This is a genomic window from Streptomyces achromogenes, from assembly GCF_030816715.1.
In the GTDB taxonomy this organism is placed as follows: domain Bacteria; phylum Actinomycetota; class Actinomycetes; order Streptomycetales; family Streptomycetaceae; genus Streptomyces; species Streptomyces achromogenes_A.
Genome location: NZ_JAUSYH010000001.1, coordinates 5,319,990 through 5,377,660, shown reverse-complemented (window position 1 = coordinate 5,377,660; position 57,671 = coordinate 5,319,990). Strand labels below are relative to the sequence as shown.

Below are 57,671 nucleotides of genomic sequence, written 5' to 3'. Positions count from 1 at the left end.
TCTGCCCCCCTCGGGCTGGGGGCTCGCCCCCAGCCATCGGAGGAGGGGACGACTCCATGTACAGCCTCATCGTCGTGCCACCGCCGTGTGACGGCGCCGCCGAACAGATCAGGGTCTCCACGGGGGAACGGCTGACGTTCGGCAGGGCCGCCGGCGACGGCGGCGGCCTCGTCATCGCTCACGCGGGAGTCCCCCGGGCCGCCGGGGAGATCACCGCGCACCGTTCGTTCTGGCTGCTCAGCAACCACAGCGAGGACCAGACCTACGTGGTGGAGAACCCGGAGGGCGCGGGCGAGCACATGAAGGTGGCGCCGGGCCGGCAGGAGGCGCCCGTGCCGTTCGAGTTCTCGCGCGTCGTCCTGCCCGCCGGCGGCGATCTGCTCGCCTTCGAGGTCTGGGCGCCATGCCACGCCTTCCGCAGCGTCGCCCGCCACGGGCTGTCCGGGGAGCGCACCGCTGCGGCGTTCTCCCTCGACCGCACCAAACGGTACTTCGCGGTCCTGGCCGCCCTGTGCGAGCCGCGTCTGCGCGGCGAACCGCACGCCCCGCCGCCCGCCGTGGAAGAACTCGTGGACCGATTGCGGCCCGTCTGGCCCGGGGTCAGCCGCTCCGCCGTGTACTGGAACGTCGACTACCTCGCGGTCAAACTGCGGCTTCGGCCCGACCCGGACGTGCCGGAGCCCGGCCGGCGCTTCAACGGCCGGAAGGAGTCGCTGGTGTCCCTGGCGCTCCGGTTCGACCTGGTCCGCGAGGACGACCTCGGGGTGCTCACCCCGTCCCTGAGCGGTGCGGGCCGGTGACCGGTCGGACGCGCGGGTCCCACGGACCGCACACCGTGCCCGTCCCGAAGGGCTACCGGGTCGGCCGCTGGGAGGTGCGCGAGCCCCTCGCGTCCGGCTCCTTCGCGACCGTGTACGCGGCCAGGAACACCCGGCCCGGCGCCGCGCTGCCGCCGGTCGCGGCGCTGAAGTTCCTGCCGACCGGCACGCGCACCCCCCGCCAACTGCACCACCTGCGGGAACTGGCCGCACGAGAGGTCGAGTTGCTCCAGCGGATCCGGGCGCCCCGGCTGATCCGCATGCACGAGACGCTCACTGTCGAGGACCCGGACCGTCCCGAACTCGACGGCGCCACCGTGCTCGTCCTGGAGCGGGCCGAGGGCTCTGTGGACGCCCTGCTCGACCGCGATCCGGTCCCGGAAGCCGGACCCGAGCTGCTCGCCCAGGTCTGTGCGGGCCTGAGCCAGTTGCACCGCGCCGGCTGGGTCCACGGCGACCTGAAACCGGGCAACGTCCTGCTGATGAAGGACGGTTCGGTACGCCTGGCCGATTTCAACACGGCCGCCGAACTCGAAGGCACCCACGCCTACTCGCTCGCCTTCGCCACGCAGGACTACACCCCGCCCGAACTGCTGTGGCCCGAGGTCAGCGAACGCGGCACGCCGGTCCGCCCCACCGCCGACGTCTGGGCCTACGGGGTCCTGGCGCACGTGGTCCTCACCGGCTCGTACCCGTTGCCGGGCGCGTCGGCCGAGGCCCGCAGCGACGCGGCGGTGCGATACGCCCGGGGTGCGGAGGAACTGCGCCTCTCGCCCCGGCTCCCGGCCGACTGGCGGCAGATCGTCACCGACTGCCTGTCCCGCACCCACCGAGACCGGCTCGTCCATGACACCGGCGCGCTCCTGCGCCGCGTGGAGGCGGCGGCGGGCGTCACCGACTCCGCCCGCCCGGCGCGTCCGGCCTGGTTACCCCGTCCGGCTCGCCTGGGCCGCCTCTCCCGCCTGCTCCGCTCGCCCTGGTCGCGCACGCGCAGACGGCGCGGTCCCGCCCTGGTCGGCGCCGTCGCCGGGGCGCTCCTGGCCGCAGCCGGGGGCGTCACGTACGCGACCCTGCGGGACAGCGGCCCGTCGTACGGCTACCACCGCTGCCCGTACGCGTCCGTCTGCTTCTTCAGCGAGCAGAACGGCAACGGCGAGATGTGCGCGTGGGAGGACAGCGACCCCGACTGGCTGTCCGGCCGGGAAACCTGCATGTGGACCGCCGACCGCCCGGTGAGGTCGATCTACTACAACGCCGACGACTCCACGGACCTGGGCGGCGTCGCCTACTACCGGGGCCGCGACTACACCCCCGTCGGAGCGGACGTCACCCGCCCCCGCAGCCGCTTGCGCACCGGCTGCACCTCCCAGCGCGCCCAGGGCAATCTGGCCGGCACGTACGCGCCCCTGTCCCACCGGTTCATCGCACACTGCGGCGACGGGGGCGACGGGGGCGACGGACGACCCTCCACGCCGCCGAGCCGGTGACGAGGTCACGCGCGGGACCGGCATACCTGGAAAGTTCCAGGGACCCCTCCGGCGTCGGGCCTCCTACTCTGAGCGCGACCGACTGCACAGAGCGACCGGCTGCGCAGCAGAAGGCTTCCGACAAACAGGGGGAAAAGATCATGTCCGGACACACGGTGCGCAAAGCGGCCGCCACCCTCACTGCGGCGTTCACTCTCGCGAGCGCGGGCGTCCTGGCCGGCGGTACCCCCGCGAGTGCCGCGACCTGCTACGACGGCGCGACCTACTTCTCCGGCGAGAGCCGCTACCACCCCAGCTCCGGCACGTACACGACGACCTCCCGGTGCAACGACATCAACGTCAAGATCGCCAACCTGCTGATCACCCCCTACCGCAACGTCAAGGTGTGCTTCTACCCGAGCTCGTCGCCCTCGTACTGCCAGAGCAACTACACGAGGGTCGACAGCGACTGGACGGTCGTCGCCACCGACGTGCGCGACGGCACCCGGTACCGGCTCCTGTTCGAGAACAGTTCCTGGGTGCAGGCCTACCGGGCCGCCTGAGCAGGCCGCCGGCCGGGCGGCATCGCCCGCCGACCAGCACCGGCAGGGCCCGCCGGTTCGCGACGAGTCGTTCGCGAACCGGCGGGCCCTCGTGCGGTGTGGCTCGGGGTCAGTGGAAGAAGTGCCGCGTGCCGGTGAAGTACATCGTCACGCCCGCCTTCTTCGCGGCCTCGACGACCAGCTCGTCACGGACCGAACCGCCGGGCTGCACCACGGCCTTCACGCCCGCCTCGACCAGGACCTCGAGCCCGTCGGGGAAGGGGAAGAACGCGTCGGAGGCGGCGTAGGAGCCGCGCGCCCGCTCCTCCCCGGCCCGCTCGACGGCCAGCTTCGCCGAGTCGACCCGGTTGACCTGCCCCATGCCGACGCCGACCGACGCGCCGTCCTTGGCGAGCAGGATCGCGTTGGACTTCACCGCCCGGCACGCCCGCCAGGCGAACGCGAGCTCGGCGAGCTCCGGCCCGGACAGCGCCTCGCCGGTCGCCAGCGTCCAGTTCGCCGGGTCGTCACCCTCGGCCTGGAGCCGGTCGGTGACCTGGAGCAGCGCGCCGCCGCCGACGGGCTTGAGCTCGACGGGGGCCGCGGGGCCCTGCGGCGCCCTGAGCACCCGGATGTTCTTCTTCTTGGTGAGGGCCTCGAGCGCCCCCTCCTCGTAGTCCGGCGCCACGATGACCTCGGTGAAGATCTCCGCGACCTGCTCGGCCATCTCCCGGCTCACCGGCCGGTTCACGGCGATGACGCCGCCGAACGCCGACAGCGGGTCACAGGCGTGCGCCCTGCGGTGCGCCTCGGCGACGTCCGCGCCGACGGCGATCCCGCACGGGTTGGCGTGCTTGATGATCGCGACGGCCGGCTCGGCGTGGTCGTACGCGGCCCGGTGCGCGGCGTCCGTGTCCGTGTAGTTGTTGTACGACATCTCCTTGCCGTGCAGCTGCTCGGCCTCGGCGAGACCGGCGCCGCTGCCGTCCACGTACAGGGCGGCCGGCTGGTGCGGGTTCTCTCCGTAGCGCAGGGTGCTCCTGCGCTCCCAGGTCGCGCCGAGGAAGTCGGGGAACCGCGACTCGTCGACCGGCGCGTAGGAGGACGCGAACCAGCTGGCGACCGCGACGTCGTAGGCGGCGGTGTGCTGGAAGGCCTCCGCGGCGAGCCGCTTGCGGGCGGCCAGGTCGAAGCCGCCGGCCTGCACGGCCGCGAGGACGTCGGCGTACCGGCCGGGGCTGGTGACGACGGCGACCGACGGGTGGTTCTTGGCGGCGGCGCGCACCATGGACGGCCCGCCGATGTCGATCTGCTCGACGCACTCGTCCTCGGAGGCGCCCGAGGCGACGGTCTCGCGGAACGGGTAGAGGTTGACGACGACCAGGTCGAAGGGCGCGACGCCCAGCTCGTCCAGCTGCCGCCGGTGGTCCTCGAGACGCAGGTCGGCGAGGATGCCGGCGTGCACCTTGGGGTGCAGGGTCTTCACCCGGCCGTCCAGGCACTCGGGGAAGCCGGTCAGCTCCTCGACCTTGGTGACGGGGACGCCGGCGGCGGCGATGCGGGAGGCGGTGGAACCGGTGGAGACGAGCTCGACACCGCTTTCGTGCAGCCCGCGCGCGAGCTCTTCGAGACCGGTCTTGTCGTAGACGCTGACGAGCGCGCGACGGATGCCCCGCTTGCCGCTCTCTGCCGTGACAGTGCTGTCGGCGGTCACTGGATAACTACCTTTCGTCCCTCAATGCGATAGCCGTTGCGGGCGAGCCGCCCCACGACCTCGACGAGCAGCCTTCGCTCGACTTCCTTGATGCGCTCGTGCAGAGCGCTCTCGTCGTCCTCGTCCCGGACCTCGACCACGCCCTGGGCGATGATCGGGCCGGTGTCGACGCCGTCGTCGACGAAGTGGACGGTGCAGCCGGTGACCCGGGCGCCGTACGCGAGCGCGTCCCGCACTCCGTGGGCCCCCGGGAAACTGGGCAGCAGGGCGGGATGGGTGTTCACGAACCGCCCCCCGAACCGCGCCAGGAACTCCTTGCCGACGATCTTCATGAACCCGGCGGAGACCACGAGGTCGGGCTCGTGGGCGGCCACCGCCTCGGCGAGCGCGGCGTCCCACTCGTCCCGGTCCGCGAAGTCCTTGACGCGGCAGACGAAGGTGGGGATACCGGCCCGCTCGGCACGGGCGAGGCCCTCGACGGCCCCCCGGTCCGCCCCGACGGCCACCACCTCGGCGCCGTACGCGTCGACGCCGGCGTCGGCGATGGCGTCGAGGAGCGCCTGCAGATTCGTACCGGATCCGGAGACCAGCACGACGAGGCGCTTGGCCACGGGCTTGGCGGCCACGGCGGGGCCCTTTCTCGGGGAAGCACGTACGGAGGGTGGCGACCTGCGCGGGCTTGTGCTTTCGTACGAATGCATCGCGCCCCCGGATACGGGGAAGCCTACGAAGGAGCCGACCGTCAGCAACGATACCGGCACACCGGGCGGCCCCCGAGGGACGGGGGCGCGGCCGGAAGGTAGCGTCTGCGAGGAGTGGGGAGCGGGAACGCGGTCGTCGTGCAGTGCGTTCCCCCTACGACAGCTCACACCAGTCAGCCGTATCTCCTAGGGGAAGACGCTCATTTGATGCCGGACCGCAGTCTGCGACTCCTCACGCTCCCCCCGCAGTCACCGCAGGGAGGGGAGCGCGGCGCCGTGCTGCTGCGGGAGCGCCCAGCCTCCCCTCCGGACGCCCCCTCGGGCGACGGCACGCCCCCCGAGGACGACAACCCGTTCGCCCCGCCGCCGGAGAACGCCCCCGACCGCCCTTGGCAGCCCCGGCGTCCGGCGGGCGGCGCCCCCGAGGGCGGCGGATCCCCGTGGGGCAGCCAGTGGAGCGACCGGCAGCCCGGCCGCTCCCCCGGCGGCTTCGGCGAACGGCCGGGCCGCGGTCCGGAGAACGGGAACGGGAACGGGAACGGCGGGCCGGGACCCGAGAACGGCGGCAAGCGCTGGGACCCCACCGACCCCGCCCAGCGCCGCGCGCGCTACGCGCTGCTCAGCGGCATGTGGGCCTTCTTCTTCGTCCTCTTCGGCTGGCCGTACGTGGCCCTGCTGCTGGGGGCGCTCGCCCTGAACTGGGGCATCAGCGCCCTGCGCGCCAAGCCCCGCAGCCCGTCCCCCGACAGCCCCCGCCCCGAGAGCGGCCCCCGCCCGCAGAAGACCGCCGCGGTGAGCGGCGTGGTCACGGCCTCCCTGGCGCTGGCCCTGGTCGCCGCGAGCTTCACCGCGCAACTCGTCTACCAGGACTACTACACCTGCACCAACGACGCCCTCACCAACGAGGCGAAGCAGTCCTGCAACGACCTTCTGCCGAAGGAACTGCGGAAGATCCTGGGGACCGACTCCTGAGGCAGGGCTCCGCCTCCGCATCCTGAGGACGCCCTGCCGGGGACGCGCTCACGGGAGCCGGGGAATCGCGCTCGCGGGAGCCGGGGGCGTCCGTCAGAGGGCGTCCTGCGGACGGTCACCGGTGCGGATCCGTCCCTTCGCCCCCTTCCTCGCCGGCCTCGCGCAACGCCGCCCACCGGACCTCCCGGGCCGAGTCGCCGTGCCACGCCGGACCGACGGGCTCCACCGGCCCGACGTCGGCGAGCGGCTCACGCGGCGGGCGGAACCCGCGCGGCGTGAGGGGCCCCGGCGGCATGGCGGGCTGGGGCGGCGTGAGGGGCCGGGGTGGCGTGGGGGCCCCGCCCGGCTCGAGGAACGGCATGGGCTCCAGGGGGGCGAACGGGTCCGGGGGCGCCACGTAGGACACCGGCTCGATCGGCGCGAAGGGATCCGGGGGCGCCACGTACGACGCCGGCTCGATCGGCGCGAAGTCGTCGACGGCCTCGCCGAACAAGTGCGACGGCGGGCCGGGCTCGGCATGCCGGGGGACGAGGAAGTCGTACAACTCCTCCTCCGCAGCCCTCGCCGACGCCGCCACGCCGCTCCGCGTCCCCGCCTTCCCGGCCTTCTCCTGCCGGAGCCCGGGGGCCCACCCGGCCGCCCCCCGCTTCCGGCAGCGCCACCCCCGCACCGCCACGCACACCGGCGTCCCGACCCCCACCACCCACAGCAGCACGGCACCCCCGACCTGCCACCACACCGGCCCGAACCGCGCCAGCACGGAGGCCCCCAGCGGCCCGCCCGCCAGCCCCGCCAGCGCTCCCATCAGCACCCCGCACCCCACGCCCGCCAGCACGACGACCCCGACGGTCCTCCCCCGCGACCAGCCTTCGCCGGCCTCCCCGGGCTCCCCGGCGGGTGCGGCCCTCCCGCCGGCCCGACCCGGTCCGGGAGTCCTTCCGGGCCGACCCGGCCCAGCAGGACCCGAGATCCCGGCGGTCCCGGCGGACGCCGCACGCCCCGTCGCCGCACGCCCCGTCGCCGCACGGGCCGCGAACGCGCCCACCGTGACGCCCGCCACCAGCGGCACCACGCTCGCCCCCCAGTTCCACGGCGTCCCGGCACCGGCCTCGGGAACGGCCGCCAGCAGCGGAAACGGCGGCAGCAGCGGCGCCGGGTCGGAGGACAGCGGCGCCACCACGTGCCCCGCACCGAGCAGGTACCCCGGCCCGAGGGCGTACGCAGCCCCCCACACCGCCGCGTTCGGCACCAGCGCCACGCACAGCAGCAGCACCGCGAACCGGCCCGACCAGCCCTCCGTCAGCTGCAGAAACGCCTCTCGGGCGGCTCCTGCGTGCCATACCGACGACGACGCCACCAGCAGGGCACCGCCCCCGACGAGCACCACCGCACCCGCGGCCGCCGCCCGCGCCGCGACCGCCAGACGTGCGCCCTCCGCCGTCCCGAGGAGCGGTCGCCGCAGCCCGCGCGGCAGCATGAGCAGCACGCCGTCCACGGGTCCGCGCGGGTGCCCGCAGGCCGACCACACCCCCGCCCCGGCGGCCAGCACCGCGACCGCCGGGACGCACACCGCCGTCCACGCCCACGAGGTCCGCAGCGCTCCGCCCGTGGCGGCGTAGAGGGCGGCGCCCGAGCCGACGGCGAGATACCCGACCACGACGCCGGCCCACGCGGTGCGGGCGCTCACCGGCTCCCCGCCCTCCGCGCCGACGCCGACGTCCGCGTCGCCCGCGTCCACGGCGTCCCGGGCGGCCCGCCGCACCAGCCACACCGGCAGCGCGAGGAACAGCAGCGGAGTGACGCCGACCGGCGCCGGCACCCCGGACAGCGTGTCGACGCGCACCAGTTCCGCGCCGTGGGCCAGCAGCCACAACGCGGCGGCGACGTGCAGCGCGCCGCCGGGCCCGCTGTCGGGATACGGGGAGCTGATCCACTGCACCATCACGAGTGCGGCGAAGGACCCGAGCCCCAGCCCGGCCGCGAGCACACCGCCCACGAGGCCGGCGGCCAGTCCGGGCGATCGGTCGCGCATCCGGGGCAGCAGGGACGACAACGTAAGCCGGCGAACGGTCATCGGGATCACGACGGCCATGCTCCCAACGACACGCGCTTTTCCGTCGTAACGGGCGAACTTCGGACGTGTCACCCAATATACGTTTTATGTACTTTTCCGGGCGAAGGGGCACTGCGTGACACGGCGCCCCGCGGCCGCACTCGGGAGGCGTACGCGAAACTGCCGGCATCGCTGGACAAGGCGGAAAAGGTGACGAACACCCAGGAGGCGACGCCTCGACGACAGGTGACGGTACGCCTGACGAAGGCACGCCGCACCAAGCCACTCCCGACGACGGCAAGCCCGACCGCGGCAAGCCTGACGACCGCAAGCCCGACGAAGAGCCCGGAACCCCCGGGCGCGGAACCCCCGGGCGCGGAACCCGCTTGCGAACCGGGCTCGTCGGCCACCCCCTTGACGCCCGCTCAGGCCTTCGACGCGCTCTACGCGTTCTGCGCCCCCGCCCTCGTCCGGCAGGCCTACCTGCTGTCGGGGCGGCGCGAGCTCGCCCGCGAGTCGGTCGAACAGGCGTTTCAACTGGCGTGGCAGCGCTGGCCCGAGGTGGCGGTGGACCCCGACCCGGCCGGCTGGGTGCGCGCCGCGGCATACGAGTACGCGCTCTCCCCGTGGCACCGGTTCCGCCCGCGTTACCGGCACGCGGAGCCGCCCCCGGCCGAGGCGCGCGACCGCGCGCTGCTGGACGTCCTGCTGACGCTTCCGGCGCCGTACCGCCGCACGCTCCTGCTCTACGACGGCGTCGGACTCGACCTGCCGGAGACGGCCGCCGAGACCGAGGCGAGCACCCCGGCGGCGGCGTACCGGCTGCTGCACGCGCGCGAGGCCCTCGCCGCGCGGCTGCCGGAACTGGCGAGCCCGGACGTGCTGCACCGGCGGCTGGCGGAGGTCGCGTCCGCGGAACGGCTGCGCGCGCCCGAGCCGCCCACCGTGCGGCTGGGCGGTGAGCGGCGGGCCCGCTTCTGGACCGGGGCGGCGATCGCGTTCACCATCGCGATCATCGGCGCCACCGCGCTGACCGCGCGCACCGCCCCCACCCGCTACGAGCCCCCGGTGCCCCCCGGCGAGACCGTGCAGGGCATCCCGCCGCGGGCCGCCCAGGGCACGCTGTCGGACGCACAGCTGAAGCTGCGCGCGAAGCTGAGGTCCGAGACGCAGAGCGGCCCGGACAGACTGCTCCCCCGCGCCGAGTGACCCACGGGACGGGAGCACAGGAAGACGGGAGCACAGGAGGACGACAGAACGACAGAACGACAGAACGACGGCGGGCCCGCTCCCTGGGGGAACGGGCCCGCCGTCGTTCAGCCGCCGCGGCCCGGCCCAAGGCTCGGCCGGACGCGTCAGCCGGGTGACGCGGTCGGACGGCTCAGCCGGCCGAGAGGATCTCGCGCGCGAGCTTCGCCGTCTCGGTCGGCGTCTTGCCGACCTTGACGCCGGCCGCCTCGAGGGCCTCCTGCTTCGCGGCGGCCGTGCCGGAGGAGCCGGAGACGATGGCGCCGGCGTGGCCCATGGTCTTGCCCTCGGGCGCGGTGAAGCCCGCGACGTAGCCGACGACCGGCTTCTTCACGTTGTCCTTGATGAAGGCCGCGGCCCGCTCCTCGGCGTCGCCGCCGATCTCACCGATCATGACGATCAGGTCGGTGTCGGGGTCGGCCTCGAACGCGGCGAGCGCGTCGATGTGCGTGGTGCCGATGATCGGGTCGCCACCGATGCCGACGGCCGACGAGAAGCCGATGTCGCGCAGCTCGTACATCATCTGGTACGTCAGCGTGCCGGACTTCGAGACCAGGCCGATGCGGCCCGGCTTCGTGATGTCGCCCGGGATGATGCCGGCGTTCGACTGGCCCGGGGTGATGAGACCGGGGCAGTTCGGGCCGATGATCCGGGTCTTGTTGCCCTGCGACACGGCGTACGCGTAGAACGCGGCCGAGTCGTGGACGGCGATGCCCTCGGTGATGACGACCGCGAGCGGGATCTCCGCGTCGATCGCCTCGACCACGGCGGCCTTGGCGAAGGCCGGCGGCACGAAGAGGACGGACACGTTGGCGCCCGTCTTCTCCATCGCCTCGGCGACCGTGCCGAAGACCGGGATCTCGGTGCCGTCGAAGTCCACGGAGGTGCCCGCCTTGCGGGGGTTCACGCCGCCGACGATGTTGGTGCCGTCCGCCAGCATGAGCTTGGTGTGCTTCATGCCCGTGGCACCGGTCATGCCCTGGACGATGACCTTGCTGTCCTTGTTCAGGAAGATAGCCATGGCTGTTCTGTCCCTCTTCCCTTACTTCGCAGCCGCGAGCTCGGCGGCCTTGTCGGCCGCGCCGTCCATGGTGTCCACACGCTGGACCAGCGGGTGGTTGGCGTCGGAGAGGATCTTGCGACCCAGCTCGGCGTTGTTGCCGTCGAGGCGGACGACGAGCGGCTTGGTGACTTCCTCGCCCTTGTCCGCGAGCAGCTGCAGCGCCTGGACGATGCCGTTGGCGACCTCGTCGCAGGCGGTGATGCCACCGAAGACGTTGACGAACACGGACTTGACGTCCGGGTCGCCGAGGATGATCTCCAGGCCGTTCGCCATGACGGCCGCGGAGGCGCCGCCGCCGATGTCGAGGAAGTTGGCGGGCTTGACCCCACCGTGCGCCTCACCGGCGTACGCGACGACGTCCAGGGTGCTCATGACGAGACCCGCGCCGTTGCCGATGATGCCGACCTCGCCGTCGAGCTTGACGTAGTTGAGGTTCTTCTCCTTGGCCGCGGCCTCGAGCGGGTTCGCCGAGTCCTTGTCCTGGAGGGCCTCGTGCCCCGGCTGGCGGAACTCGGCGTTCTCGTCCAGCGAGACCTTGCCGTCGAGGGCGATGACGTCACCGGAGGCGACCTTGGCCAGCGGGTTGACCTCGACGAGAAGGGCGTCCTCCTCGATGAAGGTCTTCCACAGGGTGACCAGGACGTTCTCGACCTTGTCAGCGACCTCGGCCGGGAAGTTCGCGGCCTCGACGATCTGGCGGGCGACCTCGGGGGTCACACCCACGTTGGCGTCGATCGGCGTCTTGGCGACGGCCTCGGGGCGGGTCTCCGCCACCTCCTCGATCTCCATGCCGCCCTCGACGGACGCGATGGAGAGGAAGGTGCGGTTGGCACGGTCCAGGAGGTAGGAGACGTAGTACTCCTCCACGATCTCCGGGGCCGTCTCGGCGATCATCACCTTGTGGACCGTGTGGCCCTTGATGTCCATGCCGAGGATGTTGGTCGCGTGCTCCACGGCCTCGTCGGCGGAGGCGGCGAGCTTGACGCCGCCGGCCTTGCCACGGCCGCCGACCTTCACCTGGGCCTTGACGACGGACTTGCCACCGAGACGCTCGGTGGCTGCGCGGGCCGCCTCAGGCGTGTCGATGACTTCACCGGCCAGCACCGGTACATCGTGCTTGGCGAAGAGGTCCCTCGCCTGGTACTCGAACAGGTCCACGCGCTTCCGTCCCTATCAGTGATCTCGCGGTTCGTTGTCTGCGTGGGCGTGCCGCGAGGGCAACGTGACGTCCGACCGGTGTCTGTCACAAGGGAGGCGCACACGGTGTCCGAGCGCGCGGCATGTCCGTCTCGCAGGTTATCGCTGCTTGCAGGAGGCCCCTAAATCGAGGGTCACACCTGAGCGGTGATACCTGTCACACGATGCCGGGATCACTGACACCCCGTGCCGGATGTGAGGTCGCGGGGAGAGGCCTCACCGGGTTGGGGTGGGCCCGGTGAGGCCCCCTGAACAGCCCCTCAGGGGCTCAGGGCGGGTGGTCCCCACCCCAATGGGAACCACCCGCCCCCATCCGTGAGGTCCCGGACGAATCGACCGATGGCTTTCGGCCGTCCGTGGTCCGTCGCCTCACGAAGTCTTGGGCGGCGAGCTCCGGAGAGCCCGGGAAAGCGGCGGCCCGGCAGCGGACCACTCCCGGGGGCGAGCCCGGGGAGGTGATCCGCCCGACGCGCGACCCTGCGCCACCCCGCCCGGAGCCGGGCGGCGGGTCAGGGCGACGCACGACGGTGAGAGGCCGCCGGCACACCGGTGCGCCACCGCCGCTCAGCCGGGGAGGACCGGCACGTCCGGGCGAACGTCCCGCGTCCCGGCGGCCTCGCGTCGCGGGGCGGGGCCGGACGCCGGCCACAGCGGCATCCGGTGCCGCGACGGCAGGACGGCGGGCACGTCGGCGTCGCGCGGCGCACCACCGTCGAACACCGTCGTGCCGCCGAGCACCGCACCGGGAACACCCGGGGCTCCGACGGGAGGGCCGCACCGCGCCGGCGCGACGGTGGGGGCGGCCGCGGGGGCGGGGGCGGCTGCGGGGCCGGGCTCGGGCTCGGGGTGGGCCGGACGCGCCGGGTGGGCCGGCAAGGCCCCCACGGTGTGGAACGCGGGGAGGTCGCGGACGCCGCCGTGTGCGGGGAGGTCACGGGTGCGGGGGCGGCCGGGATCCGGCGCGACGGGTGAACCGGGCGGCGACACGAGAGCCCACGACGCCTGCGCCGGGTGCCTGCCCGACCGCGCGCCCACCACCCCGACCGCCTCGTGGGCCTCGCCGGCCCCGCCGAGGACGGCCCGTCCGGTCTCGGCCGTCGTGCGCGGGCTCGTGAGCCGGGCGGCCGCAGTGGTCCGCGAGGGCTGCGCGCCGTCCGCCGCCTGCGCCTGCTCCCCGCCGAGGAATCCGAGCACGACCAACCCGCCCGCCAGCAGCGCGAGGTGCAGCACGGGTCGCCCCGACCCCGTGCGCAGGATGCGCGGAGCGGCGGCGGGCGAGGCGGTGAAGCAGGCCAAGGGGGGACGTTCCTCCCGTGTGCGGCGGCAACGTGTCCCGATCCTTGCACGCGGGTCCCGCCACCGCGCAACCCCCTGTTACCGATGGGTAATCGCGCCCGATGCCGTCCTTCCGCTCACCCCACGTCCGGCGCCGGCAGCGCCCGTTTCTCCAGGGCCGCAGCCATGACCTCGGGGAACAGGTCGGGCGTGCAGGCGAACGCCGGCGCCCCCAGTGCCGCGAGCGCGGCCGCGTGCTCCCGGTCGTAGGCCGGCGTCCCCTCGTCGGACAGGGCGAGCAGCGCGACGAACCGCACGCCCGACGCCTTCATCGCCGCGACCCGTTTGAGCATCTCGTGGCGTATGCCTCCCTCGTACAGGTCGCTGATGAGCACCACCACGGTCTCGGTGGGCCGGGTGATCTGCGACTGGCAGTAGGCCAGCGCCCGGTTGATGTCGGTGCCGCCGCCGAGCCGGGTGCCGAACAGGACGTCCACGGGGTCGTCGAGCCGGTCGGTGAGGTCGGCGACCGCCGTGTCGAAGACGACGAGCCGGGTGTCGATCGACCGCATCGACGCCAGCACCGCCCCGAACACCGACGCGTACACCACCGACGACGCCATCGAACCCGACTGGTCGATGCAGAGGATCACCTCCTTGCGCAGCGACTGCGAGGCCCGCCCGTACCCGACGAGCCGTTCCGGCACGACCGTCCCGTACTCGGGCTGGTAGTGCTTGAGGTTCGCGGCGATCGTGCGGTTCCAGTCGATGTCGCGGTGGCGCGGGCGGTTGAGCCGCGCGCCCCGGTCGAGTGCGCCGGTGAGGGCGGCCCGGGTGCGGCCGGCGAACCGCTTCTCGAGGTCCTCGACGACCTTGCGGACGACGGCCCGCGCTGTCTCCTTCGTCGTCTCCGGCATGGCCCGGTGGAGGGAGAGCAGGGTGCCGACGAGATGCACGTCGGCCTCGACCGCCTCCAGCATCTCCGGCTCCAGAAGGAGGGTGGACAGCCCGAGCCGGTCGATGGCGTCGCGTTGCATGACCTGCACCACGGAGGAGGGGAAGTACGTCCTGATGTCCCCGAGCCAGCGCGCCACGGACGGCGCCGAGGCTCCCAGCCCTCCCGAACGCTCCCGGCCCGCGCGCGGTGCCTCCGGTGCCCCGTAGAGCGCGGCGAGCGCCCCGTCCATCGCGGCGTCCCGGCCGGACAGGCCGTGGCCGGTGCCGTCGGCCGCGCCACCCCCGAGCACCAGCCGCCAGCGCCTCAGCCGCTCCTGCCCGGCGTCCGCAGTCGTCGCCGTACCGCTCGCCTCCGGCACGTCCGGCTCCGTGCCCCTCGCCTCCGTGCCCCTCGCTTCCATCGCCTTCACCTCCGTGGCATGCGCCGCCGTGTCACCCGCCCTCGGCCCGCTCGTCGTCATGCGCCCACCCCCGAGTACCCGGCGTCCCCCGGCCCCCGTGGCGCGCCGGACACATCAGCCCCACCCATCTCCTCCGTCCCACCCGTCTCCTCCGTCCCGTCCGCCTCTCCGCTCGTCTCCATAACCCCGCCGGGGTCCTGCCCCAGCAGCAGACGCACCACCGGCAGGACGGCGTCCGCACGCCCCGCGTCGAGGGCGGCCGCGAACCCGGGCGTCGCGGCCTCGGCGCCCGGCCCGCTCGCCCGCTCCCCAGGACCGCGCCGCACCAGCTCACCGAGGGTTCTGCGCACCCCCGGCTCGTACGCCGAGAACGTCCGCCGCAGCAGCGGCAGTACGTCCGTGAACGCCTCCGCCGGGACCGTCGTCAGCCACCCGTCGACCAGGGCGAGCAGCCGCTCGTCGTGCACGAGGAGCAGCCCGCCCCCGGAGCCGCCGCCGACGAAGCCCTCGATCCAGGCGGCCGCGTCGACCGGCGGCGTCCCCGGCGAGAGGGCGAGCCCCATGAGCCGCGCCGCCGCCTCCGGGTCCAGCTCCCCCTCGTCCAGCAGCAGGCGTGCGGCACGCCCGCGGATGACGCCGGGCACGCTGTCCCGCCCGGACAGCGCCCGCAGCACGCCACGCCACCGGACACGCCGACCGGCGTCGGCACCAGCACCGGAACCGAGGGCGTCCCGGCCGGAGGCGTCCTCGTCGTCCGTCGCGCGGACGTCGTCGAGCATCGCCACCGCGCCGTGGACCACGTCGACATGACGCCGCATCGTGTCCGCCGCGTCCGCGTCCAGCGAGACGCAGGCAGGCGGCAGGCCCACGAAGATCCGCTCGGCGAGGCCCGCGGCGACCTCCGTGAGCGCGCCGGTGTCGGTGCCGCGCACATCCCCGTAGCGCAGGGCGCGGACCAGGGCGGGCAGTGCCTCCGCGAGATGCCCGACGTCCGTGTCGAGGGCCGCCCGGTCGGCGAGCACCCGCATGACGGTCGGCAACGCGTCGGACAGACCGGCCAGGAGGCAGCGCTCGGCGAGCGCCGTCACCTCGGCGAGGCCGCGCGCGGCGACGGCGTCCGCCGCCGCCTTCGCGGTGGCGGCGGCCGTCACGGTCGTCCCCCACACGCCGGCCTCGGCGACCCGCACCGACAGCTCCGGCTCCCACCGCAGCCGCCAGGTCTCCCGGAACGTCCCCGTGCTGCCGCGTGAGGCGGTCGGCTCGCCCCATTCGACGTGCAGCAGGCGCAGCCGGTGCAGCAGTCTGCTGCGCTCGGCGTCGTTCTCCCTGCGCAGGTCGAGCGCCAGCTCCCGCTCCGCCGCCTCCGGTCTGAGCCGCAGCCGGCGCTGGAGCCGGTCGAGGTCACGCTGCAGCGGCACCGCGGGCGCAGCGGCCGGCACCTCGCCGAGCACGTCCCCGATCACCAGCCGGTCGCGCACCAGCGCCAGCGGGACGTCCGAGCCCTCGCACAGCACCGCCCGCACGGCGTCGGTGGTCTCGCCCAGGCCCGGCAGCGGCCTGCCCCGCAACGCGGCGAGCGCCTCGGCCAGCCGCACCGCCTCGATGACATGCGCCGGGGACACCACGTGGTCCTCCTCGCGCAGCAGGACCGCCGTCTTCGTCAGCCAGCGTTCGACGGGCCGGTCCGGCGCGCCGAACAGGTGGGCGTACCAGCCCGGCGCGTCGATGCCCGCGCCGTACCCGCCGGCCCGCGCCAGTCTGCGGTGCGTCCACGGCACCCAGGTCAGGTCCGCCCTGACCTTGGGCAGCCCCTTCAGCAGCGCCCGGTCGGCGGCGACGGCGACCTTGCGGCGCAGCGCGGGCACATGCCACGCCCCGCACACCACGGCCACCCTCTCCGGCCCGAACTCCCGCTGCGCCGCCCGTAGGTGGCCGCGCATGCAGGCCTCGCGCACGAGGTCCCGGTCGGTTCCGCCCCCGCCCGGACCGGTGCCGTCGGCCTCCCGAAGCGCCTCCATGGCCTCCTCGATCGCGGCGAACGGCGCGAACGGGTCCCACGTCCCCGCGGTCCGGTGCTCGACGACGTCCTCCCACCAGCGCTCGGCGTCGTCGTACCCCACGACCTCGGCCAGCACGGCGAGAGGATCACCCCGCAGCCGCGCCCCGGTCCCCCGTCTCCCCTCTTCGCCCTCGCCCCCCGTTCCGTCGTCCCCTTCCTCCTCGTCCCCTTCCCTTGCCTCTTCTCCTTCCCCTTCCTTGGTTTCCGCCGTGTTCTCCCAGGCCAGCGAGTGGGCGGCCGGGAGGTCGATGAAACGGGCGGGAACCCCGTGGTCCAGCGCCCAGCGGAGCGCGACCCACTCCGGCGAGAACTCGGCCATCGGCCAGAAGGACGACCGGCCGGGTTCGTCGACGGCGTGCGCGAGCAGGGCGACCGGCGGCCGCATGTCCTCGTCGGCGGCGAGCGGGATCAGCGCGTCCGCCTCGGACGGTCCCTCGATCAGGACGGTCAGGGGCCGGGCGGCCTCCAGAGCCGCCCGTACCGCCCGCGCCGACCCGGGCCCGTGGTGACGCACCCCGAGCAGCAACGGCCGTCCCCTGTCCCGGCCGCCGCTCCCGTCGGCGTCGGCCGTGCCGTGATCACCCTTCACCCGCAGGGCCACTTCGTGTCGTCGTTCACCGTCACCCTCCCCGTTGTGTGCACGAACGACCAGGTCATCTCGTTGACGTGGTTATGGCCGCTCCGGTTGCCCCGGCCGCTCCCGTCGTTCCTCCCGCTCCCGGCGCCGACCCCGTTCCCGCGGTCTCCGTTTACGCGGTCCCCGTTCACGCGCTCACCTCCCGGCAGGCGCGGTAGAAGTCGGTCCAGCCGGCCCGTTCACGCACGACCGCCTCCAGGTACTCCTGCCAGACGACCCGGTCGGCGGCCGGATCGCGGACGACGGCGCCGAGGATGCCCGCGGCCACGTCTCCCGGCCGCAGCACGCCGTCGCCGAAGTGCGCGGCCAGCGCCAGACCGCTCGTGACGACGGAGATGGCCTCCGCGGTGGACAGCGTGCCGCTCGGCGACTTCACCTTCGTCCGGCCGTCGGAGGTGACGCCGTCACGCAGTTCGCGGAAGACCGTCACCACCCGGCGGATCTCGTCGATGCCCTCCGGGGCGGGCGGCAGGTCCAGGGACCGGCCGATCTGGTCGACGCGCCGCGCGACGATGTCCACCTCGGCGTCCACGCTCTCCGGCAGCGGCAGCACCACCGTGTTGAAGCGCCGGCGCAGCGCGCTGGACAGTTCGTTGATGCCGCGGTCGCGGTCGTTGGCCGTGGCGATGAGGTTGAAGCCCCGGACGGCCTGCACCTCCTGTCCCAACTCCGGTATCGGCAGCGTCTTCTCGGAGAGGACGGTGATCAGCGTGTCCTGCACGTCGGCCGGGATGCGCGTCAGCTCCTCCACCCGTACCGTCGCCCCCTCCGCCATGGCCCGCATGACGGGACTGGGCACCAGCGCGTCACGGCTCGGCCCGTGCGCGAGCAGCTGCGCGTAGTTCCAGCCGTAGCGCATCGCCTCCTCCGGGGTGCCCGCCGTGCCCTGCACCAACAGCGTCGAGTCGCCGCTGACCGCGGCGGCGAGATGCTCGGAGACCCAGGTCTTCGCGGTGCCCGGGACGCCGAGCAGCAACAGGGCGCGATCGGTGGCGAGGGTGGTGACGGCGACCTCGACGAGACGGCGCGGTCCCACGTACTTCGGCGAGATCACCGTGCCGTCGGGCAGGACGCCGCCGAGGAGATAGGTGGCCACGGCCCACGGCGACAGCTTCCAGCGGGCCGGACGCGGCCGGTCGTCCTGCGCGGCCAGCGCGGCGAGTTCGCCCGCGAAGGCCTCCTCGGCGTGCGGACGCAATGCGTCGGCCGGCCTGTTCGCACTCGGGTCGACGGACGTCGGATCTACGGACACAGACATGGCTGAGGCCCCCTCCATCTCGGCCGGTTCGGATCTGGTGTCCACCGTGCACCACGCCACTGACAATCCGTTCCGACCTGCACGAACGTCCTGCCGTCCGGGTTCGTGCGGGGCGCGGCGGACCGATTGTCAGTGGGGGGATCTACCGTCGGTGGCATGACTGAGCAGGGGGTGCGCTGGACCGCGGACCAGGTGCTGGCACTGGCGCCTGACGCCGCGTCACGCAAAGCGGGAAGCAAACTCGCCGCGCCCGGCCCGTGGTCGGGGACGGGCAGCTCGCGGGAGGGGATGGTGTGGGGCCTGTGCCGGGGCGGCGGCGGCACGCCGTACCGGACGGCCGTCGATGTCGCACAGGCGGTCGGCGGCTCGGGTCCGGCCTATATGTGCAGTTGTCCGAGCCGTAAGTTCCCGTGCAAGCACGCGCTCGGGCTGCTGCTGCTCTGGTCGGGTGGAGAGGAGGGGGTGCCGGCGGGCCGTGAGCCGGAGTGGGCCGAGCGGTGGGCCGCGGGGCGCCGGCGCACACAGGGAAAACGGGAGGCGGGGCCGGAGGGTTCCGCATCGGGCCCTCTCGACGCGGAGGGGGCGCGGCGGCGGGCGGAGCGCCGCGCCGAGCGGATCACCGGCGGGGTGACGGAGTTGGAGGAGCGGCTCGCCGATCTCCTGCGCTCCGGTCTGGCCGGTGCCGAGCAGGCAGGCTACGGGCCGTGGGAGGAGACGGCGGCCCGCATGGTCGACGCGCAGGCGCCCGGGCTCGCCGCGCGGGTGCGGGAGTTGGGTGCAGTTCCCGCGTCCGGCCCGGGCTGGCCGGTGCGGCTGCTGGAGGAATGCGCGCTGCTGCATCTCCTCGACCGGGGCTGGCTGCACCGCGAGCGGCTGCCGACGGACCTCGCCGCGACGGTCCGCACCCGGGTGGGTCTGCCCTCGTCCGCGGACGGCCCACCGGTCCGCGACCACTGGCTGGTGCTCGCCCAGTACGACACGCCCGACCCGAAACTGACGACCCGCCGCATCTGGCTGTACGGCACCACCACGGGCCGCACCGCGCTCCTCCTCTCCTACGGCGCCGCCGGCCGGGCCCCCGACCTCACCCTCCCCGTGGGCCTCGCGCTGGACGCCGAACTGTCCGCGTATCCCGGCGCGGGGCAGCAACGGGCGGCTCTCGGCGAGCAGTTCACGCCACCGGCCCCGACCGGCGCCAGACCCCCGGGCGTGTCGACGTGCGAGGCGGCCGCCCGGTACAGCGAGGCCCTGCGCCGCGACCCCTGGCAGGAGTCGGTCCCGGTGACCCTGGCCGACGTCGTCCCGACGCCGGACGGCGCTTCCTGGCAACTGGCGGACGCGCGGGGCGACACGGCTCTGCCGCTCACCTCCGCCGCGCTCGCCCGGCCCGGTCTGTGGCGTCTGGCGGCCCTTTCCGGCGGCGCCCCCGTCCGGGTCTTCGGAGAGTGCGGCCACCGTGGCTTCACCCCGCTGACGGCCTGGCCGACGGGCCCGGGAGAGGCGGTGCGCCTGTGCTGAACGGGTCTCGTCGGCAGAGTCGGCACAGTCGGCAGAGTCGACAGAAGGGAGTCTCATGAACACCTCCTCGCCCCTGCCCACGGCCTCCGCCTGGGACGAGCTGATCACCGCGGCCCTCCTCGGCACGGACCGCCGTACACCCCCGGGAGCGGCCCCGGGCCGGGACGCGCCGACGGCCCTGCTGGACGCGGCGGCCGCCGAGACCGTACGCCGGCGCGCCGGCCTGCGCCCCGGCCGCGCGGCGCCCCGCCCGGAACCGGCCGCCGAGGACCTCCGCCCGCCGTTGCCCGGCGCGGCGGCCCGCAGACTCGCCCTGCTCCTGGCCGACCGCCCCGGCGCCGGCGCAGGCGGCCGCAGAGGGGCCTCGCCGGACCTCATGGAGCTGCTGCCCCAGTGGCTGACGGCGGTGAACGCGCGCGGCTTCGCGGCTCCCGCCGAGTCCCTCCCCGCACTGCTCGACGCGGCCCGCGCGCGTACCGACCTGCGGCCCGCGGCGCTGGAGTTCGCGGGCCCGCGCGCCCTGTGGCTGGCCCGGCTGAACCCGGACTGGCGGTTCGCCCTGCGTGCCACGCGGGGCGGCGACACGGCGCTGCCCGGCCCGGCGGAGGCCGAACGCACCGAGTGCCTCTGGCAGGAGGGCCTGTTCGCCGAGCGGGTCGCCCTGCTCGCGTCCATCCGCTCCCGTGACCCCGACGCGGCCCGGGAACTGCTCGCCACCACCTGGTCGACGGAGCGCGCCGAGGACCGGCTGATGTTCCTCGACTCGCTGCGCACCGGCCTCGCCCCGCGCGACGAGCCGTTCCTGGAACAGGCGCTGGCGGACCGCAGCCGCAACGTGCGGGCCACGGCCGCGGAGCTGCTGTCGGCGCTGCCGGGCTCGGCGCTCGCCGCGCGGATGGCGGTCCGGGCCGGCGCGTGCGTGGCCGTCGACCACACCCGGGACACGCCGACCCTCCTGGTGGAGGCGCCGCACGAGTGCGACGCGGCCATGGAACGCGACGGCGTGTCGCCGCACGCCCCACCCGGCCGGGGTGAACGGTCGTGGTGGTTCGGCCAGTTGCTGGAGGCGGCCCCGCTCGCCACCTGGCCGGCCCGGCTGGGCGGCCGCACACCGCAGCAGATCGTGGCGCTTCCGGTGGCCGACGACTGGCTGAGCGAACTGCACGCGGCATGGTGCCGGGCCGCCGTCCGCCAGCGGGACGCCGACTGGGCACGGGCGCTGCTCGGCGCGCCGTCCTCGCCCGGCGCGGGCGGGCCTGGTGCGGTGTCCCTCGCCGAGCGGGCGAAGCTGCTGGGCACGCTGCCGCCGTCCGAGCGGGCCGCCTGGGTGGCCGGGTTCATCGCGGCGCACGGTCTGTCGGAGGCGTTCCAGCTGCTCGGCGTCTGCTCCGTGCCATGGGCCGCGCCGCTCGGCCGCGCCGTCGTCGACGCGCTCAACATCGCGCGGGACGCGGGCAGTTACCCCTGGAGTTTCAGCGGCGTCATGGGTCTCGCCGAGCGCTGTCTCGACCCTGCGGAGTCGTCCCGGCTCGACGCCCTCCTCGCGGTGCCGGACGAACCGGAGGACGCGTCGCCGGGCGCGGGCGGCTATTGGGCGGAGGCGTTCCAGCGGCTGGGCAGGACACTGCGGCTGCGGGCGCTGATGGCGGAGGAGCTCGGACCCCCGGCATCCGGGGGACAGGGCACCTGACCCGCCACCGGCCCGAACGCCGCGGCCGCGCACCCGCACGGCTCGCCCCCACGCACGGCTCGCGACCGAGCGGGGCTCGCGACCATGCGGGGCTCGCGCCTACGCGGGGGGGCCGGTCGTGCGTCCGCGGGACTCGCGCCCAAGCGGGGGTCGGGCCTACGCGAGGCTCGTGCCTGGGCGAGAGGTTCGTGCCTTCGCGGGGTTCGTGCGTCCGCGAATCCGTGCCACGCGGGCGCATCCCGTGAGGGCCGCCCCGGACGGGCTCACGCCTGCGCGGACTGCCGGACGTTGGCCCGGACCCACTCCACGATGGACGCGGTGGTCGCGCCGGGCGTGAAGATGCCGGCGACGCCCTTCTCCTTCAACGGCGCGATGTCCGCCTCGGGGATGATCCCGCCGCCGAAGACCAGGATGTCCGCCGCGTCCCGCTCCTTCAGCAGCTCGATCACCGCGGTGAAGAGCGTGTTGTGCGCCCCGGAGAGGATGGACAGACCGATCGCGTCGGCGTCCTCCTGGATCGCGGTGTCGACGATCTGCTCGGGCGTCTGGTGGAGCCCCGTGTAGATGACCTCCATGCCGGCGTCGCGCAGCGCCCGCGCGATCACCTTGGCCCCGCGGTCGTGGCCGTCGAGCCCCGGCTTGGCGACCACCACGCGGATCGGACCGGCTGCCACACCCATCACTGCCTCCATGAAGCGACTCCGTCCGTCCTCGAGCGACTGCGTCCATCCTCGAGGCCACGGACACCCCGTGCCACACCGCCCGGGGGAAGTGAACGAACGTTATCGCCAGCATCCCGCAACCGGCAGTTTCGCGGTGCTGACCGAGGGGGAAATCACACGGAGGGACACGTTCACCGCGCAACGTCCACACCCTGTCCCAGGGGTGTTCGAAGCGCAGAGGGAGCCGCAAAGAGGTCGCCGTTCGTCGCGCCGCAGCCCGCGCTGCGTGGCGGTACGGCGCATCGACAGGCACGATGGTCAGGTAGAGCAGGTAAGGCACGACAGCGGGGAGCCTGTCGCCACACCGGCAGGGTTCCTCGTCCGTCGACGGCGCGACGTCGCACAAGGCGTACGCACCCCGAGCCACGGGCCGCATCCGCTCCACGCCCCGCCGTGCCCGATCGACCTCCTCGACAGCGACTTCCACGAGGGCACACGGGGGACAGAGAAGTCCTCAGCGTGCCGACAGGAGGTCGGCCATGAAGGTCACCCGGGCACTGCAGCCCTTTCTACCGTTGTGCCGGCGTCTGTTCCCGGACCTGCCGAGCCTGCCCGGCTTCCCGGGGATGCCGGACCTCCCGAGCCTGCCGGGCCGACTTGCCGGCCTGTCCCTGACTCTCCTCAAGGCGACCGCCCTCGACCTCGCGATCTTCGCGGGGCATCTGCTCCTGTATCCCTCGGGCATCGCGCAGGAGCGCCGCGAACCGGTCCGCCCCGCGCTGCCCGCGGGGTCCGCCGCCGGGGATCCGGCCCGGCTGCCCACCCAGGCGCCGCTGCCGGTGGTGCTGCTGCACGGGTTCATCGACAACCGCTCCGTGTTCGTCCTGCTGCGCCGCAGCCTCGCGCAGCACGGCAGACATCGCGTGGAGTCGCTCAACTACTCGCCGCTCACGTGTGACATACGGACGGCCGCCGAACTGCTCGGCCGGCACATAGAGGAGATCTGCGAGCGCACGGGCAGTGTGCAGGTCGACGTCGTCGGGCACAGCCTGGGCGGCCTGATCGCGCGCTACTACGTGCAACGGCTGGGCGGCGACGTCCGCGTCCGCACGCTGGTCACGCTGGGCACCCCGCACTCCGGCACCCGGGTGGCGCCGCTGGCGAACGCCCACCCGATCGTGCGCCAGATGCGTCCGGGCTCGGCGGTGATCGAGGAGCTCTCCCGGCCCGCGCCGGGGTGCCGCACTCGTTTCGTCAGCTTCTGGAGCGACCTGGACCACCTCATGGACCCGCTGGAGTCCGCGTGCGTGGACCATCCCGACCTGTCGGCGCAGAACGTCCGGGTGACCGGGATCGGTCATCTCGCCCTGCCCGTGCATCCCGCCGTCGCGACCGGCATACGGCAGGCCCTCGACACCGCGCCCTCCCAGGAGCCCGCCGCCGCTCGCCGCACCGGCCTCACGGTGGCCTGACGCCCGCCCGGCGACACTACGACTGACGACGCCCCGGCGGCGGCAGGACTGGCGAAACGACGACGCACGACGGCGACACCACGACGATCACACGGCCGCCCCGCAGCCGTGCCCTCGCCGTCCGACAGCCCCGTCACACCCCGCTGCCACCCGTTCGCCATCGAACGTCATTCGAACGTAGGGCCAAGCCCGCGCCCGTCGTCCCCCGAAACAGAGCCGAATGCCCCTTTCCTTCGGGCACGAAACCTGCAGAACATTGTCGTGCCCGCGTACTGCCGGGTACAGTCGCCGCACTGCTCTGGCAGCCCCTGTCGTCGGCGAAAGAGAAGTTGGTGAATGACCGTCACCCGTCGGGAATCATGACCTCCCCGGCCCCGGCTTCCGACGCCGCTTCGGCGCACTACGCGTCGTACGGCACCCAGGACGCCTCGTACGACGGCTTCACGACCTATGACGGCCACGACGAGGCCGGCGGTCACGACACCGGCGCGCACGCCACCGGGCACTTCACGACCGTCGACCCCTTGTTCGGCGAGCTTCCGGGCGACGGCGCCGGAGCCGCGACCGGCACCTACGACGGCACCCAGTGGCACACCGGCGTCCACGGTTCCGCGGACACGGGCAGCCACCAGACCCTGAACTACGACGCGTACGCGGCCCAGCACCACGCCGTCCACGACTCCGGCGCGTACGACGCGACCGCCTGGCAGACGGGACAGCACCAGCACCTGTCCGCGGTCCCGCAGCAGGCGACGGCGCACGACTCAAGCGGCCACTGGGACGCGAGCGCCTGGCTCCAGCCCGACCAGCCCGGCTGCCCCGCCGACGCGACGCAGCAGTGGGAATGGGGCACGCAGAACTTCGACACCGGCGCGTACGACGCCACGCAGTGGAACTCCGACGGCGACGCCTCGGGCGTCCCCGCGCAGGCCGCTGGGGGCCCCTCCCGGGCAAGCGACTCCGGGGGAGAGTTCGAGCAGCCGGCCGAGGTCCCGTTCGACCAGCAGGCCACCGCCACCTTCGAGCAGGTCGCGTACGACGAGAGCGGCCCCGAAGTGAGCGGCCCCGAAGGCGAGTCGGCGGACGGCGCCCCGCTCCCGCTCCTCGACGGCCAGGAAGAGCCCGTCCCCGCGCCGCTCGGCCGGGCGGCCACCCGCAACGCGAACCGTTCCCGGCGCCGGATGCCCGCCAAGCGCTCCGCGCTGCTGACGGTGGCCGTGCCCTCGGTCTGTGTGATGGGGGTCGCCGGGATCGCCGCCGCCTCGGTCGGCACGCTCACCGGCGGCGACGGCAAGGAGACCACGGCCTCCGCCGCGGACGCCCAGCCGGTGAAGCCGTCCGCCGCCAACACCAAGCTGGACAGCCAGCTCGCGACGCTCAGCGCCGGGGTCGACGACTTCGGCGACCGGGTCAGCCGCACGCAGGAGCGCATCGACCTCAAGGCCCAGCAGGAGGCCGAGAAGAAGAAGGCGGCGGCGGAGGCGGCCCGCAAGGAGCGACTGCGCCCCAAGTACGCCCTCCCGGTCGCGCAGCACGGCCTCAGCGCCTACTTCGGCCAGGCCGGCATCAACTGGATGTCGCAGCACACCGGCATCGACTTCCCGGTCTCGTACGGCACGACGGTGATGGCCGCGACCGACGGCACCGTGCGCACCCAGTGGAACAGCGCCTACGGCAACATGCTGATCCTGACGGCGAAGGACGGCACGGAGACCTGGTACTGCCACCTCTCCACCTACCGCGTCCCCTCCGGTACGACGGTGAAGGCCGGCGACCCGATCGCCTACTCGGGCAACTCGGGCAACTCGACCGGCCCGCACCTGCACTTCGAGGTCCGTCCGGCCGGCGGTTCGGCGATCGACCCGCTGCCGTGGCTGCGCAGCCACGGACTCAACCCGACATAAGCCCTCTTCGCGCCCGGTTCGACCGCGGAAAGAGGACCTGTCCGCGGTCGAACCGTCACGCCTCCGCGGTCGACCGGCCACGCTTGTGCGGTCGACCCGCCACGTCCACCGATCGTCTGAGCCCCCGCCGCCGACGCGGGGGCTCACCCGTGCGCCGGGCGGTTGCCGCCCGGAAGGCGACCTACAGCTTCTCCACCGGCGCGTACCGCAGCAGCAGCCGCTTCGGCTTGGTGTCGCCGAAGTCGACGGTGGCCTCCGCGTTGGCGCCGGCGCCCTTCACCCCGACGACCGTGCCGAGCCCGAACTGGTCGTGCGTGACCCGGTCGCCGACGGCCAGTGCGACCACGGGCTTCTCCCCCGCGGTGCGGCGCGTCGCGAATCCGGACGCGCCCGCCGCCGAGGAACGCGATCGGGACGAGGCCAGCGACGCCGCCACCCCGGACACCGGGCCGGACGACACGGGCGAGGACGCCCCCGTGCGCTTCCAGTCCACATGCGTCGGCGGGATCTCCTCCAGGAACCGGGAGGGCGGGTTGTACGACGGCTGCCCCCAGGCGCTGCGCAGCGACGACCGGGTGAGGTACAGCCGCTCCCGCGCGCGCGTGATGCCCACGTACGCGAGCCGGCGCTCCTCCTCCAGCTCCTTGGTCTGGCCGAGGGCGCGCATGTGCGGGAAGACGCCGTCCTCCATGCCCGTCAGGAAGACGACCGGGAACTCGAGGCCCTTGGCGGTGTGGAGGGTCATCAGGGTGATGACGCCCGAGCCGCCCTCCTCCTCGTCGGGGATCTGGTCGGAGTCGGCGACCAGCGCGACCCGCTCCAGGAAGTCGGAGAGCCCGGCCGGTGCGGCGCCCTCGCCCTCCCCTTCACCGGTCTCCTGCTCGAACTCCAGGGCCACTGCGGCGAGTTCCTGGAGGTTCTCGATCCGGGTCTCGTCCTGCGGGTCGGTGGAGGCCTGCAACTCGGCGAGGTAGCCGGTGCGTTCGAGCACCGCCTCCAGGACGGTCGCCGGACCGGCGCCCGACTCGACGATCGTGCGCAGCTCCTCCATGAGCGCGTTGAACCGCTTCACGGCGTTCGTCGACCGCGAGGCCATGCCGTAGGCCTCGTCGACACGCTTCAGGGCCTGCGGGAAGCTGATCTTCTCCCGCTGGGAGAGGGCGTCGATCATCGCCTCGGCGCGGTCGCCGATGCCGCGCTTGGGCACGTTGAGGATCCGGCGCAGCGGCACCGAGTCCTCCGGGTTGGCCAGCACGCGCAGATAGGCCAGGACGTCCCTGACCTCCTTGCGCTCGTAGAAACGGACCCCGCCGACGACCTTGTAGGGCAGGCCGACCCGGATGAAGATCTCCTCGAAGACACGGGACTGGGCGTTGGTGCGGTAGAAGACCGCCACATCGCCCGCCTTCGCGTCGCCCGCGTCCGTCAGACGGTCTATCTCGTCGGCGACGAACTGCGCCTCGTCGTGCTCGGTGTCGGCGACGTACCCGGTGATGCGCGCGCCCGCGCCCGCGTTGGTCCACAGGTTCTTGGGGCGGCGCGACTCGTTGCGCTCGATGACCGCGTTGGCGGCGGACAGGATCGTCTGCGTCGAGCGGTAGTTCTGCTCGAGCAGGATCGTCTTCGCGCTCGGGTAGTCCTCCTCGAACTGGAGGATGTTGCGGATGGTCGCGCCCCGGAAGGCGTAGATGGACTGGTCGGCGTCACCGACGACGCAGAGCTCGGCCGGCGGTACGTCGCAGTCGCCCGGGGGTACGTCGACGGGGTGCTCTGAGGTGCCGACCAGCTCGCGCACGAGGGCGTACTGGGCGTGGTTGGTGTCCTGGTACTCGTCGACCATGACGTGCCGGAACCGGCGGCGGTAGTGCTCGGCGACGTCGGGGAAGGCCCGCAGCAGATTGACCGTCGTCATGATCAGGTCGTCGAAGTCGAGGGCGTTCGCCTCGCGCAACCGCGACTGGTACATCGCGTAGGCCTGCGCGAGGGTCTTCTCAAAACCGTCGGCGGCCTGGGCGGCGAAGTCCTCCTCGTCGATCAGCTCGTTCTTCAGGTTGCTGATCTTGGCGCTGAAGGACTTCGGGGGGTAGCGCTTCGGATCGAGGTCCAGATCACGGCAGACGAGGGCCATGAGGCGCTTGGAGTCGGCGGCGTCGTAGATCGAGAACGACGACGTGAAGCCGAGCTTCTTGCTCTCCCGGCGCAGGATGCGCACGCACGCACTGTGGAACGTCATGACCCACATCGCGTTCGCGCGCGGGCCGACGAGCTGCTCGACGCGCTCCTTCATCTCGCCCGCGGCCTTGTTGGTGAAGGTGATCGCGAGGATCTGCCCCGGGTGCACATGACGCTCGGCGAGGAGGTGGGCGATGCGGTGGGTGAGCACACGCGTCTTGCCCGAGCCGGCGCCGGCCACGATGAGCAGCGGTGTGCCGGCGTGCACGACGGCCGCGCGCTGGTTGTCGTTCAGCCCTTCCAGGAGCGCCGCCGCGTCGAGCGCCGGGCGGGGGGCGCCGTCGCGGTAGTACGCGTCCCGGTCCGGGGGCGCGTCGAACTTCCCCCCGAACAGATCGTCCGGGACCGGCTCCGGTCCGTGGTCGTCCTCGGGCGGCGGGGGCTCCTCCTCGTGGGCACGGGGGCCCTTGAGGTCCGCCAGGAAGCTGTCGTCAAAGAGGCTGCTCATCGCTCTCCGAGTTTAGGGGGCGCCACCGACAACCGGCCGCCGTCCCGAAAACTCGCCCCCACTTCGCCCGCGCTTCGCCCCGCACTCACCCTCCGGACCGCCGCGGTCACGAACCGCGACGGTTCCGGCCGGAGCCCGGGATCACACCTTCAGGTCACGAAAATGTATCGGGCATATCACCCATCAACCTTCACACGGGCCACACGCGTTGGCTACCGTGCGGACAGGCCGTTACGACCCCCACCGGCGACCCCGCCGGACCGGGCGGCCTCCGCCGAGTCCGAGGCGCCCGCTCGCGCCACGTGGATCCGGGGACCCACCGACACCCTGGTGAATCGGCCCGACTCCGTCGGGGAGAAGGCCGTAGGGCGACCCCCCGCTCGCACGCCCGAACCCTCCCCCGTACCCGGACCGGCCGTCGGGACCCGACCGCCGACCGGCAGGCGGAGCTTCTGGAAGGAGTCGCCTCCCTTGGCGTCGCAGCACCGCAGGCCACGCTCCGCGGGTTCGCGTGTGGCGGGCATACGTCCCCCCGCCCTCGCCACCGCGGCCCTCACGTCCGTGGCCCTGCTCTCCCAGTCGGCGAACGCCGCCGAGTCGGCCGACGGCAGGCCGAGCCTGGAGGAGGTCGAGAAGAAGGTCGACGACCTCTACCGCCAGGCGGAGTCGGCGACCGAGAAGAACACCTCCGCCAAGGAGAAGACGACCAAGCAGCGCACCCGCGTGGACGGCCTCCTCGACGAGGTCGCTCCCCAGCGCACCCGGAAGCCCGACGAGGCGCGTACGGAACCGGGTCGCCGGGCCGCGGCCCGGTACCGCACCGGCGCCTCCGCGCCCGACACCGCGGCCTTCCCCCTCGCGGACACCCGGCAGGACCACGTCGGCCGTAACGGGCTGACGGACCGGCCGACGGACCGGCCGGCCGGCCGCCGGCAGGGCGCCGTCGACGACTACGTCGCCGAGCGGCCGGCCACGACGAAGACCCGCCAGGTGACCCGGGAGACCGCCGAGAGCCGAGCGACGCCCACCGATCCGCAGCACGGCCTGCGGACCGCCAAGGCCGCCGTCCAGAAGAAGCTCGGCGACGCGCGCGAGCTGCTGTCCCTGCTGGCGGCCCAGGAGCAGGCGCGCCTCGCGTCGATCGAGAGGCAGCAGCAGGAGGAGGCCGCGCGCGCGGCGGCGGAGCTCGCCCGCCGGCAGGCGGCGGCCCGGCAGGCCGCGCAGCAGAGCGCGCAGCAGACCGCCTGGCAGGAGAGCGGCGGCGGGTCGCCGGGCACGGAATCGCCGGGCACGCCGTCCCCGGCCGCGTCGTGGGCGGGCATGGATTCTCCGGACTCGGCGGCTCCGCCCGCCGTTTCGGCGGCGGGCCCGGTGTCCCCCTCCATGGCGTCGACGGGCTCGGGGACCTCGGCCGCGGCGGCTGCGCCCGCGGCGTCGCCGACCGGCACGGTGCACTCCTCAGGCTCCACCGCGGACGCTTCGTACGCCACCAAGGCCGAGAAGGCCCTCGCCTTCGCCCGAGCGCAGATCGGGAAGCCGTGCGTGTGGGGCGCGACCGGACCCGGGTCCTACGACTCCTCCGGCCTCACCCAGGCCGCCTGGAAGGCCGCCGCGGTCACCCTGCCCCGCAGCGCCCACGACCAGGCCAACGCCGGCGTCACGGTCTCCCCCGCCGACGCCCGGCCCGGCGACCTGGTCTTCTTCTACGGCGACCTCAGCCACGTCGGCATCTGCATCGGCAACGGCATGATGATCCACTCGCCCAAGCCAGGCGCCTACGTGCGCGAGGAGTCGATCCACTACGACGCCGAGTCCGGCGTCCACCGCGTGGTGCGCCCGGCCTGAGGGCGGCGGCCGGACCGGGGAGTGCGGCGCCGCCGCTCGGCACCGGCCGGGGAACCTGCGCGGAAAACCCGTTGGCGGACCACGCCCACCGCTGCTAGTTTCCCGGAGGCCGTGCGAGAGAACGAGGAGGTGGTACCCGTGAACGCTGTATCGACATGGGTGCTCCCCTCCGGGGTCACGGTCGGGCGATAGGTCGTCCGGGAGCGCCGTTCCAGCGCATTCCCGAAAGGCACGACCATGCGATTCACTTCCGCGCAGCGCCTCGACGACGGTGTCCTCGAGCGCGAATTCACCCTCGGCGAGATCCCCGGCACCCTGTGGACGCCCGAGTCCGCCGCACCGGTCCCGCTGATCCTGATGGCCCACAACAACGGCCTGCCCAAGGCGGATCCCCGCCTGGTGGCCCGGGCCCGGTACATCGCGGCGCGCGGCTACGCGGTGGCCACCATCGACGCCGCCGGATGCGGTGACCGTCCCCCTTCCGCCGCCGCCGAGCAGGCCCGCGCCGATCTCCGGCGGGCGATGCGGGCGGGGGAGCCGCTCGACGAGATCTTCGAGTCCCTCGTCGGCCCGCTGGTCGAAGGGGCCGTCCCGGAATGGCGGACCACGTTGGACGCCCTCCTCGAGCTGCCCGGGATCGGCGGACCGGTCGGGTACTCGGGAGGGTGGACCGCCCTCGGCATCCGGCTGGCGGTGGTCGAGCCGCGCATCGCGGCGGCCGGCTTCTTCGCCGGAGGGTACGTGCCCCGCGCCCAGCGCGAGGAGGCCCGGCAGGTCACCGTTCCGCTGCTGTTCCTGTTGCAGTGGGACGACGAGGGCAATCCCCGGCAACGGGCCCTGGACCTGTTCGACGCCTTCGGCAGCAAGGAGAAGACGCTGCACGCCAATCTGGGCGGGCACACCGGCACCCCGTCGTTCGAGCTGGAGGACGGATGCCGGTTCCTGGACCGGCACCTGAAGTGACGCAGGACCGTCCGCCGGGCCGCGGTCGGTAGGCAGCCGATCGGTCGGCGCCGATAGGTCGGCGGTCGTATGGCAGCCGATAGGTCGGCGTCGGCGGTCGGCGGTCGGCGGTCGGCGGTCGGCGGTCGGCGGTCGGCGGTCGGCGGTCGGCCAGGGTGCCAGGAGTTGTCGTGTGGGGCGCGCCGCCCGGTGCCGCCCCACCGCGCTCTCTAGCATCGGCCGCATGCCCGGCTTCCCCCCTCCCAGCTCGCCCCCGCCCGCCTCGCCCTCCCCGCGCTCCCGGCTCCGCGACTGGTGGGCGCGCCGCCGGCCGGCGTCCGGGACGGCCGTCATGGCGACCGGCATCGTGTCGGTCGGGCTGCATCTGGCCGGGCACGAGGCGCTGTCCCTCGTCTGGCTGACGATGGCGGGCCTCGCCTGGGTCGCGCTCGCCGCGGACTTCGTCGTCCGGCTGGTGCGGGAGCGCGAGCGGTGGCGCGCCGAGGCGGGCACGCCGGGGGCCCCGACCGCCGTCGCGGCGACGGCCGTGCTCGGCACGCAGATCTCCGCGCGGGGCCGGCAGACCGTGGCCGAGGCGCTGCTGGCGCTTGCCGCGGCGCTGTGGCCGGTGCTGATCGTGACGGTCGTGGGGCGGTGGAAGCGCCGCATGCCCGGTGCGGTGTTCCTGTGCTGCGTCGCGACCCAGAGCCTGGCCGTGCTCGGCGCGGTGCTGGCGAAGGCGGAGGCGGCGGCCTGGCTCGCGCACACCGCGCTCGTGCTGTTCTGGCTCGGTCTGGTGCTGTACGGCGTCGCCCTGGGCCTCTTCGACCTCCGGCAGCCGGCGGAGGGCGCGGGGGACCAGTGGGTGGCGGGCGGGGCGCTCGCCGTCTCCGCGCTCGCGGGCGCGAAACTCCTCATGGCCGGCGACGGCGGCCTGTACCTGTGGAACGCCGACGACACCGGCGTCCTGCGCGGGCTGACCGTCGCGCTACTGGTGCTCGACTACGCCTGGTACACGGTCCTGCTGGTCGCCGAGGTGCGGTGGCCGCGGCCACGCTACGACGAACGCCGGTGGGCGACCGTGTTCCCCATGGGCATGACGGCGGCGGCGACCCTGTCCGTCGCCGTCGCCGTCGACCTCCCGGCACTGGACGGGCCGGGCGAGGTGCTGCTGTGGGTCGCCGTGGCGGCGTGGCTGGTCGTCGCGGCGGCAGCGGTGGGCTCGGTCCGGGCCGGCGTCAGGTCCAGAGCACCGCGATGAAGACGTTCGCCACGGTGAGCAGGCCCACCAGGGCGAACAGGGGCTTCTCCACCTTCTCGTCGTCGCGCTTCACGTAGACGAGGCCGAGAATCACGATCAGCAGCGCCAGCTTCACACCGATCTTGACGTTGTTGACGCTCTGGTCGTCCGCCTGGTTGAGGCCGACCAGGATCACTCCCGTGACCAGCATCGTCGCCGCGCCGTGGAGCATGGCGGGGACGAAGCGGGCCGTGCCCCGGCCCATCGCCTTCATCTGCGTGAGGAAGCCGCCGAGCAGCGAGGCGATGCCGATGATGTGCAGGCCGACGAAGAGGTGGATGAGTACGTCCATGAAGCCGGATGCTAGTGAGCCCGGCCCACGCTGCCCGACACCGCCCCCGGTGCTCCCCCTCACCCCCTCCCGCCACTCACCCCCGGTCTTCGCCGCCGGTCCACGGCTCTCGCCCCCACCCACGGCTCTCGCCGCCCACGGCCCGCCACCCACGGCCCGCCGCTCGCCGCTCGCCGCTCGCCCACAGGTCTCCCCCGCACCGCCGCTCGACCTTGCATATATGCGCCATAGCACCCCGCCGCCGCCGCCGATCCCGGATTCGCGCCTTCGGTCAGCGCGCCGCGCGAACCCGCCGGATCCGGCCGGGGCAGTGGGACACACACGGTCACTCGGCAGTCCGCTCGTGTCACTTCCGCACATCGCGTTACCCAAACGTCATCACCGGCCTAGCGTCCTTCCCCAGGTGACCGGCTCCCCACCGCCGCCCGGGCCAGGGGCGGCAGTCGGCCACCACCGCCGAGGAAGTCCGGCGGCGTGCCCGCTCCCCGTGCGGAACGTCGCCGGACGCGTCAGCCGCGGCCCGGGCCGTCCGTCCGCTCCCCCGACGGCCCGGGAACCGCCTGACACGAGCCGGCCGGAAGCCACGGGTCACTCCCGGCGGCGGCCGGCCGGGCCGGGCGGTCGACGAAAGGACGTGCAGTCCCACGTGGCAGCGCACCGCAAGCCCCGACAGCGCTCGCTCGGCGGCCGGACGGCCCGTACGGCCTTCACGCTCGCCCTCGCGGGCGTCGCGACGGCGACCGCCTTCGACGGGACCGGGCAGGCCGAGCCGGAGCTGACTCCGGCCGAGGTCAAGGCGAAGGTGGCCAAGCTGTACCAGGAGGCGGAGGAAGCCACCGAGAAGTACAACGGCGTGAAGGAGCGGGCGACGGCCGCCGAGCAGCGGCTGAAGAACCTGCGGGACGAGGCGGCGCGCAAGGAGGAGAAGCTCAACTCCACGCGCGACGCGCTGGGTTCGATGGCCGCGGCGCAGTACCGCGACGGCGGCCTCGACCCCGCCGTGCAGTTGGCGCTCTCCGACGACCCCGACCGCTATCTCGACGGCGCCGCCTTCGCCGAACGGGCCGGCGCCCGCCAGTCCGCCGCCGTCGCCCGGGTACACGGACAGCTGCGCGACATCGAGCAGCTGCGCGGCGCGGCGCGTGTCGAACTGACCGCGCTCCGGACGCGTCGGGCCGAGCTGCAGAAGCAGAAGGAGACGATCACCGGCAAGCTGGACGCGGCGCGCCGCCTGCTGTCGAGGCTGACGGCTGCGGAGCAGGCCCGGATCGGCGAAAGTGCGGGCGGCGGCACGGGCGCCCGCGCCTCACGCGGTGCGTCCGGTGCGCGCACGGACCTCGGGAAGCCCGGTTCCGGCAGTGCCGACGCCCCCAACTCCCGTGCCGCGGCTGCCGTCTCCTACGCCTACTCCAAGCTCGGCAGCCCCTATGTGTGGGGGGCCACCGGGCCGAACGCCTTCGACTGCTCGGGACTCGTGCTGGCCGCCTACCGCTCCGCGGGGGTCTCCCTGCCCCGCACCACCTACGCCCAGATCGGCGCCGGGCAGCGCGTGTCGCGCTCCGAACTCCTCCCGGGCGACCTGGTGTTCTTCTACTCGGGCATCTCCCACGTCGGCCTCTACATCGGCGACGGCCAGATGATCCACGCCCCGAACCCGTCGGCCCCGGTGCGCGTGGCCCCGATCGACGAGATGCCGTTCGCGGGCGCCGCACGGGTGGTCTAGCGCCGTGACCGGAAAGGTTCACCGGCTCGCGACGCCCGCACGGGATGGCACGACACGGGATGGCACGGGATGGCACGGCACGGATGGCACGGCACTGGGCAGGACACGGCCGAGGACCGTGCGCCGACGCCTCGCCTCGTCAGACCAGTCGCCGTGCCGTGGCCCAGCGGGTCAGCTCGTGCCGGTTGGACAGCTGGAGCTTGCGCAGCACCGCCGAGACATGCGACTCGACCGTCTTGACGGAGATGAAGAGCTGCTTGGCGATCTCCTTGTAGGCGTAGCCGCGGGCGATGAGCCGCAGGACCTCACGCTCGCGCTGGGTGAGCCGGTCCAGGTCCTCGTCGACCGGCGGGGCGTCGGTCGAGGCGAAGGCGTCGAGGACGAACCCGGCGAGGCGCGGCGAGAAGACGGCGTCGCCCTCCTGCACCCGGAAGATCGAGTTCACCAGGTCGGTCCCGGTGATCGTCTTGGTGACATAGCCGCGGGCGCCCCCGCGGATCACCCCGATCACGTCCTCCGCCGCGTCCGACACGGACAGGGCGAGGAAGCGCACGGGCCTCTCGGCGTCGCTCATCAAAGGGGAGCAGCGGCGCAGCACTTCGACGCCGCCGCCACCCGGCAGGTGCACGTCGAGAAGGACCACCTCGGGCCGGGTCGCCGTGATGACGGTGACCGCCTGGTCGACGTCCGCCGCCTCGCCGACGACCTCGACGCCGGTCTGCTCCGTCTGGCCGATCTCGGCCTGCACGCCCGTACGGAACATGCGGTGGTCGTCGACGAGGACCACGCGCACATGGCGCCCGCCCGCGCTGTCGCCGGGGGCCTGGGCCGGCTCGGCCGCCCCCGCTCCCGTCGTGCCGTTCGTGTCGGTCGGGTCGCTCATGACGTCTTCTCCGCCCTCTCCATCTCCAGTTCGACCTCCGTGCCCCCGTCGGGGACGGCCCGCAGGCGCGCCGTGCCCCCGTGGCGCTCCATGCGGCCGATGATCGATTCTCTGACGCCCATGCGGTCGGCGGGTATCGAGTCGAGGTCGAAGCCCGGTCCACGGTCGCGTACGGACACGAAGACCGTCCTGCCCTCGACTTCGGCGTAGACCTGCACGGCGCCGCCCTCGCCACCGTACTTGGCCGCGTTCACCATCGCCTCGCGCGCGGCCTGCATCTGTGCGCCGACGCCGTCGTCGAGCGGGCAGTCGCCGACGACCACGACCTCGATGGGGACGCCGTGCTTGTCCTCGACCTCGGCCGCGTTGCGCCGGACCGCGTCGGCGACGGTGGTCGGCTCGTCGGCCTCCTCCTTGCCGGTGCCCTCGGGCTTGTAGAGCCAGGTGCGCAGGTCGCGCTCCTGCGCGCGGGCGAGGCGGCGCACCTCACCGGCGTTCTCCGCGTTGCGCTGGATCAACGTCAGGGTGTGCAGCACCGAGTCGTGGACGTGGGCGGCGACCTCCGCGCGCTCCTGGGCGCGGATGCGCATGAGCCGCTCCTCGGACAGATCCTGGGTCATGCGGACCAGGTAGGGGCCGGCGAGCAGGGTGATGCCGACGATGACGGCGAGCGCCGCCTGCAGGACGGAGCCGAGGTGGGCCGTGGAGCCCTGCAACACGAACGTGCCGGAGACGCCGGCCGTGACCAGCAGGACGCCGGCGCCGGTGCGCAGCAGCGTGATCGTGCGGCGTCTTCGGCCGACCTCGACCCAGCGGGCCCGGCGTGCGTTGTCCGCCTGGCGCCAGACGAGGGCGACGCCGGCGCCGACGAGGACGGCGGGCAGCAGATACGCCTTGGCGCCGCTGCCCAGGTTCACGTTGCCCACGAAGACCGTGGCGACGACGACCATGAGGAGCAGGGCGACGATCTGCCCCTTGTCCGGCTTGCGGGCGACGAGTCTGCGGCGGCCGTCGGGCGCGGTCTCGGTGGTGACGAGGGACGGCGGCTTCTGGTCGCCGACGCCGCCGATCCCGAGCGGGACGAAGAACCAGAAGGCGGCGTAGAGCAGGGCGCCGAGACCATCGGCCATGAACAGCCCGGCGAAGACCAGCCGCACCCACACGACGGGCAGCCCGAGATGCCCGGCGAGCCCCCGCGCCACGCCACCGAGCCAGCGTCCGTCGCTGCTGCGGTAGAGCTTGCGCGGCGGCCGCGGTTCGACGAGTGGCGCTGCTGCGGCTTCCGGCATGCCAACGATGGTCACACGGGCCGCGTGGCAGAGCATCAGGGTTCGCCCCCGAGACGCCCCTGATCTTCGACGCCGCCGCACGTCGAACGCCTCCCCCGCCCCGGGTCAGGGCCGATATCAGGGTCCGACCAGGGTCGTTCCGACTGCCGCGGGGGCCGCCCGACCGCCACCATGGAGTCATGACAGATCACCAGCACGCCGCGGACGCCGTGCCCGACGGGGGCGCCGCGTCCGACGCGGCCGCCTCGTCCCCCGGCACCCCGGGCGCCGCAGGTGAGAGCCCTCGCGCGCACGGAAAGCAGGAGAACACGCAGGAGAGGCGGGGGGACCCGCACGGACAGCGGGAGAAGGCGGGAGACGCCCACACCGAGCAGAACGGGTCCGCGCCGGACCCGACCGCCGAGGCGGACGCGATGACGGCGGCGGAGGCGGCCGTCAAGGCCGCGACGGACACCGCGGCGGCGTCCCGGGCCGAAGCGGGCGGCGGCGGCCGGGCGGCCGGGGCCGGCGGGACTGCGGGAGCCCTGCCTCCCCGGTTCCGGCGGGACCGCGAGCACAAGGTCCTCGCCGGCGTGTGCGCGGGCCTCGGGCGGCAGTGCGACATGGACCCGGTGATCTTCCGCATCACGCTCGCCGTGCTCTCCGCGACCGGCGGCGTCGGCCTCATCTTCTACGGATTCGCCTGGCTCTTCGTCCCCTACGCCGACGACGGGCAGAACGAGGTGCGCAAGCTCCTGACCGGCCGGGTGGACGGCCAGGCCCTCGCGGCCGTGCTGTTCGCGCTGGTCGGCTGCGGAGTGCTGCTGTCGATGCTGAAGAACGGCAGCGTGCTGGCCTTCGCCGTCGTCGTCTCCGTGCTGCTCGCGGGCGCCGGGTACTGGTCGCGCCACCGGGACTCCTTCGACCCCGACCCGCTGGCCGCCCAGGCCGTGGCCGACGCCCCGCCGGAGGCCAAGGCGCCGCCGGCTCCCACCGCCTACCCCTCGTGGTGGCGTGACCCCATCGTCAAGGACGGCACACACGACGGCGGCACGGGCTATCTGTGGGGGCCGTGGGACGCCCGCGGCCGGGACATCACGTCGGCGATCAGCGTCGACCTCGTCGGCCACGGACCCGGCCCGGAGGCGATACGCACCCCACGCACACCCCACGCCGAGCCGCGTGGGCCGCGTTGGATCGGCGGCTGGCTCTTCCTGCTCGCCCTGCTCGCGGGCGGCCTCGTCACCCGGCTCACCTGGGACCACCACCCGCTCGGCACCAGCCTTCAGGCGGGTCTCGCGGCAGCGCTGATCGTGCTCGGCTGCGGGATCGCGGTCAGCTCGTTCCTGGGCCGGACGGGGGCCGGGTCGGTCTTCCTCGCCATCGTCACGGCGGGACTCCTGGCCGGCGCGGCCGCCCTGCCGAAGGACATCGGCACGCACTGGACGGACACCACATGGCGCCCCCTGACGGCGGCGGACGTACGGGCGGCCTACGACCTGGGCACCGGAAAGGGCACTCTCGACCTCTCCGGGCTGGCACCGGCCAAGGGGGAGACGGTGAGCACCGAGGCCGACGTGGGAGCGGGCCGGCTGCGGGTGATCGTCCCGCCGGACGTGACGGTGAAGGTGCGGATCGACGTGGGGCTGGGAGACATCCAGCTGCCCGGTGACGACGAGAAGGACGTGGACGTGGAGCCGGGCAAGCACACGGAGGTCACCCTGCCGCCGGTCTCGGGCACGGCGGCGAAGGGGACCATCGATCTCGACCTCAGGGTCGGAGTGGGACAGGCGGAGGTGGCCCGTGCTGCGTCATGACTTCAGGCCCGGCAGGCTGGTGGCGGGCGCCGCCTTCGTTCTCGCGGGCGTCCTCTTCGCGGGGGACGCGGGCGGTCTGTGGCAGACGCCGTGGTTCGTGCTGATCCCGCTCGTCACGGGCGGCCTCTGTCTGGCGGGCGCGACGGGTGCGGCGGCCCGGAGCATCCGAAGACGACGCAGCTCCTCACACCGGACCGGCCCGACCGCGCCCGGACCGGCCGCCCCGGGCCAGAACACGACGGCGCTCTGACCGCCGGGCCCCCTGCCCGGACGCCCGGACGCCGTGCACGCTCTCCGTCCGCACCCCTGCCTCCCCAGGCCGGCCTCGGACCGACCCAGGCCGGCCAGTGCGCCGACACGGGGCGCGGCGGGCAGCACGGCGGACGGGCCCGGACAGACGGCGTGGCGGACGGGCCGCTGCGGACAGACCGCACGGCGGGCGGGCCCGGACAGACGGCGCGGGCTAGCCCAGGCCGCCCGTGCGCCGACGCCGCCTGGAATGCCAGGCGGCGTCGAGAGAGAGGACCGGGGCGCCGGCCAGCACGAGCGGCACCCAGCAAAACATGTACGGGAGGTCGTTGCCGTAGTAGTAGGGCTCGGCGGCCCAGCTCACCGTCAGCCACAGGCTGAGCGAGATCAACGCGCCGCCGAGCGCGGCGAGCCGGGTGAGGATACCCAGCAGGGCGCCGATGCCGACGGCCAGTTCGCCGAAGGCCATCGCGTAGCCGAAGCCCACCGGGCTCTTCAGGGCCATGTCGACCAGAGCCGGGATGGCGGAGGAGTCACGGACGGCGCGCATGGTCTCTCCGATCGAGCCGGCGCCGCTGTCCTTCAGGAAGGCGCTGTCCGTCAGCTTGTCGAGACCGGCGTAGATGAAGGTGACACCCAGGAAGACGCGCAGCGGAAGGAGGGCGTACCGGGTGGCGGTGTCCCGCCAGCCACGGCCTCCGCCGTCGGAATAAGGGGGGTGAGCGTCCGTCCGCATGCTGTGAGTCATCGCCCGTAGCCGCCTCTCGCCCGCAGTGGTGGACCCCTCAACAGACCCTACGTACGAAATGGGGGGTGCGCTCAACTACGTGCACGGATACGGAGGTCCGGCGGTTCACTCCGGCGGGGCCGTTCACTCGGTGACGTCGATCGTGTACCGGTTCGTCTCGACTCCCGCCGCCGTGACGACCTGGACCTCGGCCCGTCCCGGTTCGACGTCCGCCGGGACGGGGACGGTGAGGACGGCGTCGGTCGGGTTGCTGAACCCGCCCGTGACCGGCACCAGCGGGACGTGCACATGGACGGGTCCGATGCGGACGACCATGCGGGAGAGCCGGTCGGCGGTGTGGGCCCCGGGCGGCACGAAGCCGGCGCCGCGGATCTCGATGTCGTCGCCGGTGCGGATCGGCGCGTCGAGGTCGCCGGCCTCGCGGGAACGGACGACGGAGAGGATGACGGGGCGGCCGCCCTCGGCGTACTTGCCGGCGAGGTAGGTCGCCGCCGAGATCAGCACCACGACCGCGAGTCCCCAGGGCAGGTCGGGCAACTGGTCGGGGCGGCGGGCCAGGCGTACACCGGCGAAGACGAGGGCGACGCCGCCGATGACCGCGTACTGGATGTCGGCGAACGCGCCGCGGCCGAAGTCGTCGGTGAGCAGGTCGGCGGCGCGCGGGCGGTGGGCCCGGACCTTCTGCAGCCGCTGGGCGAGGACCCGCAGGCCGACCACGCGACGCACCAGCACGGCGATCCCGCAGACCACGGCGAGGACGGTCACCGTGCCGGCGCCGCGGGCGAGGTCGAGTCCGGCGATCAGCGCGTCGCGTTCGGCGGGGCTGGAGGCGGCGGCGAGCCGGCCGGCCAGCACCAGCACGGCGTAGGCCACGAGCAGCACCCAGGCGGCGGCGACCGCGCGGGAGGTGGAGAGGCGGTTGTCCTCGCCGATCACGGGGGCGAGCGCACCGCCGCGCGCCCGGTGGAACCAGGAGGCCGCGGTGAGCGCGCCGGCGACGACGAGCGCGGCGAGGAGTCCGGCGGTGCGGGCGCCGGTCCAGCCCGCGCCGACGGCGGTCAGCGACTGGACCAGCAGCAGCGCGACGACCGCCGCCCACACGGTGACCGCGGTGCGCAGCCACAGACGGCCCAGCCAGGCCTCGCCCTCGGCCCGCCCGCGTTCGGCGACGAACTCCGCGGACTGCGTCAGTTCCTCGGAGACCCACTGGCGGGAGGCCGAGACGGAGTGGGCGACGGCGGCCGGCAGGCCCTGCCCGGCCGCGAACCCGTCGCGTTTCAGCAGGAACGCGGCGACCGCGCGCCGGTGTCCCTCGCGCGCCCCGTGCGGGCAGTCCCCGCAGGCGCAGCCGCCGTCGTGCACGCCCGCACCCGGTCCGGGGCTCGCACCCTGTCTCGCCTCCTGCACCGCCACGTCCGACGCCCGCCTTCCCCGCGACCCGATCGGATGGCGGTCCCCGAGGGACCCTCTGCGGGCCGGGCCGCCACCCTGTGAACAACTCCCCTGTGATGCCGTCGAATTGTGCCCTACGGCACACCCTCTGTGTCCGCCAGGTCTGGTCAGCGGGGGTGAAGCGCGAAGGGCAGTGTTGACCCGGCTGCGAGAATTTCCGTATGGCCGAGATCATCCAGCGTGACGGGACCTGGGCCTTCGACGGCGCGACGGTCCGGATCACGCCGGGGCTGCACCGCTCCGTGCCGCTGTTCCGGCAGACGTACGGGGAGATCGCCGTGCCTCTGGAGGCGGTCGCCGGGATCGTCTACGAGCCCGAACGCAGGCGCGGGCGGCTGCGGATGCGGCTGCGGCTGCGCGAGGGAGCGGATCCGCTGCTGCAGGCGACCGGCGGTCGGCTGCCCGACGCGGCCGATCCCTACCGGCTCACCGTGGACGTGGATCGTTGCGGGGTGGCCGAGTACCTCGCCGAGGAGGTCCGGCACGCGCTGCTGCTGGACCAGATCCCGGGCGCGCCGACCGCGGCCTACCTCCTGCCGGGCCCGCCGGTCCCGGTCTCCGTGCGGTCCTCCGACGGCGTCGTCTCCTTCGACGGCGTCCAGGTGCGCGTCGACTGGGCGGAGACCTCGGACCGCGTGAAGCGGGCGACCGGGCCCCGGGTGCTCGACGTCGGTGACGTGGTGCGGGTCGAGTGGCTGCCCAACTCCGGTTTCGAGGACGGCTTCCTGCGCTTCGTGACCCGCGAGACGGCGCACACGAAGCTGCCGGCCGAGAAGGACCCGTACGCCCTCGACCTGTGGGGCAACGTGAGCCGCGACCTGTTGACGGCGCTGGTCGCGACGGCGGTCACCGCGCGGCTGCCGCATCCCTCCGCACGCGCGCACCCGAAGCCCGGCGACGGGCCCGGCGACGGGCCCGGACGCGCGCACGGTCAGCGGGGAGCGGACCGCGGGCGGCGGCTCATGGCGTCCGTCCCGCCGCCGGCCGACCATCACGACGTGCTGCTGCGCCGGCTGCGCGAGCTGGGCCAGCTGCACCGGGACGGTGTGCTGACCGACGAGGAGTTCGCGCGGACGAAGGCCGTGGTGCTGCGGGGCTTCTGAGCGCCGGGCCGGGCTCCCCGTCAGCTCAGCAGGTCGGGCTGGCTGCGGCTGATCTCCTGCCACAGCGGCTGGTAGTTGATCCACGCCACCAGGTCGCCGCCGAGCTGTTCCCGGGTCGCCACCGCCGCCCGGTGGTCGATCAGGACGGGCCGGCCCGCCGCCTTCGCGGTCAGCTGGACCTGGCTGGAGCGTTCCATCGACAGGAACCACCAGGCGGCGGCGTCGACGGAGTCGCCGACCGTCAACAGTCCGTGGTTGCGCAGCACCAGCGCCTTGCGGGAGCCGAGCGCGGCCGCGATGCGCCGGCCCTCCTCCGCGTCGACGGCGACCCCGGAGTAGGCGTCGTAGAGGGCGTGGTCCTCGTAGAACGCGCAGCTCTCCTGGGTGATGGGGTCGAGCAGTTCACCGAGCGCGGCGAGGGCGCGTCCGTGCACGGAATGGCAGTGGGCGACGGCCACGACGTCGGGCCGTGCCGCGTGCACCTGGGCGTGCACGGTGAAGGCGGCCTGGTTGACGTGGTAGCGGCCCTCGACGACCTGCCCGTCCTGGTTGGTCAGCACCAGGTCACTGACCGTGACGTGCTGGAAGGGCATGCCGAAGGGGTTGACCCAGAAGCAGTCGTCGAACTCGGGGTCGCGGGCGGTGATGTGCCCGGAGACGCCGTCCTCGAAGCCGAGCCGTCCGAACAGGCGCACCGCGCCCGCCAGCCGTTCCTTGCGGTGCAGGCGCTCGTCCTCCACCGAGTCGTGCATGGGCGGCATCGCGAACCGCAACCGGTCGGTGGGCAGGGGGGCAGGCGGCGTGGGCCCGTGCATCGGTCCTCCAGCACTGGGTTGCTTTACGACGCGGAAGTTACCGTCGGTCAGCGCAAAAGGGCAGAGCCGTTATACAAAGATGACGATTTCCGTCACCTTCGGTGCACGCCTTGAGCATCTCCGACCGTCACCCGCCCCGCGCGAAACACCCGCCCGGTCCCACACGGAACACCGACCCGGACCCGCGCGGAACACCGACACAGGATGTCGGATATAGGGGTCACACTCGCCGTATGACCGAGATCCCCACCGAGAACCCCATGACAGCGAGCTGGGCGGCCTTCGCCGCGGCCGAACCGGAGCTGGCGAAGGTCGCCGAGGAACGCTTCGCGGCCTTCACGCACCATGTCCTCGCGACGCTCCGCAAGGACGGCTCGCCCCGCACCAGCGGCCTCGAGGTCCGTTTCACCGGCGGTGAGCTGTGGCTCGGCATGATGCCGGGCTCGCTCAAGGCGCGGGACCTGCACCGCGACCCCCGCTTCAGCCTCCAGGCCAACCCGGGCGAGGGGACGGGGCTGGGCGGCGGCGACGTCCGGATCGCCGGCCGGGCGGTCGAGGTGGACGACCCGGAGATCAAGGGGGCGTACGTGAGAGAGGTGGAACCGCCGGAGCCGTTCCACCTCTTCCGCACCGAGCTGACGGAGGTCGTGCGGACCTACATCGAGGACGACACGTATCTGGTCGCCCAGGTCTGGAAGCCCGGAGAGCCGGTGCGCACGCTCAAGCGGACCTGAACCCCATGGAGGAGGTCACTCCCATTCGATGGTGCCCGGCGGCTTCGAGGTGATGTCGACGACGACGCGGTTGACGTCGCTCACCTCGTTGGTGATCCGGGTGGAGATCTTCGCCAGGACGTCGTACGGCAGCCGCGACCAGTCGGCCGTCATGGCGTCCTCGGAGGAGACCGGGCGCAGGACGATCGGGTGGCCGTAGGTGCGGCCGTCGCCCTGGACGCCGACGCTGCGGACGTCCGCGAGGAGGACCACCGGGCACTGCCAGATGTCCCGGTCGAGACCGGCGGCCGTCAGCTCCTCGCGGGCGATGGCGTCGGCGTCGCGCAGCAGGTCCAGACGCTCCTTGGTGACCTCGCCGACGATGCGGATGCCGAGGCCGGGGCCGGGGAACGGCTGGCGCTGGACGATCTCCTCCGGCAGGCCGAGCTCCTGGCCGACCATGCGGACCTCGTCCTTGAACAGCTTGCGCAGCGGCTCGATCAGCTGGAACTCGAGGTCCTCCGGCAGACCGCCCACGTTGTGGTGGGACTTGATGTTCGCGGTGCCGGTGCCGCCGCCGGACTCGACGACGTCCGGGTAGAGCGTGCCCTGGACGAGGAACTCCACGGCCGGGCCCTCGTCCGCGATGATCTCGGCCTGGGCCTGCTCGAAGACGCGGATGAACTCGCGCCCGATGATCTTCCGCTTCTCCTCGGGGTCCGAGACGCCCTTGAGCGCTGTGAGGAAGCGCTCCTCCGCGTCGACCACCTTCAGCTGGACGCCGGTCGCGGCCACGAAGTCCTTCTCGACCTGCTCGGTCTCGCCCTTGCGCATCAGACCGTGGTCGACGTAGACGCAGGTCAGCTGGGAGCCGATGGCCTTCTGCACGAGCGCCGCGGCGACCGCGGAGTCCACGCCGCCGGAGAGCCCGCAGATGGCGCGCCGGTCGCCGACCTGCTCGCGGATGGCCTCGACCTGCTCGTCGATGACGTTGCCGGTGGTCCAGTCCGGGCTCAGGCCCGCACCCCGGTAGAGGAAGTGCTCCAGCACCTGCTGGCCGTGCGTGGAGTGCATGACCTCGGGGTGGTACTGGACGCCGTAGAGCTTCTTCTCGTCGTTCTCGAAGGCGGCGACCGGGACGACGTCCGTGGAGGCGCTGACGACGAAGCCCTCGGGCGCGGCGGAGCAGGCGTCGCCGTGCGACATCCACACGGCCTGCTCGGTCGGGGTGCCCTCGAAGAGGGTGGAGGAGGCGCGGGAGACGTGCAGGTCGGTGCGGCCGTACTCACGGGCGCCGGAGTTGTCGACGGTGCCGCCGAGGGTCTGCGCCATCAACTGGAAGCCGTAGCACATGCCGAAGACGGGGACGCCGGCCTCGAAGAGCGCGCGGTCGACGGTCGGGGCGCCCTCCTCATACACGGACGAGGGGCCGCCGGAGAGGACGATCGCCGCCGGGTTCTTGGCGAGCATCTCCTCGACCGGCATGCTGCTCGGCACGATCTCGCTGTAGACCCGCGCCTCGCGGACTCGACGGGCGATGAGCTGGGCGTACTGCGCACCGAAGTCGACGACCAGGACGGTGTCGGGGGCGGCGGCAGTAGGAGTCGCTGATGACACGGGGGCCTTCCGGCGGTGGGGCGGGGTCTCTGTGTCCTCCGATTCTACCGAGGCGGCGCGGGGAGCGGTCCCGGCGGCGGATCCGGCAGCGGACCGACGGTGGAACCGGCAGCCGACCGGCGATGGACCGACGGTGGAACCGGCAGGATCTGGCGGGGCCCATCGCCGTCACGACCGCCGCGTCTCAGGATGCGAACCGGGTTGGAACGCGTCCGACGACGCTGCATACTGGCCGCATGCTCACGCACCCGACCTTCCTGTTTACCTATGGCGACCGGCCCACCGGCTGCCATGGTCGTGCTGCTTGAGCAACTGACGAGCGACTTCCCAGGCGCCCCGGGCCGACAAGGTCCGGGGCGCCTGGTGTTTTCCGGATCCTGCCGATCCGGGGCCCCTCATCCCACCAGGAGCCCCGACATGACCACCGCCACCACCGCCACCTCCACGGCCACCGCCACCGAGGCCGCCGCCGAGAAGACCGGCGCCCGCACCGCCGAGGCCGCCGACGTGATCACCGGCGCCCGGGATCGCATCGACGCGCTCGACGACCGGATCATCGGTCTGATCCAGGAACGGATGGCCGTCTCGGCCGTCATCCAGGAGGCCCGCATGACCTCCGGCGGGCGGCGGGTGAACCTCTCCCGCGAGATGGAGGTCCTCGGGCACTACAGCGACGCGCTCGGCAAGCCCGGCACGTCCCTGGCGATGACGCTGCTGGAACTGTGCCGGGGCCGCGTCTGACGCCGAGCCCCGTGGGGAGCCGCGCGACGGCGGGCCCGGGTCGCGCGCCAGTTCGGACGTCCTCTCACCCGTACGGCGCGTGACCGGCGCCCGGGTCGCTTCGTTGGTCCCCGTGTCCGCGCCAGCCAGGGGCGGGCCCGGAAAGAACCACGCGTGGCTCGCTGGGGCGAGAGGCGTACGGATCGCTTCGTGCGCCGTGGGACCTCGCTCCGGAAAGTGACCGGACGGCAGGGGACAGCAGCCCGGTCACCCAAGGGAACGGCCGGCCTCGGGGACGCCCGGGGCCGACCGGCGGAAAATGCAAAAATGCACAAGGCTGGGTCAAACGGTTGCGGAGGCCGCGCTCATCCAGCACGATGCGAGAAAGCCCCGAAAAGGCCCAAGTCCCCCTCGGGCAACTGCCTCACGTGCGCTGTTGCCCTTCTCGACTGCCAGAGGTCCAGACCAGCGGCGCAACCCCCCGGCGCCGCTCCCAGGCACCGGCGCTGCCCTGACGCCGGTGCTGACGGTAAAGAAGGGCCCCGCGGATCCGTCCCGCGGGGCCCTTCGCCATGTCCGGAGGGTCTTCTCCGGCGAGCGGGGGCCCTTGTGGCGGGTGTCACATAAAGAACCTGTGAGTTCAGGACAACTGTTTCAGGCCATGACCGGTCACACGTACCGAGCCAAGGCCACTCCCACACCCCCATGCGGAAGGCCTCCACCACCAGATCCACGAGGTCTTCATGAATCTCCGCCGCACGATGGTCACCGTGGCCGCGACCGCCGTCATCGCGCCGCTCGCGCTGCTGTCGGCACCCGTCGCCTTCGCGGAGGAGGGCGGCACGTCCTCCCCCAGCGCGTCCTCCTCGGAGACCGGCACCTCCTCGGCGTCCGCCGCGGCCTCGGACGGCCAGAGCACGTCCGGCGCCCCGACCGACGCCTCGTCGGCCTCGTCGGCCTCGTCGTCGCCGTCGGACGACAAGAAGGCGTCCGGCTCTTCGTCCGGCTCCTCCTCGCCCTCCTCCTCCAGCTCGGAGAAGGCCGGCGCGAGCGCGTCGGCCACCGAGAGCGGAGACGGGTTCGACCCGTACGAGGACTGTGACTCCTTCGACCTGGACGAGAAGCTGTCGGCTCAGGTCAAGGGCCTGCCGAGCAAGATCGTCGCCGGTTCCGGCTGGCACGGCTTCACGTTCGCCGTCGACAACGACTCCGACCGCGACCTGAAGAACGTGTACATCGACGCGTTCCTCGAATACGGCGACGAAGCGAACGACGCGTTCCTGTCCGAGGGTCTCGCCGTCATCCAGGTCAAGGAGGACGGCAAGTGGACCAACAGCTTCCAGGACTCCTTCGAGGACGAGCACGGCAAGACCGTCAACGTCACGGGATCGTTCGTCGGCCTGCTCGACACGCTGGAGAAGCACTCCTCCGCGAGCCTCGAACTGCGGGTGAAGGTCAAGGCCTCCGCCCCGGCGGGCTCCTCGTTCGCGCTGAGCGAGGCCATCTACGCCGGTGAGGGCTCCGCCTGCTACGGCAACGGTGACTTCTACGACGTCCGGATCCTCGCCGCAGGCGCGGACGCGGGCGACTCCGGCGACGCCAAGCCGAACGGCGACAAGCCCACCTCCGGCGTCAAGCCCCAGGGCGACGCCAAGCCGATCAGCGGCAGTCTCGCCGAGACCGGCTCCGACTCGGCGCTGCCGGTGATCGGCCTGGTCGGCGGGGTCGCCGTGCTCGCCGGCGCCGGCGCGGTGTTCGCCGTCCGCCGCCGCAAGGTCGGCACGCACGCGTAACCCGCGTCGGGACACACGAAGGGACCTGCGCCCGGAGGGGGCGCAGGTCCCTTCGTCGTGTCGTCGTCGCCCGTACGCGTCTCGTCGCGTCGTAGTCGTGACTACTCGTACGTGCCCGCACGGGCATGGGCATGGGCGCGGGCGAGAGCCGTCCTCCTGCTACGGCCGGGGCGGGACCGTCGGCATCCCGAGGAACGGCAGGCGCAGCGCGCCGAAGGCGTCCGCCGGCACCGCCGGGCTGACCGGCTCCACAGGCTCCAGCCGTTCGTATGCCGCGCCCTGTGCCGGTCGCGGATCCGTATCGCCCTTGTTGGGCCAGTACGACATCGCGCGCTCCGCCTGGGCGGTGATGGTGAGCGAGGGGTTCACGCCCAGGTTCGCCGAGACGGCCGCGCCGTCGACGACCGAGATGCCGGGGTGGCCGTACAGGCGGTGGTACGGGTCGATGACGCCGGTCTCGCGGGAGTCGCCGATGGGGCAGCCGCCGAGGAAGTGCGCGGTGAGCGGGGTGCCCATCAGCTCGCCGACGTTGGAACCCGCGAAGCCGTTGATGTCGGCGGCGATCGCGGAGGCGGCCTCGGAGGCGGCCTTGATCTGCTTGGGGTTGGGGGCGCCGTGTCCCTGTCGCGCCGTCAGCAGGCCCCGGCCCACGCCGGACGGCTTGAGATACGTCGTCAGCGAGTTGTCCAGCGACTGCATCACCAGGCCGATGATGGTTCGCTCCGACCAGCGGCGGTTGGACAGCGAGCGCAGCACGAGCAGCGGGTGGCGGGCCGCGTTCGTCAGCCAGCCGGCCACCCTGGAGGAGCCCTCCGCGTACGGCACCTGGAGGATCGACAGCCCGCCCATCGAGTTGGAGCCCTTGCCGTAGCGGACCGGCTCGATGTGGGTGTCGGCGTCCGGGTGGACGGACGAGGTGATGGCGACGCCGCGCGTGAAGTCGACCTTCGGCGCGCCGGTCGCCTTGCGGTAGCGCCGGTCGTCGGTCTGCGCGCCGACCAGCGCCTCCGAGTTGGTACGGGTCAGCTCGCCCAACCGGTCCGAGAGGTACGGGAGCTGGCGGTTGGCCTTCATCCGGTGCAGCAGGGTCTGGGTGCCGTAGGTGCCGGCGGCGAGGACGACCCGGCGGGCCTTGAAGACCCGGCCCCTCGCCTTCGCCCTGCCCCTGCGGCGCTCGTCGGTGGGCAGCGTGGCCACCGCGTATCCGCCCTGCGAGTCGTCCGTGACGGAGACCACCGTCGTCAGGGGGTGCACGACGGCGCCCGCCTTCTCGGCGAGGTGGAGGTAGTTCTCGTTCAGGGTGTTCTTCGCACCGTGCCGGCAGCCGGTCATGCACTCGCCGCACTCGGTGCAGGCCTTGCGGGACGGGCCCGCGCCGCCGAAGTAGGGGTCGTCGACCTGCTCCCCCGGCTTCGCCTTCGCCGTGCCGTCGGCGTCCTCGCCGTCGCCGAAGAACACGCCGACGGGCGCCATGTGGAAGGTGTCGCCGACGCCCATCCGCTCGGCGGCCGCCTTCAGGTGCACGTCGGAAGGGGTCGTCGTCGGGTTGAGGCGGACGCCGAGCATGCGCCGTGCCTGGTCGTAGTACGGCCGCAGCTCTTCCTGCCAGTCGGTGATGCCACGCCACTGGGGGTCGTCGAAGAACGGCTTCGGCGGCACGTAGAGCGTGTTGGCGTAGTTGAGGGAGCCGCCGCCCACGCCGGCGCCGGCCAGCACCATGACGTTGCCCAGCAGGTGGATGCGCTGGATGCCGTACATGCCGAGCTTCGGGGCCCACAGGTAGTTCTTCAGGTCCCAGGAGTTCCTGGGGAGCGACTCCCGGGTGAAACGGCGGCCGGCCTCCAGGACGCCTACCCGGTAGCCCTTCTCCGTGAGCCGCAGGGCGGTCACGGAACCGCCGAAGCCGGATCCGACGACGATGACGTCGTAGTCGTAGGCGTCCTGGGACACGTGCTCTCCTCGTCGAGAACGGATGGGACCGGTCGTTTCACCCGGGTCGCGGCACTAGCGCAGCCGGAGTGCCTTCATCACCTTCAGGCTGGTGCTCATGAACGCCGCGTACTTCTCGTCGTCCATGCCGAGCGCCGGCGCCATCGGCAGCAGGCGCTGCTGGGCCACCGTCTGCGCCTCCGTGTACTTGAGGATGCCGTCGGAGCCGTGCCGGCGGCCGAGGCCGGAGTCCTTCATGCCGCCCATCGGGGACTGGACGCTGCCGTAGGCGGCGGCGTAGCCCTCGTTGATGTTCACGGTGCCGGCCCGCACCCGGGCGGCGACCTCCCGGCCGCGGCGGCCGTCCTTCGTCCACACCGACGAGTTCAGGCCGTACGGCGTGGAGTTGGCGTGCTCGATCGCCTCGTCGTCGGTCTTGAAGCGGTAGATCGAGACGACCGGGCCGAAGGTCTCCTCGGTGCAGACGGACATGGGCTCCGTGACGCCGTCGAGGATGGTCGGCTCGAAGAAGTACGGGCCGACGTCCGGGCGGGCGACGCCGCCGGCGACGACCGTGGCGCCCTTGGCGACGGCCTCCTCGACGTGCCGGGTCACCGTCTCCAGCTGACGCTCGCCGACCAGGGAGCCCATGTCGGCGCCGTAGGCCAGGGAGGTGCCCAGGCGCATGGCCCGGGTGCGGGCGGCGAAGCGCTCGACGAAGGCGTCCGCTATCGACTCGTGGACGTACAGCCGCTCGATCGAGATGCAGAGCTGGCCGGCGGAGGAGAAGCAGGCGCGCACAGCGCCGGCCGCCGCCTTCTCGATGTCGGCGTCCTCCAGCACCAGCATGGCGTTCTTGCCGCCGAGTTCGAGGGAGACGCCGATCAGCCGGGCGGCGGCGCCCTGCGCGACCTCGCGGCCGGTGCGGGTGGAGCCGGTGAAGGACACGTAGTCGGCGTGCCGGACGACCTCGGGGCCGACGACGGGACCCTCGCCCAGGACCACCTGGAAGACGTCCGCGGGCAGACCGGCCTCGACGAGCAGGTCACGGGCCCACAGGGCGGTCAGGCAGGTCTCCGTGTCCGGCTTCATGACGACCGCGTTGCCCGCGACGAACGCCGGCAGCGCGTCGCCGACCGACAGCTCCAGCGGGTAGTTCCAGGGGGCGATCTGGCCCACGACACCGCGCGGATGGCGCAGCTCGGTGACCTTGGTGAGAGTGGGCATGGCACCGGCGTGCCGCTTGGGGCGCAGGTAGGAGGGGGCCTTGCGGCCGTAGTGGCGGGCGGCGACCGCGACGGCCTGCACCTCCTCGTGGGCGTGCAGACGGGCCTTGCCGGTCTCCAGCTGGATGAGGTCGAGCACCTCGGCCTGGCGCTCCAGCACCAGGTCGTGGAAGCGGAGCAGGACGGCGGCCCGCTCCCGGACCGGCGTCTGCGCCCACACCGCCTGGGCGGCGCGGGCCGCCTCGTAGGCCTTGAGCACGTCCTCGGGGGTGGACTCCGGCAGGTCGGCGAGCTTCTCACCGGTGAACGGCGTGTGGTTGGCCGTGCGGCCGGAGCCGGTCACCCCCTTGGTGAGCTGGGCCACCAGCTCGGGGGTCACCACGTCGGCGGCGGTACGGACGCCGGTGGGGACAGGGGCGAGAGGGTTGGTGCCAGTCTTTTCCGGCGTCTGTTCCGAAGTCTTCTCCGGGGCCTGCGAGTCCGTCATGAGCCGCAGGGTATGACGTGCGGGGGACTTTGGGTACCCGCCGGTAATAGGGATTCACCGGCCACACACATGCCGCCAGCGTTCACTGGCAACAAACCCGCTGATCAGCGCGTCGAGCCCCATATATCCCGCGTTTCCCGTGCCTTTCGCCACCCCGTCGCGACCGCCCCGGTCCCGATGCGGTCCAGCACCGGTCCCGGGGTGATCCCAGGGCGGTCCTGGGGCGGTCGCTAGAGCCGGTCGATCTCCAGGTTGGCGATCGCCGTACGGGCCACCTCGCGGCCGCGGGCGGTGAAGTCGCCCTTGCCCGGATAGCCGACCATGAGCTTGTACATGTCGCCGGCGGTGGACTTGTAGTACAGGATCCGCAGCTCGCGCGGGACCGGTCTCAGGCTGTCGTCCGTGGTGTAGACGACGGTGTTCCCGGCGGCCTTGCGGCCGTGGAAGGTCGGGTTGTCGTCCGTGCGGGTTCTGGGCCCCTTCGGCATGTCCAGTTCGTAGCTGCCGGACTGCTTGAAGTCCCCGATGTCGGCGTACATCTCGGCCGCCGCGGAGTCCTTGATCTGATGGCCCCTGTCCTCCGCCCCGCGCTTCACCCGCAGGACGACCGAGATCGCGCCGCTGGGGTCGGTGTAGCCGACCCAGTGCTCGTCGGCGGGGGCGGTCTTCTCGGGTTCGCTGCGCACGTAGGTGTCGGGCACGGCCAGCGTCGCGGTGACGTCCTTCTCGGGCTTCGTCGTCCAGCCGTCCGGCAGCGGTCCCGCGAACGGATCGGCGAACACCAGGTACGCCGCTGCCGCCGCCGTGACGACCGCGGCGCCGATCCCGGTCCAGGCCGCGCGGCCGGGCCGGCGCCGGACGCGCGGCGGTTCGGGGTCCGGGACTGCCCGCGCGGGCTGCGGCGCGGGCGGGTTCGCGGCGGCCTCCAGCAGCGCCCGCACCCGCCCGGCCGTCGGACGGTGCGCCGGGTCCTTCCGCAGCAGGCCGTCGACCGCCTCGGCGAGCGGCCCCTGCGCGGCGGCGGGCGGTGCGGGCGCCGCGTTGAGGACGGACTGCAGGGTGGCCGGGGTGTTGCTGCGGCGGAACGGCGACACGCCCTCGGTCGCCGCGTACAGCACCACGCCCAGGGACCACAGGTCGGCGGCGGGCCCGGGACGCCGCCCCAGCACCCGCTCGGGCGCGATGTACTCGGGCGAGCCGACGAAGCCGCCGGTGTCGGTCAGGTTGGTCTCGCCCTCGATCCGGGCGATGCCGAAGTCGGTGAGGACGACCCTGTCGTGCCGGCCGAGCAGGATGTTGTCCGGTTTGACGTCCCGGTGCAGGATGCCCGCCGCGTGCGCGGCCTCCAGCGCGCCGAGCACCTCCAGGCCGACCCGGGCCGCCTCGCGCGTTCCGAGCGTGCCTTCTTCCAGGGCGTCGCCGAGCGAACGTCCGTGGACCAGCTCCATCACGATCCACGGCCGGCCGTCGACGACGGCGACGTCGTGGACGTTGACCACGGCCGGATGGTCGAGCCGCGCTGCGGCCCGTGCCTCGCGCCTCATCCGCTCGAACGCCTTGGCCCGTTCGCGTTCGGGAAGGTGGTCCGGCACACGGGGTTCCTTGACGGCGACCTCGCGGTCCACGGTCTCGTCCTTGGCGCGCCACACGGTGCCCATGCCGCCGTGCCCGAGCTTGGCGAGCAGCCGATAGCGTCCCGCGACGAGCCGCCCCACTCCGGGATCCTGCGCCGACCCGGACGCCGGCCCGGCCACTGACCCGTCCACCGTCCCGGCCTCCGGCGGCTGCGCCGGCACGCCGCCCGAAGCCGGGTTCGGGTCTACCTGCGGGTGCGGGTTCGGCGGTTGCAGAACAAAACTCGTCGTGTCGTCGGGCCCTGGCCCGACTCCCCCGTAGTGACTCATGGGCTCATCCCATCGCGCCACCTCGGCCGATTTCCACCGGTCCGGCCCACCGGTCACAGACCCGTGACGCGTACCGCTCCTTATGCCCCTTTTACGCGGACACTCCGCGCGGGCGCTCACCCGACGACGAAGGTGTCGACCGCGACGTCGAAGTACTCCCGCGCCTCCCGCACCTTCCCGAGCGGCGCCGAGACCCACACGTCGTACAGCCGCCCGCCCTCCTCCCAGCACAGGTCGTAGGTGTGCCGGGGGCCTTCCGCCGCGCTGAAGCCGTTCCAGGTGAACTGCCAGAGGGCGGCGGGCCGTCCGCCCTGGCTGGTCTCGGTGACCCGGCCGTCGTGGTAGCCCGGGTTGGTGTCCGCCCCCTGGGCGGCGGCCCGCTCCATGACGGCGAGCGGGCCGTCCGGCGACGCGCCGGAGACCTTGACGCCGAGCCGGAAGACCTGACCCGGCGACATGTAGAACACCCGCTCGCCCTGCGGCACACGCGTGAAGTCCTCCGGCACGGCGAGCGCGAACCCGGCGGGGTCCTCGGCCACCCGGTAGCCGGAGGGCGCGGACGGCGTACGGGTCGGGGTGAGCGAGGCGGCGGGCGACGGAGCGGAGGACACCGGCGCGCTCGGGGACCCGCTCGCCGGGCGCCCCGACCCGCTCACGGAGACCGCCGGCGCCGAACTCGCGGGCGCGCGCCCTCCGTCGCCCTCCCCCTTCATCAGCAGCGCTGCCGCCGACACGCCCGCGCCCGCCATCGCGGCGACCAGCAGTGCGGCCACCAGCACACTGCGCGTGGAGCGTTCCCGGGCGGCCTGCTCCGGCTGCGGCCGGGGCAGGTCGGCCTGCGTCGGCGTGTAGTCGGACGACACCGGCGTCGGCGTGCACCCGGTGTCGAGGTAGGCGCGCAGCAGCCGCTCCGCCTCTTCCCCGCCCAGCCGCCGGTCCGGATCGCGCTCCAGCAGACCCCGGACGACCGGCAGCAGCGGCCCCGCCTGCGGGGGCGTACGGATCTCGGCGAACACCACCGCGTGCAGGATGCCGCCCAACGAGTCCCGCCGGAAGGGCGATTCGCCGCTCAGCGCCGTGCACAGCAGCGCGCCCAGCGACCACAGGTCGGACTCCGCGCCGGTGCGCGCCCCGGACATCCGCTCCGGCGCGGTGTACTCGGGCGAGCCGACGAACGAACCGGTCTGGGTGAGCGTGGTGGCGCCCGAGACCTGGGCGATGCCGAAGTCGGTGAGGACGACCCGGTCGCCGTCGCGTTCCAGCAGGACGTTCGCGGGTTTGATGTCCCGGTGCAGAACCCCGGCCGCGTGCGCCGCGCGCAGGGCGCCGAGCAGGGCGATGCCGATCCTGGCCGCCTCGCCCGGTGCGAGCGGGCCGTGCTCGGCGATCCGGTCGGCGAGCGAGCCGCCGTCCAGCAACTCCATCACGATGTACGGGCGTTCGTCCTCCACGACGACGTCGTGCACGACGATGACGTGCGGGTGGCGCAACTGGGCGACCGCGCGTGCCTCACGCAGCGTCCGGTCGCGCCGTTCGCGTGCCTCCTCGTCGGAGAGCGTGTCGTCCTGGGTCAGCTCCTTGACCGCGACACGCCGTCCCAGCAGCTCGTCCGTGGCCCGCCACACGACACCCATGCCGCCGCGCCCGAGTCTCGCCTCCAGCCGGTAACGGCCCGCGATGACCCGTGCGGTGCTCCCGTCCCCCTCGGTCCCCATGGGCACATCATGCCCCACCGGACGGGCCGCCTCCGGGGCGCCGTCCGGCCAACTGCGGGACCGTGCGGCCGGTACTACGCCGTGGGCTCGCGCCAGCTCCGCAGTACGGATGGGAACTGCCTGGCCGTGGTGGCCCAGTCCTCGGCGGGCGAGGACATGTAGATCACGTACTCGGCGCCGTTGCGGGCCACGTACGTCTCCTCGATCGCGCGGCGCGGCCCGGGGAACGCGGTGTCCTTGGCCTGCGCGGTCCAGGTGTACTCCCACTCGGAGGCGGCCCGGTCGCGGTAGAGGTTCTTCTCGAGGGTGACCCGGGTGTAGTGGACCAGCCTCGTGAGCTGCTGTTCGAGGTCGATCTGGTGCGCGTACGGGTCGCTGAAGTCGGGGGACTTGTCGAGGGCGATGCGGACGAAGTGCTTGCCGCCGTCGGGTGAGTAGTCGACCTGCTGGAGGTCGCCGTCGTCCTGGTACACCTTGCGCTCCCAGCCCTTGGGGAGCGAGAGCCCGAAGCCCAGCGGGTCGTCGACGGGCTGCCAGGAGTCGGGCACGGCGCCCTCCTCCTTGGAGGTGGCGGTGCTCGTCGGGCTCGGCGAGTCGGACGGCGCCCCGGAGTCGACGGTCGGCGGCTGCCCCGGGTCCCATTTCTGCAGCACCACGGCCGTCCCCCCGCCGACCAGCGCGGCGACGGCCACCACCAGCGCGAGCGAGCGCAGCCGACGACGGCGCCGTGGCGGCTCCGCCGCCGGCCCGGCCGGCGCGCCCTGGCCGATGTGCGTCGGCCCCTGGCCGGTGTGGGACGGGCCCTGGCCGATGTGGGACGGGCCTTGGCCGGTGTGCGTGGGTCCCTGGCCGCTATGTGCCGGGCCCATGAGGGTGGGGCCGGTCACGGGATGGCCCGGTGTCGCCTCCGGCCCGGCGGGAACGTACGAGGTGGCGGGTGTCGGGTGGGACCCCGAGCGGGATGCCGTGCGGTGACCCCCGGTGCCCGGGTCGGGCCCGCCGTACTGCGGGGGCACGTATGCCTGGGCCCCGTGCGAGAACCGTCCCTCGGCCGCCTCGGCGAGAAGCTGCTCGGCCTCGGCGGTGCCGGGGCGGGCGGCCGGGTCCTTGCGCAGCAGGGCGCTGATGACGGGGCCCAGCGGGCCGGCGTGGCGCGGGTCGGCGGCCTCTTCCTCGACCACGGCCTGCAGGGTGGTCAGCGGCGAGGTGCGCCGGAAGGGCGAGCGTCCCTCGACCGCCGTGTACAGCGTCGCGCCCAGCGCCCACAGGTCGGAGGACGGGCCGGGATCATGGCCGCGCACCCGCTCGGGGGCCAGGTAGTCGACGGAGCCGACGACCTCGCCGGTGCGTGTGATGGTGGTGTCGCCGTCGATCTGGGCGATGCCGAAGTCGGTGAGGAGGACCCGCCCGTCGTGCGAGAGGAGCACGTTGCCGGGCTTGACGTCGCGGTGCAGTACACCGGCGGAGTGCGCGGCGCGCAACGCGCGCAGCACCCACAGGCCGATCCGGGCGGCCTCGGCGGCCTCGACGCGGCCGTCCTCCTTGACGGCGTCGGCCAGCGAACGGCCCTCGACCAGCTCCATCACGATCCACGGCCGGCCGTCGTGTTCGAGCACGTCATGGACGGTGACCACGGCGGAGTGGTTGATCCGCGCGGCCGCCCGGGCCTCCGCCCTGGTCCGCGCCAGCAGCACGGCCTGGTCGCTCTCCGCGACGTAGAGCGCGGCGGTCAGCTCCTTGATGGCGACAGCCCGGTGCAGCAGCTCGTCGTGGGCACGCCAGACTCGGCCCATGCCGCCGCTCCCGATGGCGTCGGCGAGCCGGTAGCGGCCGGACAGGAGCTGGCCCTGCATCTGATTCACGTTGCCCCGCAATGCTCTTGACAGGGTCAGCGTAAAGACCTTGCCGTCTCCACGGAACCGCAGGGGTGCCAAGGAGACAGCACTGTGACGGTTGTCGCTTCCCCGCAGGCTCGGGAACCGGCCGGACCGGCGGCGCTCAGCCGGTGTACTGGTAGGTGGCCGCCGCCTGTTCGTACAGCCGCGTGACCTCGTCCCGTTCCGCCTCCGGCCCTCTGACCTGGACGATGTGGTACCTCCCGGCCATCAGGATCGCGAGGTTGCGGACATACAGCTTGCGACCGTCGCCGTCGGTCCAGGTGAACTGGCCCTCGGCCATGGTCCGCGTGCCCACGGTCGTCGTGCGCAGCCCGGAGGCCGTCGCCCAACTGGAGGCGCGGTACGGCTGGAGCTCGCTCTCCTTCTCCCGCTGGTAGACCATCGGGTCGCTGCCGTTCCCGGACGTGCCGTCCCGCCCCGGCACGATGATCAGCTCGAAGTCGCCGTGCGTGTAGACGATCTGGCCTCGGCCGTTCTTCGGCGTGCGGTTCCAGCCGTTCGCCACGGCGATCTGGAAGCCCGCCTCGTCCTTGCGGAGGGTGAAGCCGGCGGCGACGCCCGCGCCGGACCCGCCGGTCTGAGTGGCCTGCGCCGACGAGGACGACGGGGACCCGGAGACGCCGTCGGCGGGCGCGGTCTGGTCGGGCCGGGGTTCGCTGCTGGCGGTGGGCTCCTGGCCGGCCGGCGTCCCGGTGGCCCCGGGCCGCCGTCCGCCGTCCGTGCCGGCGGCGTCGTCCTCGCCCGCCTTCGGCATGAACACCATGGCGTAGGCGATCGCCGCGGCCAGCACCAGCAGGACCAGCACGACCAGGGTGCGGCCCAGACTGCGCGGCGAACGGCCCGGTTCGGGACGGCCCCGCTTGTGCCGTGCGTGCGACGCGGGCAGCCCGGCGCGCCGTCGGCGCACCAGCTCGCCCTTGCGGCGGACGATCGGCAGCCGGCGCG

The 57,671-nt window shown here is 73.3% G+C and carries 43 protein-coding genes (1 of these 43 only partly in view); 19 read left to right on the top strand and 24 right to left on the bottom strand.

All coding sequences use genetic code 11. The annotated features are described in order from the left end of the window. The first annotated feature begins 56 nt into the window (after positions 1-56). The 3 genes from QF032_RS24280 to QF032_RS24270 all read left to right on the top strand — a co-directional run bounded on the left by QF032_RS24280 (position 57) and on the right by QF032_RS24270 (position 2,847). Positions 57-800, top strand: coding sequence for an FHA domain-containing protein (locus QF032_RS24280; protein ID WP_306949688.1), 744 nt, complete (start codon positions 57-59; stop codon positions 798-800). A gap of 35 nt (positions 801-835) precedes the next feature. Continuing rightward, positions 836-2,305 (top strand): serine/threonine-protein kinase, encoded by a 1,470-nt coding sequence (locus QF032_RS24275; protein ID WP_307057473.1) that lies wholly within the window; start codon positions 836-838, stop codon positions 2,303-2,305. A 140-nt stretch (positions 2,306-2,445) separates the two neighbouring features. Beyond that, entirely contained in the window at positions 2,446-2,847 is a 402-nt protein-coding gene (locus QF032_RS24270) for a hypothetical protein (RefSeq protein ID WP_307045364.1), read from the top strand. Positions 2,848-2,956: 109 nt separating this feature from the next. Here the strand turns inward: QF032_RS24270 and purH are convergent, their stop codons facing one another. Both purH and purN read right to left on the bottom strand, forming a co-directional pair. Beyond that, entirely contained in the window at positions 2,957-4,540 is a 1,584-nt protein-coding gene (purH, locus tag QF032_RS24265) for a bifunctional phosphoribosylaminoimidazolecarboxamide formyltransferase/IMP cyclohydrolase (protein WP_307045363.1), read from the bottom strand. Further along, positions 4,537-5,166 (bottom strand): phosphoribosylglycinamide formyltransferase, encoded by a 630-nt coding sequence (gene purN / locus QF032_RS24260; protein ID WP_306949692.1) that lies wholly within the window; start codon positions 5,164-5,166, stop codon positions 4,537-4,539. Before purN ends, purH begins: the two co-directional genes overlap by 4 nt. Positions 5,167-5,448: 282 nt before the next feature. Between purN and QF032_RS24255 the strand changes: the two genes are divergently transcribed. Then, positions 5,449-6,213: a hypothetical protein gene (locus tag QF032_RS24255; protein ID WP_307057472.1), complete on the top strand. Its 765-nt coding sequence runs from the start codon at positions 5,449-5,451 to the stop codon at positions 6,211-6,213. A 115-nt stretch (positions 6,214-6,328) separates the two neighbouring features. On the opposite strand, the gene QF032_RS24250 is transcribed toward QF032_RS24255, so the two are convergent. Further along, positions 6,329-8,305 (bottom strand): cell division protein PerM, encoded by a 1,977-nt coding sequence (locus QF032_RS24250; RefSeq protein WP_307057471.1) that lies wholly within the window; start codon positions 8,303-8,305, stop codon positions 6,329-6,331. A gap of 57 nt (positions 8,306-8,362) precedes the next feature. On the opposite strand from QF032_RS24250, the gene QF032_RS24245 reads away from it, so the two are divergent. After that, on the top strand, positions 8,363-9,475 hold the full coding sequence (locus QF032_RS24245) for an RNA polymerase sigma factor (RefSeq protein ID WP_373430488.1): 1,113 nt from the start codon (positions 8,363-8,365) through the stop codon (positions 9,473-9,475). A gap of 172 nt (positions 9,476-9,647) precedes the next feature. On the opposite strand, the gene sucD is transcribed toward QF032_RS24245, so the two are convergent. The 6 genes from sucD to QF032_RS24215 form a co-directional block, all read right to left on the bottom strand. Beyond that, positions 9,648-10,535 carry a succinate--CoA ligase subunit alpha gene (gene sucD, locus QF032_RS24240; protein ID WP_107442311.1) on the bottom strand — a complete coding sequence of 296 codons (888 nt, stop codon included), beginning with the start codon at positions 10,533-10,535 and terminating at the stop codon, positions 9,648-9,650. A 21-nt stretch (positions 10,536-10,556) separates the two neighbouring features. Next, a complete protein-coding gene (gene sucC / locus QF032_RS24235; RefSeq protein ID WP_306949695.1) occupies positions 10,557-11,735 on the bottom strand; it encodes an ADP-forming succinate--CoA ligase subunit beta in 1,179 nt (392 codons plus the stop codon). Positions 11,736-12,338: 603 nt separating this feature from the next. Beyond that, positions 12,339-13,070: a hypothetical protein gene (locus QF032_RS24230; RefSeq protein ID WP_307057470.1), complete on the bottom strand. Its 732-nt coding sequence runs from the start codon at positions 13,068-13,070 to the stop codon at positions 12,339-12,341. Between the two features lie 116 nt (positions 13,071-13,186). Continuing rightward, positions 13,187-14,407, bottom strand: coding sequence for a vWA domain-containing protein (locus QF032_RS24225; RefSeq protein WP_307057468.1), 1,221 nt, complete (start codon positions 14,405-14,407; stop codon positions 13,187-13,189). Between the two features lie 56 nt (positions 14,408-14,463). After that, the gene (locus tag QF032_RS24220; protein WP_307057467.1) at positions 14,464-17,055 is read right to left on the bottom strand and encodes a DUF5682 family protein; all 2,592 of its coding nucleotides are present in this window, start codon (positions 17,053-17,055) and stop codon (positions 14,464-14,466) included. Positions 17,056-17,230: 175 nt separating this feature from the next. Next, positions 17,231-18,361, bottom strand: a complete 1,131-nt coding sequence (locus QF032_RS24215) for an ATP-binding protein (RefSeq protein WP_307045357.1) — start codon at positions 18,359-18,361, stop codon at positions 17,231-17,233. 156 nt (positions 18,362-18,517) lie between these two features. Between QF032_RS24215 and QF032_RS24210 the strand changes: the two genes are divergently transcribed. Then, positions 18,518-19,879: an SWIM zinc finger family protein gene (locus tag QF032_RS24210; RefSeq protein WP_307057465.1), complete on the top strand. Its 1,362-nt coding sequence runs from the start codon at positions 18,518-18,520 to the stop codon at positions 19,877-19,879. Positions 19,880-19,934: 55 nt separating this feature from the next. Continuing rightward, complete coding sequence (locus tag QF032_RS24205) at positions 19,935-21,569, top strand: DUF5691 domain-containing protein (RefSeq protein WP_307057464.1); 1,635 nt, start codon at positions 19,935-19,937, stop codon at positions 21,567-21,569. 263 nt (positions 21,570-21,832) lie between these two features. On the opposite strand, the gene QF032_RS24200 is transcribed toward QF032_RS24205, so the two are convergent. Beyond that, positions 21,833-22,249: a cobalamin B12-binding domain-containing protein gene (locus QF032_RS24200; protein ID WP_306955968.1), complete on the bottom strand. Its 417-nt coding sequence runs from the start codon at positions 22,247-22,249 to the stop codon at positions 21,833-21,835. A 521-nt stretch (positions 22,250-22,770) separates the two neighbouring features. Between QF032_RS24200 and QF032_RS24195 the strand changes: the two genes are divergently transcribed. Both QF032_RS24195 and QF032_RS24190 read left to right on the top strand, forming a co-directional pair. Further along, positions 22,771-23,703 carry an esterase/lipase family protein gene (locus QF032_RS24195; protein WP_307045354.1) on the top strand — a complete coding sequence of 311 codons (933 nt, stop codon included), beginning with the start codon at positions 22,771-22,773 and terminating at the stop codon, positions 23,701-23,703. Positions 23,704-24,035: 332 nt separating this feature from the next. Beyond that, on the top strand, positions 24,036-25,607 hold the full coding sequence (locus tag QF032_RS24190) for a M23 family metallopeptidase (RefSeq protein WP_307057462.1): 1,572 nt from the start codon (positions 24,036-24,038) through the stop codon (positions 25,605-25,607). A 181-nt stretch (positions 25,608-25,788) separates the two neighbouring features. Here the strand turns inward: QF032_RS24190 and pcrA are convergent, their stop codons facing one another. Then, on the bottom strand, positions 25,789-28,287 hold the full coding sequence (pcrA, locus tag QF032_RS24185; RefSeq protein ID WP_307057461.1) for a DNA helicase PcrA: 2,499 nt from the start codon (positions 28,285-28,287) through the stop codon (positions 25,789-25,791). 471 nt (positions 28,288-28,758) lie between these two features. Here pcrA and QF032_RS24180 point away from each other — a divergent pair, with 471 nt between their 5' ends. The 3 genes from QF032_RS24180 (at position 28,759) to QF032_RS24170 (ending at position 32,335) form a co-directional block, all read left to right on the top strand. Further along, positions 28,759-30,132, top strand: coding sequence for a C40 family peptidase (locus tag QF032_RS24180; RefSeq protein ID WP_307057460.1), 1,374 nt, complete (start codon positions 28,759-28,761; stop codon positions 30,130-30,132). A gap of 237 nt (positions 30,133-30,369) precedes the next feature. Continuing rightward, positions 30,370-31,095, top strand: coding sequence for a dienelactone hydrolase family protein (locus tag QF032_RS24175; protein ID WP_307045350.1), 726 nt, complete (start codon positions 30,370-30,372; stop codon positions 31,093-31,095). 223 nt (positions 31,096-31,318) lie between these two features. Next, complete coding sequence (locus QF032_RS24170) at positions 31,319-32,335, top strand: tellurite resistance/C4-dicarboxylate transporter family protein (protein ID WP_307045349.1); 1,017 nt, start codon at positions 31,319-31,321, stop codon at positions 32,333-32,335. On the opposite strand, the gene QF032_RS24165 is transcribed toward QF032_RS24170, so the two are convergent. Further along, positions 32,313-32,666, bottom strand: a complete 354-nt coding sequence (locus QF032_RS24165; protein ID WP_306949707.1) for a hypothetical protein — start codon at positions 32,664-32,666, stop codon at positions 32,313-32,315. The genes QF032_RS24170 and QF032_RS24165 overlap by 23 nt on opposite strands. A gap of 646 nt (positions 32,667-33,312) precedes the next feature. Here QF032_RS24165 and QF032_RS24160 point away from each other — a divergent pair. Beyond that, the gene (locus tag QF032_RS24160) at positions 33,313-34,389 is read left to right on the top strand and encodes a C40 family peptidase (protein WP_307045348.1); all 1,077 of its coding nucleotides are present in this window, start codon (positions 33,313-33,315) and stop codon (positions 34,387-34,389) included. Positions 34,390-34,528: 139 nt separating this feature from the next. Here the strand turns inward: QF032_RS24160 and QF032_RS24155 are convergent, their stop codons facing one another. After that, positions 34,529-35,272 carry a LuxR C-terminal-related transcriptional regulator gene (locus QF032_RS24155; RefSeq protein WP_306949709.1) on the bottom strand — a complete coding sequence of 248 codons (744 nt, stop codon included), beginning with the start codon at positions 35,270-35,272 and terminating at the stop codon, positions 34,529-34,531. Further along, a complete protein-coding gene (locus tag QF032_RS24150; protein WP_307045347.1) occupies positions 35,269-36,561 on the bottom strand; it encodes an ATP-binding protein in 1,293 nt (430 codons plus the stop codon). Before QF032_RS24150 ends, QF032_RS24155 begins: the two co-directional genes overlap by 4 nt. Before the next feature lie 413 nt (positions 36,562-36,974). On the opposite strand from QF032_RS24150, the gene QF032_RS24145 reads away from it, so the two are divergent. Together QF032_RS24145 and QF032_RS24140 are read left to right on the top strand one after the other, a co-directional pair. After that, positions 36,975-38,357: a PspC domain-containing protein gene (locus QF032_RS24145; RefSeq protein ID WP_307060354.1), complete on the top strand. Its 1,383-nt coding sequence runs from the start codon at positions 36,975-36,977 to the stop codon at positions 38,355-38,357. Next, on the top strand, positions 38,344-38,607 hold the full coding sequence (locus QF032_RS24140) for a hypothetical protein (protein ID WP_307045346.1): 264 nt from the start codon (positions 38,344-38,346) through the stop codon (positions 38,605-38,607). Before QF032_RS24145 ends, QF032_RS24140 begins: the two co-directional genes overlap by 14 nt. Before the next feature lie 213 nt (positions 38,608-38,820). Here QF032_RS24140 and QF032_RS24135 read toward each other — a convergent pair whose 3' ends face one another. Both QF032_RS24135 and QF032_RS24130 read right to left on the bottom strand, forming a co-directional pair. Then, positions 38,821-39,354 (bottom strand): DoxX family protein, encoded by a 534-nt coding sequence (locus QF032_RS24135; RefSeq protein ID WP_307057457.1) that lies wholly within the window; start codon positions 39,352-39,354, stop codon positions 38,821-38,823. 123 nt (positions 39,355-39,477) lie between these two features. Then, positions 39,478-40,767, bottom strand: a complete 1,290-nt coding sequence (locus QF032_RS24130) for a hypothetical protein (RefSeq protein ID WP_307057454.1) — start codon at positions 40,765-40,767, stop codon at positions 39,478-39,480. 200 nt (positions 40,768-40,967) lie between these two features. On the opposite strand from QF032_RS24130, the gene QF032_RS24125 reads away from it, so the two are divergent. Further along, positions 40,968-41,909, top strand: a complete 942-nt coding sequence (locus tag QF032_RS24125; protein ID WP_307057452.1) for a DUF4429 domain-containing protein — start codon at positions 40,968-40,970, stop codon at positions 41,907-41,909. A 20-nt stretch (positions 41,910-41,929) separates the two neighbouring features. Here the strand turns inward: QF032_RS24125 and QF032_RS24120 are convergent, their stop codons facing one another. Beyond that, positions 41,930-42,724 (bottom strand): class II aldolase/adducin family protein, encoded by a 795-nt coding sequence (locus tag QF032_RS24120; RefSeq protein ID WP_306949715.1) that lies wholly within the window; start codon positions 42,722-42,724, stop codon positions 41,930-41,932. A 260-nt stretch (positions 42,725-42,984) separates the two neighbouring features. On the opposite strand from QF032_RS24120, the gene QF032_RS24115 reads away from it, so the two are divergent. Then, entirely contained in the window at positions 42,985-43,458 is a 474-nt protein-coding gene (locus QF032_RS24115) for a pyridoxamine 5'-phosphate oxidase family protein (RefSeq protein WP_306955970.1), read from the top strand. A 15-nt stretch (positions 43,459-43,473) separates the two neighbouring features. Here the strand turns inward: QF032_RS24115 and guaA are convergent, their stop codons facing one another. Beyond that, on the bottom strand, positions 43,474-45,054 hold the full coding sequence (gene guaA / locus QF032_RS24110) for a glutamine-hydrolyzing GMP synthase (protein ID WP_307045342.1): 1,581 nt from the start codon (positions 45,052-45,054) through the stop codon (positions 43,474-43,476). A 417-nt stretch (positions 45,055-45,471) separates the two neighbouring features. Between guaA and QF032_RS24105 the strand changes: the two genes are divergently transcribed. Continuing rightward, entirely contained in the window at positions 45,472-45,795 is a 324-nt protein-coding gene (locus QF032_RS24105) for a chorismate mutase (RefSeq protein ID WP_307045341.1), read from the top strand. Between the two features lie 722 nt (positions 45,796-46,517). Further along, a complete protein-coding gene (locus QF032_RS24100; protein WP_307057450.1) occupies positions 46,518-47,567 on the top strand; it encodes an LAETG motif-containing sortase-dependent surface protein in 1,050 nt (349 codons plus the stop codon). Positions 47,568-47,726: 159 nt separating this feature from the next. On the opposite strand, the gene QF032_RS24095 is transcribed toward QF032_RS24100, so the two are convergent. From QF032_RS24095 to QF032_RS24070, 6 genes are all read right to left on the bottom strand, one after another. Then, complete coding sequence (locus QF032_RS24095; protein ID WP_307045339.1) at positions 47,727-49,517, bottom strand: GMC oxidoreductase; 1,791 nt, start codon at positions 49,515-49,517, stop codon at positions 47,727-47,729. Positions 49,518-49,571: 54 nt separating this feature from the next. Further along, positions 49,572-51,209, bottom strand: a complete 1,638-nt coding sequence (locus tag QF032_RS24090; RefSeq protein WP_307045338.1) for a succinic semialdehyde dehydrogenase — start codon at positions 51,207-51,209, stop codon at positions 49,572-49,574. A gap of 230 nt (positions 51,210-51,439) precedes the next feature. Then, positions 51,440-53,113 carry a serine/threonine-protein kinase gene (locus tag QF032_RS24085; RefSeq protein ID WP_307057448.1) on the bottom strand — a complete coding sequence of 558 codons (1,674 nt, stop codon included), beginning with the start codon at positions 53,111-53,113 and terminating at the stop codon, positions 51,440-51,442. 116 nt (positions 53,114-53,229) lie between these two features. After that, positions 53,230-54,828, bottom strand: a complete 1,599-nt coding sequence (locus QF032_RS24080; protein WP_307045336.1) for a serine/threonine-protein kinase — start codon at positions 54,826-54,828, stop codon at positions 53,230-53,232. A gap of 74 nt (positions 54,829-54,902) precedes the next feature. Further along, positions 54,903-56,681, bottom strand: a complete 1,779-nt coding sequence (locus QF032_RS24075) for a serine/threonine-protein kinase (RefSeq protein ID WP_307057446.1) — start codon at positions 56,679-56,681, stop codon at positions 54,903-54,905. Between the two features lie 145 nt (positions 56,682-56,826). After that, positions 56,827-57,671 carry the 3' portion of a protein kinase gene (locus tag QF032_RS24070; protein WP_307057444.1) on the bottom strand. 1,759 nt of this gene lie beyond the right edge of the window, so the window shows 845 of its 2,604 coding nt (coding positions 1,760-2,604); its start codon lies beyond the right edge, outside the window; it ends in the stop codon at positions 56,827-56,829.

Excerpts from the sequence above, each read along its gene's own strand:
- QF032_RS24255 (WP_307057472.1), top strand. The coding sequence starts at position 5,449 with ATGCCGGACCGCAGTCTGCGACTCCTCACGCTCCCCCCGCAGTCACCG.
- QF032_RS24090 (WP_307045338.1), bottom strand. The coding sequence starts at position 51,209 with ATGACGGACTCGCAGGCCCCGGAGAAGACTTCGGAACAGACGCCGGAA.
- QF032_RS24155 (WP_306949709.1), bottom strand. The coding sequence starts at position 35,272 with ATGAGCGACCCGACCGACACGAACGGCACGACGGGAGCGGGGGCGGCC.
- sucD (WP_107442311.1), bottom strand. The coding sequence starts at position 10,535 with ATGGCTATCTTCCTGAACAAGGACAGCAAGGTCATCGTCCAGGGCATG.
- QF032_RS24120 (WP_306949715.1), bottom strand. The coding sequence starts at position 42,724 with ATGCACGGGCCCACGCCGCCTGCCCCCCTGCCCACCGACCGGTTGCGG.
- QF032_RS24085 (WP_307057448.1), bottom strand. The coding sequence starts at position 53,113 with ATGAGTCACTACGGGGGAGTCGGGCCAGGGCCCGACGACACGACGAGT.
- QF032_RS24135 (WP_307057457.1), bottom strand. The coding sequence starts at position 39,354 with ATGACTCACAGCATGCGGACGGACGCTCACCCCCCTTATTCCGACGGC.
- QF032_RS24150 (WP_307045347.1), bottom strand. The coding sequence starts at position 36,561 with ATGCCGGAAGCCGCAGCAGCGCCACTCGTCGAACCGCGGCCGCCGCGC.
- QF032_RS24175 (WP_307045350.1), top strand. The coding sequence starts at position 30,370 with ATGCGATTCACTTCCGCGCAGCGCCTCGACGACGGTGTCCTCGAGCGC.
- pcrA (WP_307057461.1), bottom strand. The coding sequence starts at position 28,287 with ATGAGCAGCCTCTTTGACGACAGCTTCCTGGCGGACCTCAAGGGCCCC.
- QF032_RS24215 (WP_307045357.1), bottom strand. The coding sequence starts at position 18,361 with ATGTCTGTGTCCGTAGATCCGACGTCCGTCGACCCGAGTGCGAACAGG.
- QF032_RS24145 (WP_307060354.1), top strand. The coding sequence starts at position 36,975 with ATGACGGCGGCGGAGGCGGCCGTCAAGGCCGCGACGGACACCGCGGCG.
- QF032_RS24280 (WP_306949688.1), top strand. The coding sequence starts at position 57 with ATGTACAGCCTCATCGTCGTGCCACCGCCGTGTGACGGCGCCGCCGAA.
- QF032_RS24075 (WP_307057446.1), bottom strand. The coding sequence starts at position 56,681 with ATGCAGGGCCAGCTCCTGTCCGGCCGCTACCGGCTCGCCGACGCCATC.
- QF032_RS24210 (WP_307057465.1), top strand. The coding sequence starts at position 18,518 with ATGACTGAGCAGGGGGTGCGCTGGACCGCGGACCAGGTGCTGGCACTG.
- QF032_RS24080 (WP_307045336.1), bottom strand. The coding sequence starts at position 54,828 with ATGGGGACCGAGGGGGACGGGAGCACCGCACGGGTCATCGCGGGCCGT.
- QF032_RS24105 (WP_307045341.1), top strand. The coding sequence starts at position 45,472 with ATGACCACCGCCACCACCGCCACCTCCACGGCCACCGCCACCGAGGCC.
- QF032_RS24250 (WP_307057471.1), bottom strand. The coding sequence starts at position 8,305 with ATGGCCGTCGTGATCCCGATGACCGTTCGCCGGCTTACGTTGTCGTCC.
- QF032_RS24200 (WP_306955968.1), bottom strand. The coding sequence starts at position 22,249 with ATGGGTGTGGCAGCCGGTCCGATCCGCGTGGTGGTCGCCAAGCCGGGG.
- QF032_RS24100 (WP_307057450.1), top strand. The coding sequence starts at position 46,518 with ATGAATCTCCGCCGCACGATGGTCACCGTGGCCGCGACCGCCGTCATC.
- QF032_RS24125 (WP_307057452.1), top strand. The coding sequence starts at position 40,968 with ATGGCCGAGATCATCCAGCGTGACGGGACCTGGGCCTTCGACGGCGCG.
- QF032_RS24270 (WP_307045364.1), top strand. The coding sequence starts at position 2,446 with ATGTCCGGACACACGGTGCGCAAAGCGGCCGCCACCCTCACTGCGGCG.
- QF032_RS24165 (WP_306949707.1), bottom strand. The coding sequence starts at position 32,666 with ATGGACGTACTCATCCACCTCTTCGTCGGCCTGCACATCATCGGCATC.
- QF032_RS24225 (WP_307057468.1), bottom strand. The coding sequence starts at position 14,407 with ATGGAAGCGAGGGGCACGGAGGCGAGGGGCACGGAGCCGGACGTGCCG.
- QF032_RS24115 (WP_306955970.1), top strand. The coding sequence starts at position 42,985 with ATGACAGCGAGCTGGGCGGCCTTCGCCGCGGCCGAACCGGAGCTGGCG.
- QF032_RS24195 (WP_307045354.1), top strand. The coding sequence starts at position 22,771 with ATGAAGGTCACCCGGGCACTGCAGCCCTTTCTACCGTTGTGCCGGCGT.
- QF032_RS24205 (WP_307057464.1), top strand. The coding sequence starts at position 19,935 with ATGAACACCTCCTCGCCCCTGCCCACGGCCTCCGCCTGGGACGAGCTG.
- QF032_RS24170 (WP_307045349.1), top strand. The coding sequence starts at position 31,319 with ATGCCCGGCTTCCCCCCTCCCAGCTCGCCCCCGCCCGCCTCGCCCTCC.